The sequence below is a fragment of the Pseudomonas rossensis genome (assembly GCF_039888995.1).
Lineage (GTDB): Bacteria > Pseudomonadota > Gammaproteobacteria > Pseudomonadales > Pseudomonadaceae > Aquipseudomonas > Aquipseudomonas rossensis.
The window spans coordinates 1-57,671 of the sequence record NZ_JBBWCB010000015.1; the positions used below are offsets into that span (position 1 = coordinate 1).

Here is a 57,671-nt window from a genome sequence, read left to right on the forward strand (position 1 = left end):
ACACTTTTTCGACTTTAGCGTCGGGTCGCATCATGACGTGCTGGCTCCAGAGAGAAAACGGAGTACAGCTTCGGGGATCAACTGCTGGCTTTGAATGTGGGGTTCATGGAGCGGTTACATTTGATGGATGTGATCGGTCGGCGGTTGCGGGCGCAGGCTGCGGAGTGAATGAAAACGGGCGACCTTTTGGGTCGCCCGTTTCATATTGTGAACAATAGACAAATCCCTTTCACACAGCAGGTACGCTCGTCACGGGAATACGCTGCTGAGGCTGGGTGACATCGTAAACATGCTGCTCACAGCGCTCACCCACAAACTGGAACTCCACCAGATAGACCTTGCTTCGTTCTGGCGTAAAGGTGCTTTTCAGCGGACCGCAGCTATAGGTACCCTGAGCGCCCCTGCCATTCGAATATCCCGACACCTCGAAAGGTTTGTCGGCATCGGCCTGTACTTCCAACTGCGGGAAGCGTTTAACCGTGGCGCTGTTGGCCACTTCATTGAGTTTGGCAATCCAGCCGAACACCTTCCCCTGACCTGAATCCACCACGGTCCCAAGCACCTCCATACGCTGGTCAGGATCTGCTGCACGCCTGATCGCGAACTCTACCGGAGAAGTGTTACCTGAGGCTTTCATGATGACCTTGGCGTGCTGCGCATCGACTGTCACCTTGTTCTGGTGCAGCTGGACACCGTCTTTCAGTAGGCTGGGGGAAGAGTCCCTGACGTTGGAATGGCAGCCTGGCAATGTGAGAATCAGAGTCAGTGTTAATAGTGTGATTTGCTTCACTTATCGACATCCTTATTAAGCCAATACTCGGACAACACTCAAGTAACAAGATTGCCACATATCACGCATTATTTCGCCAAACTTCAGTACAACATTAAAAACCTGGTCTTGTCCCCGTCCACGCGTCCACTTTACCCTCATACCCAGATGACATTTATGCTACACACCCCGCCCCTTGGATCTTTGTAAGAAATTATAGAGCCCCATGTAAATTCATAAGCCGCCATAACTTCATTCTTTTCCTGAGGTTCACCAAGCAGACTCTTCAATAAATCATCATGTTTTTTCTTGAGGTCTTCGACGTCATAGCCACCTTCATTAGCCAATGCGAAACCGAACATTTTCAGGCAATCTTTGAAAGAATTAAAAGTCACATTAACCTCATGACCCAAAATAAAATGATGCCAACTGGATCGCAGAACCCAACCATTGGCCATGTCGATTTCGTCATTAAACTTCAGCCCTTGACCAATGAGGGCAAGCACTGATAAATTCTGCTTAATCGATATGCAGTTGTCGAGGCAAATGCATCCACTTTTAAGATCTTGTAATTCTGATATAGAGCCATCTCTTACATAAACAAATAAGCCTGCCTTTTTCACTCTACCTCTTTTATTTTCTTGCAAAAAATCACTACACATAACCTGCACCTTTCAACATCACCAACAACTCAGCATTTAGTGACTCATCACTAACCCCCTCAGTTTTCCCTGCCCCCCTCCAATGCCAGATAAGCTGCATAGCCAAACTATCCGCCGCTATAAACTCCTCATGAAAAATCTCACTAAGACGTATATTACCAACTGTAGGATCAGCCTCTATCAAGTCTCTAAAAACCTGACACGGCAACTCACCTTCGAGATACCCTCAAGCATAAACTCTCCATTGGAGAAAACGGGAACAGACCACGTGCACTCACAAAAATCACTGGGTCAGTTCGAGACAACTCAAAGCGCTCCGCACTAAAGAGTAGCCGACGAAATTTGGTCTTTCTGCCCTTCGTTGGTGATGTCGAATATTTTTTGGTTGCACACTGTGAAATTCTGCAAATCGAACTCAACCAAATATGTCTTATTGGGTTGTGCAAGGAAGGTGTGAGACAGCGGGCCACATTTTTCTACTCGATAACTCGTTCCGCGGTCGTTGCGCCAATTTGCTTGACCCTCGACCTCAGTCAGTTGGCTTGCTGGCACTAGAATTTCGCGGCTCGGCCTAGCGCCATAGATTCCCCTGATGAGCCCTTTGTACAACCCCCTAGCAAAAGCAGGCATTTGCTGCTCTTGGGCATCGTTATATACAACACCTACAGCGATTAGATTACCGGGCGCCCCAATCTTGAAACTCACCGGTGATTCGATGCTAACCGCTTTGAAAATGACCTTTGAATTCTGTTCATTCGCGATTAGCACAATAGGTTCTTCAACCGTCTTTGTGGGAAGTTCCTTTTTATGAGAAGAACAGCCAGCGATAGAAGCGGTGATCAAAATCAAAACAACGGACCAATTTAACAAAGCGCGCATAGATAAACCCGACCTCAATAAACTCTAAAACCAGAAAACCAGAAAACCAGAAAACCAGAAACAGACCACGTTTGAATCGAAAGAACACTGCCCCGTCTTCAGAAAAAACGGTGTCCCCGTTTCACTTTTTTCAGCAGGCTCGGGAAAGAGTCTCTGACGTTGGAATGACAGCCTGGTAATGTGAGAATCAGGGGCAGTGTTAGTAGTGTATTTTTTTCACGTCTGGATGTCCTGATTAAGCGTATATCGGGTGTAGAAAACGAAAAGATGGACACCCTCGATTTATTTTCTGGCCACTATACAAGCCAAACAAATAAATCCGCCCCGTTTCTTCGCGCCCTTTTCTTCGTCTTGACCGAAGACCAACTAATAGGCGCCCCTTTTATTGGAGTAGCTCTATCACTCTTCGTCCCAAAAATTCCCTGGTGGAGCATACTCACCATCTTTCAAGATAGTGCGCCAACCAAAACTCCTATAAAACATCTCAAGATCAATGATCTTGTAAACACCCACACTAACCTCCTTAAAAGTAATCAGACCACAAGCATAGTGGGAATATTGACCTCCCGTACTCGCAACAGCTCTTAACTCCAACTCTTTACGATCCCATTCAGACACTACCCCAGACGATTCTGGGATAGTGTCTGAAAAGGAAATCTCAAACTCTTTTGATATTTTGCACAAGCAAGGAATTCGCTCCTGCCTGAGCAAGTCATCTGTAATCAAGTTTTTAGGGAAATCAATATTTAACTTCATTCCAAAGCACTCCGAGGAACAACAACATCACCCGAAAAATTTCTCTCAAAGGTAGTGACAGGACTGAAATACTGCGTGCCATGTGGATCACGAATAGCAACAACAGAAATACCATTTCTAGTTGTAACTCCGTCCACAACCACAAAGTGAGAGAAGTCAGAGCTTCCTGTTTTGTCAACAATTCGCACAACCACTGGTGTTCCATTTGAGGTGTATCTAGCCAAGTCGGCGACATTTCTGTTACCAAAGGTGCTTGCAGGAACACCTTCAGACTTCATCAGGCTAGCGACATCCTGAGCAAAAATCCCTCTTTCAGAAGGTGGAAGCTTTTGGATAAGGGTTTCTATATCAACTTCCTTACCCAACGTATTCAAAACCATACCACAAGAATTATGACCGCAAGTAGGCACAGGCCCTTGATTCACGACAAGACGACCACCATCTCTCGGTATCGCATCATCAAGTAACGGATTTCTAGCACCCGCGCCAGCAACTTCCCCAGCAGTTCCTGTTGCTTTTGCAGCATCCGCAGCCGCTTTCTTCGCCGCCTCCCTCTTTGTCAGTACCTCCAAAACCGCATCGACAACGACCTTACCGCTTCGAAGCCCCGTCAGCGAAAGGATCGCATCATCAATAGCGCTGACCGACAATACCCCTTTGCCCGCCAATGCAGACAATCGCTCAGCGGCGTCTGCCACGCCGGAATCGTAAGTCGAGATATTCGATAACTCATTTGAATACTGACTTGTCTGGGTTGGGCCAAATTGCCTCCACTGCTCATAGACAGCACCGGGGCCGTAGGTCCTTGCAGCATTGAACAAGGTGGAGTCGTTGAATTGTTCCTTTGTGGAACTGAAAGCGTATACCGGCGCGCCATCAGCCACGATTTGTCGACCATCGCTCCATGTCAGCGGGATTTTCTGTGCCGACAACTGGGCGACTGCTTCATATGCAACTCCCATGTCTCGAACGAAGGCGGCAGATTCAGGATCATCACCAATGGCTTGCTTCATAAGACTTGTCAAACGCGCCAAGTCCACGGCATCCACTTCGGCACCGCTGGCGATCAGCAGCAGATCTTCCCAACGAGCGCTCGACTCCGGTTGTCCTTGCGTCTTCTCAAGGTCCTCAGCCTTTTTCTTCAGCAGTGGAATTTCCTGCTGCTTGTGTAACTGGCGGTTAAACATGTCAACGCCGGCCGCACTGCTCACTGCTGTAATCGCACCGGATGTGCCACCAGCTGATCCCGCCATCGCCCCCAGGCCGGACGCGATCAACGTGCCCAAAGAATCCTGCTGGGCTTCCGTCAATTCGCTATTGCGTAGCGCATCAGCAATAGCTGGCATCAGGGCCGCGGAGGCCCCCGCCCCCAACGCGCCACTTACGGCACTACCGCTCGACAATCCCATCGCTGCGCCAGCCAATGCATGCAGCATTACTCGTGCAGCCCCGCCTTCGGCCCATGCCGCTCGAGTTACGCTGTCGGTGGCGTCGTGTGATTGCTTGTTGGCGTAATCCCCAATTTTTTTGAAGGTATCGCTAGAGGTGGTGTTGGCGACGATACCGATTGCGGTAGCACCGCCAACCTCTCCCAGACCCACAGCAATCAAGCCAGCCGCAACGTCAGCCATGATTCGTTTGTCGCCACCCACACCCCAACTGTTGTAATCATCAATAGCAGCCTGTCGTTCCTTCTCAGTCGTCGCTGATTTGATCTTGTCGCTGGCCGCTTGCTGCTGGGCATTGGCTACTTTGCCGATGATGTTTTTGGACAGCGCGACTGTGCTCTGGATTAGATCAATCCGCTCCTGAATCGCTTTTTCATCAGGCTTGTCCAGCGTCTGATTGGCGTTCGCAGTATCGCGATTCAGCCCAACCAGATCATTCGCACCCTCGGCGTTGCGCACGATGATGGTGCCTTCGCTGACAGCACTGCGGGTGCTGCTGTGGTCCGAATCGTTCAGTGACAGCGGAACGCTGCCGCCCACACTTGAGCCGGCATTGCTGCCGTAGGAAGCCGAAAAGCCTGCCGACTGGGCGCTGATGTCGCTGGTATTTTTGATGTCACTGACGATCAGACGATCAGTGCTGAGCAGGTTCTTGTCGGCAGACGCCTCACTGGCAATCACCGCACCTTGCAAGGTGGTGTTTTTACCGACGGTGATGTCGTAACCGCCCTTGCCGGCGAACAAACCGCTCTGGTCTGTTACAGCCTTGTAGTCGCTGTTCATGTTGCCGGCGGCCAGGCTTCCAGACACGGCCACGGGGGCGCCGTAGCAGAACGGCGGAATACAGATGCTGCCACCGAAACCGGCACTGCCCTGCTTGCTCTTCTGGGTCTCGGTGTCCTGGCGCGAGGTGATGGTGAGGTTGCCGTCAATCAACGCCTTGATGCTGTCGGCCCGTACCTGCGCGCCAGCCAGGGTCGTGTCCTGCCCACTGTGCAGGGAGAGAGAGCCGGTATCCAGGGTCGTGTTGACTTGGGTAACGGAGCTACCGGTTCCCATGCTCTTGGCGATGGACGCTCCTAGGTCGAGGGTAAATCCGTTCTGCTCGCCGAGGTTGAAGCTGGCACCTATGGCCGTTTTATTGTTGCTGTTGTTATTGGCCCAGTTGGCGGTGTTTTGCGCGCTTTCCAGAGTGATGTTGTTTTTCGCCAGCAATACGGTGTCGGCGGCTTTCAAACTGCTGCCAATCACATGAATATCACCTGCCGTTCCCGGCGCACCGCCATCGGCAATGATCAGTAAGCCTTTGCCAGCATTGAGCGTACTTTGCTTGGCGGTTTGGCTGGTGTACTCACTTGTGCTTTTGCTGTGGGTATTCGCCAGTTCCGTGCCAATTTTGATCAGGGAGCCGTTGCTGGCAGAGCCCTGTTTTTTTCCATAATCCGAGCCAGCGCCTTCGGCGTCGCCGCCCATACCTCCCAGATCGTTGAACGCCATAGCTGCCTGAGCCAGCTTCACTGCTTTGAGTCGCGGGTCGTCTGCGTTATTGGCCGCTTTTACTGAACTGCGAATTGTATTGACCGTATCGACGATCACGCCGCCAACCACTCGACCTACAGCCAGGCTGCTGGACTTGTCGGTACTGCTCTGGCTCGCGCTTTCCATACCGGCAGCGATGGTCACCTTGGAACCGATCAGGCTCATGTTCTTGGTGCTGACGAGGTCACTGGCGATCACGCTCAGTTCACGGCCACTGGTGAGACTGACGTTCCCCTCGCTGGAGCCAATGGTGCTGCCAGTCAACGTGGTTTGCGCGGACTTGCCGGTATGGTTCTGTCTGCTGACCGACAGGTGCTGGTTGCCAGTGATGTCATCGACGCCAAGGTTATTGGCCGTCAGTACGCCGCTCAGATCACGATTTTTTTCCTTATGGAATTCGTCGCGAGTGAAGGTATTTTCCGCCGCATTGATGGTCAGGTCGCGACCAGCCTGTACGGTCAGATCCTGGGTGCTGACCAGAGATGAGCCGGTGATCGTGGCGTCACGATTGGCCACCACATTCACGGTGTTACCCGAGATCACGCTACCGACAGCAGTGGTTTGCGTCTCGGAAACCTGATCCTTGACCTTGCTCGACTTCAAGCCACCCCAACTGCTTTTACTGGAGCTGCTTTCGTGGCGAGCACTGTTCGAATCAGTGACCGCAACGACCTGCATGTCATTACCGGCCACCAGCTGCACACCGCCTTTATCGGCCGCGATCTCGCTGCCCTTTATCAGCATGTCATTGCCGGCCAGCAGGGTACTGTTGCCGCCTGAGGTCACTGCGCTTGCGATGTTGGTGGTGCTGGCCACCTCGTCGAGTCGACTCTTCTTGCCCGAGGAGCTTTTCTTGGTTTTGCTGTAGAAGCTGTAATCGCTGTCTTCTGCACTCTGGAGCGTCAGATTGTTAGCCGCAAACAAATAGGCTTCATCCCCCGCACTCACCCGACTGGCAATCAAATCCAGATCCTTACCCGCACTCAACGCCACATTGCCGCCCGCCGTGACGTTGGTGGACACCTGGCTTACATGATCCCGCTGACTGCTGATCTTCTTGCTCTTGGAGAACGAGTGACTCTCATCCGCCGCAGACGCCAGGGTGAGGTTTTGTCCGGCGTCCATGCTGAGGTTGCGCTTGGCTTCAATCTGGCTGGCGATGGCGGTCAGGTCGCGACCGGCCCTGACGCTGAGGTCGCGGCCGGTGGTGATTTCGCTGCCGTGTTGGGTGATGGTTTCGCGCAGGAAGCGGCTGCGGGTTTCGCTGTTTTGCTCTTCCACTGCGACGAGGTTGGCATCGCGGCCTGCGTTGATGGTGGTGTCGCGTTTGGCTTGCAGTACGCCACCGGTGTTGTTGAGGTCGCGCCCGGCGTTGAGGGTCAGGTCGTTGGCGGCTTCGATGCGCGCGGCGCTGTCGAGGAAGTCGTGACGGTCCTTCAGATCGCCGCTGGCGCTCTGGTGCGAGGTGACGGTGCGTTCGTTGATCAGGTCGCCACGCAGGGTGGTCAGGCTGACGTCGCGACCGGCGATGATGCCGCCGGTCTTGTTCACCAGGTGGTTGCCGGCCAGCAGGTCAAGACGATTGCCGGCCTCGATCAGACCGCTGTTGACCAGGTCGTTGCCCGCCGAGGCCGACAGATTGTTGCTGGCGCGCAAGGTGCCGGCATTGATCAGGTCTTTGCCGGCAATCAGGGACACGTCCTTGCCGGCGATCAGGGCGCCGTTGGAGGCCAGGCGTTGGTTGGCATTGGCCAGGTAAAGCACGGGCACCAGTACTTTTTCGCCGTTGACCTCATGCTCTTCGAGCCAGACGATATCGTGGGTCAGCGCGGCCACTTGTTGCGAAGTCAGGGTGACACCCACCGCCAGGTCCAGCTGCTGCTTGCTGACGATGGCGTTGTTCATCAGGTATTTGAACAAGCCTTCGTCGGAGGTCTGGCCATTGATGAATCGCTGGCCGGTACGGGCCACCACCGCTTGCTGGACCAAGCGTTGTTCATAGAGGCCATCGCCCAGTCGTTTGGCGCTCTTGTCCGGATCGTAGCCGAGGTTGGACAGCAGGTAATCCGAGCTCATGAATTGCTTGAGGTCGGTGAGCACCGGGTTGGTTTCGATCAGATACTTGTGCGGATTGGACGGGGGGATTGCCGATGGCAGCCCCTGAACCCGGGCAATAGTCTGGTTCTGTGAGCCAAGGCTGGTACGGTTAGCCAATGGCAGGTTGGCGCTGGCGCCGTCCGCCGGGATCGTCGTGACAAAGCTCGGTAAGCTGACATCGACGCCGACACTCTGCCGGGCAATGGCGTCCAGCTGACGCTCGCTGGCGGCCACCGCGGCCACGTCACCTAATTGAATGACGCGACCCTGGCTGACCGGCAGTTGTTGCGTGTGCTGCGCCAGGCTCAGGCTGGCGCTGCCCATGGTCCAGCTTTGCGGTGCAACGTTGGCCTGGGTCGGCGCGGTAGCGCTCGCACCCTGGCCACTGAGCCGGAACATGCCGTTTTGCCCGGCAGGCAAGTTGAAGCCCGGCAACGTCAACGGGTTGACCTGTTGCTGCGCCAAATCTGGCGGTAGCTGGGAGTTAATGTAGATAGGGGTCGAATACTGGCTGCCGACGCTGGTGTCGCCGGTTTTCTTGCCGCCACCGACGTACGCGTAGTAGCCGCGCACCACGCTGTTGTTGATGTTTTGCGAGGCGGTGAGCTGGACGGCAGCACCGGACTGGATGATTGCGTCGTAGGTCAGGCCGCTGCCCGGCAGGTCATGGCTCTTGACCGAGATCGTGCCGCCTGTCATCAGTTTGTTGAAGGCGGCCATGTCCGCCTCAAAGGTGGCGGAAACTTTTCCTTTGTTATTGGCGTTGAATTTGGCGACGGCCTTTTTCGCACCCTTGAACTCGTAAACGTGGTTGTACTTGATGGAGATCGTTTCCAGGTCCTTGGACTCGACCCCCAGGTTTTCGATGCTCGCAGCATTGATCGCCAGGTCACCCGAGGCGGCAATGGAACTGCTCTGGTTACTCAACTGTTGGGCACCGATGTTCAGTCGACCGCCGCTCATGATGCTCGATGCATCACTGCTTTCACTTACGATCAGTCGATCACGTTCAGTGACCTGCCAGACCGCATTGCGTCGCCCGCCGCTGCTCTTGACGTGGCATTTGCCAAACGGCGCGCAAGGGATTTCATGAATTTCGGCAAAGTACTTCTCATGGCCAGAAACGGTCAGGATGTCCCGCACGTTCTTGACCGTCATGGCCCGAATGGTAAGGTCGCCGACGCTTTCAATCGAACCCGAACGGTTCTCCAGCAGGCTCGATTGCGCTTGCCCGGCATTCGCCGCAATCAACAAGCGGCCCATGCTGTAGACCTCGGCGTAGCGGTTGTTGAAGGTGTTGGCCAACAACTGCATGTCACCGCCGCTGGAGATCAGGCTGTGTTCGGTGGCGCTGATCCCGGCGTTGAGCAAGTCCCCGGTTGTTAGAGTCATGCCCTGGCCGCGGGCGAGGGTCCCGCGGTTGCTGATACTGCCCGCGTCGATCATCAGCGCGCCGCGTGAGCTCAGACGGCCGAAGTTGTTCAGTTGCCCGCCGACGTTGATGCGCGTATCGCCGCCGCCCGCCAGGCTGGCTGCACTTGGCAGGTTCAATTGCGCCGCACCCAGGGTGAGATCGCCCTGGCTGCTAAGGCGCCCGTTGCCTCCGTAAACCCCGGTCAGTTGCAGGTTCAAGCTGCCGTCACTGGCAATCAGGCCATCGTTGGTCCAGTTACCGCCGCTACCTTCAAGACGCTCGGAGGTCAGCAACTGACCGCTGGCGCTCTGGTAGAAGTTGTTGACGTTGACCTTCAAGCGCCCGGCCTGGATGACGCTACTGTTGGACCATGAGTCCGCGTTCAGTGTCATGCCGCCGCGGGTGACGAGGGTGCCGCCGGCACCGAGGATGTTGGCGGTGGTCATGTCGAACTCACCGGTGCCGGAATGCAACACGCTACCGCCGACGTTCTGAAAGCCACCAACGGCCAGGCTCAGGTCGGTGTTGACCACCTCGAGTCGACCATTGCGGTTGTCGAACAGGCCGCCGATCTGGAACGCGGTTTTGCCCGCGCCGCCGGTGGCGCGCACTTGGCCATTGCGGTTATCGAGACTGCTGGCGCGAACCGCGAGATTGCTGTCGCTTTCGATGATGCCTTGCTGGTTGTTGAGGGCGGCGTTGAGGCTCAAATCAATCAGTTGGCCGCCTATCTGACCGGCCGTGTTATCCAGCCCGTTAGCGTTGATGCGTATCTGGCCGCCGGACAAAAGTGCGCCGTTGCGGTTGTTCAAGTCAGCGGTGTGGACGGAGGCATCGGCAGTGCGCGCAGCGATGCGGCCGCCGTTGTTGTCCAGTCCGGCCAAGGCTCGCAGCGTCAGGCGCTGGGCTTCGATCATCCCGCCCTGACGGTTGTTGTTCAGGTCATAACCGTTGCGCAGCACGCCGGAGACCTTGGCCTCCAGCGCACCCTTGATGCTCGACAACGCGCCACCGCGGTTGTCCAGGTTGGTGGCGCTGAGCATCAGGTCTTCGTCCTGGACGATGATCTTGCCGCTCTGATTATCGACGTCGCCGAGAATCTCCAGATTCAAGGCTTTCTGGCTTTGGATCGCGCCCTTTGCGTTATCGAGGCTGGCGGCCTTGAGGATCAGGCCAGCGTCACGGCTGTAGATCAGACCGCCATTGCTGTTGCGCACCGCGCCCGCGAGCGTCAGCGTCGTTTGCTCATTGGCGGCGACGGTGCCGTGATCGCGGTTGTCCAGGCTGTCCGCGGTCAGAGTCAGCAGGCGCTGGCTCATCAGCTTGCCGCCACGGTTGTCGATCTGCGCCGCGTGCTTGAGCAGCAGCGCCCCATTGCTGTTAAGAACCCCCTGAACGTTGCTTAGGTTGCCCAGCAAATCGAGGTTGATAGCGCCCTTGCCCGAGAGCGTGCCAGCGCTATTGTCCAGGCTGCCCGCGGTGATATCCAGGTCTTGCAGTGCGCTGATTTTGCCGGCGTGATTGTTAAGGTTGGCAGCGTGCACGTTGAGGGTGCCATCGCTGTCGATCTGCCCGCCGTCGGCGTTGTTCAGGTCACCGGCGATGTTCAGTTGCTGGCTGCCGAGGCTGGAGACCACCCCGCCGTTGCTGTTGTCCAGGCTGGCGGCGGTGAGCTTGAGGGTGCCATTGCTGACCAGCGCCCCGGCATTGCTGTTGAGCGCGGTGCCTTTGAGGTCGACGTTCAGGTCGCCGTACTTGCTCGAGAGCGTACCGTGGTTGCGGTTATCCAGGCTGGTCGCTTCGACCCCCAGGCCTTGCAAGCCTGAAATCAGACCGTTCTGGTTGATCAACTGGGCAACCGTGAGGCCGAGTCGGGCGTCGCTGAGTAGCTTGCCGCCGCTGTTGTCCACGTTGCGTGCGAGCAACGTGAACCCCTGCCGGCTGGACAGTTCGCCGTTCTGGTTTTTCAGATCGCGCAACTGGTTGATGGTCAGCGGGCCTTGGGCCGTCAACCGGCCCTGGCGGTTGTCCAGATCGCCACCGGCCAGGTTCAACGCCAGGGCGCTATCACCCAGCAAACGTCCACCAACCTGGGTGAGTGCATTCAGGTTCAGGGTCATGTCGCCGTTGGCCGAGACTTCACCCGAGGCGCTCGAGTCCAACGAGGTCGCGTTGAGATTCAACGTGCCCTTGCTGTTGATCAGGCCAACGGCGCTGTTGTCCAACGCCATCGCCGACAGGGTAACGGCGGTGCCGCCCAACAGGCTGCCGCCACGATTGTTCAGGTCCGCACTGCGGATGTTCAGCCCGTCGATGGCCTGGATAAGTCCTTGGTTCTGGTTGACCAGGGTCCCGTGCACCGCGAGCTCAAGATCGCCGCGGCTGGTGAGGTTGCCCGCGGTGTTGTCCAGGCTGGCAGCGCTGACCTTCAGGGCAGCGGCCGCGATCTGGCCTTTGATCGACGTCAGGGTGTCGCTGATGTGCAGCGTCAACGCCTGGTTGCTGAGCAGTTTGCCGCCGTCGTTGTTCAGTCGATTGGCGACCACCTGAAAGGCTTCGTCGCTGGAAATTTCTCCGTTCCGGTTATCGACACCGTCGAGGTGAGTGAGCAGCAGTTGACCCGGCGCGTGGATGAAACCGCCCTGGTTGTTCAGTTGCCCGTGATTCAGGTCCAGGCTCAGGGACTGGTTGCTGAACAGCTTGCCGTCTTGCTGATCAAGCCCGCTGACACTCGCAGTCAGGGCCTTTTCGCTGGCGATTCGGCCTTGATGATTGGTCAACTGCGCCGTGCGCAAGTCCAGGGTATCGCCGCTGTCGAGGCTGCCGTTCTGGCTGTTATCGAAATCGCCGGTATGAACCTGCGCCACGCCTTTGGCGCTGATCACCCCGTGCTCACGGTTGTCGAGGCTGGCGCTACGCAGCACGAGAGCCGCATCAGTCACCACCTTGCCGCCAACGTTGGTGAGGGCACCCTTGGCGCTGAGATCCAGGGCTTCGGCACTGGTGAGCGCGCCACCGCTGTTATCGATGGCATCCGCCTTGAGGTTGAGCTCGCGCTGGCTGTTGATCTTGCCCTGCTGATTGCGCAGGTCACCCGACAGATCGAGGCTCAGGTGCTGTTGACTCTTGAGCTGGCCGTTGCGGTTGTCCAGATGCTGGCCAGTGAGCGCCAGGCCCGAGAGGCTATTCAATAAGCCACCGTTGGTGTTCAGGACCTCACCAACATTCAAGCGCAGATCGCTCGCCTCGATTAGACCTGCGTCGCTGTTGTTCAGGTGCGAACCGTCAACGGTGAGGGTGCCGGTCTGACTGGAGAGTTCGCCACCTCGGTTATCGATGGCGTCGATTTTGAGTGTCAGCGCTTTTGTCGCGCCTACCAGTCCGTCCTGACGGTTATCGAGGGTCGAACCGGTGAGATCCAGGGCGCCGGTGGCGATCATCTGACCGTTTTGATTGTCCAGTGTGTTGACCGTCGCGCGCACATCCAGCTTACCGGTGATGTGCCCTGCACGGTTATCGAGACTGCCGGCCGCCAGCAGTAATTCACCATCAGCCGCGACAGTGCCGCGCTGGTTATCAAAGCCGTTGACCACGTTCAGATCAAGGGCGCCGCGGCTGCTGATCAACCCGTCGGTGTTGCTCAGTCGTTCTCCGTGACTGTCGAGGATGCTGGCAGAAATCAGTCCTTTGGCATCATTCAACAACTGTGCGACACGCAGACTCAGGCGTTGCTCGCTGATCAGTTTGGCGCCGGTGTTATCGAGGCTTTGCGCAGCCAGTGTGAAGGCCTGGGCGCTGGAGATTTCGCCCTTCTGGTTGTTGACGTCCTTGAGGTTGTTGAGCACCAACGGGCCCGTGGCATGGACGTACCCGCCCTGATTGTTCAACTGCCCGTGGTTCAGGTCCAGGCGCAGGCCGGCCTTGCTGAACAGCTCCCCGCCTTGCTGACTGAGGCCGGTGACGCTGGCGGTAAGGTTGCCCTCGCTGCTGATGGTTGCGCCATCGCTGTTGCGCACCTCGGTGGCGGTGAGCTCCAGGGTGTCCCCACTGATCAGCCGTCCACCCTGATGGTTATCTAAGCGGGTGGTGGTGACGCGGGTGGCGGCCTTGCCGGACAACAGCCCCTTCTGGCTGTTATCGAGGCTGCCCGTGGCCAGTGTCAGGGCTTTGTCCGAGGTGACCGTGCCGCCCTGGTTCAACAGCACACCCTTGCTGGTGATAGAGACGTTATCGGCGCTGCTCAACTTCGCGGCGCTGTTGTCGATCTGACCGGCCTGGAGCGTCAGGGAGCGGTCGCTGCGGATCAGTCCCCGAGTGTTGTCGAGTGCCTCGTCGAGCTTGATGTTCAGCGTCTCGCGGCTGTCGATCACCCCGTCGGTGTTGTCCAGATGAGTACCGGTAATGCGGCTGGTGCTGCGGCCCTGGATCAGGCCGGTGGTCTGGTTGATCAGGTGGCCGACTTTCAGCACCAGATCGCCACCAGCCAGCAATCGCCCACCGTCGCTGTTGTTGAGGTGCTCCGCGTTGAGGGTCAGCCCAAGGTGCTGGACAGTTTGCCGGCGCGATTGTCGATCTGCTGAACATCGATTTTCAGCGCTTTTGTCGCAGCGACCAGACCGTCCTGGCGGTTATCGAAGGTGGCGCCGGTCAGGCTCAGGTTGCCCTGGGCGACCAGTGCGCCGCCTTGTTGTTGCAACAGACCGATGATAGCGGTGAGGTCGCTCTGGCTGGAGATCCGCCCCGCCGTGTTTTGCACTTCATCGGCTTTGAGGGTGACCGGGCCCACGGCACTCAGCAGGCCCCCGCTATTGTCCAGGCGAGTACCGTCATAGGCGATGCCGGCCTTGCCGCTGATCAAGCCCTTGTCGCGGTTATCCAGTTGGCCAATCTGCAGTTTCAGATGCTTGTCGGCCTGGGTCACTCCGCCGCGATTATCGGCCGAGTCGCTGCTGACGGTCAGCGTGTCTTTGCCGGTGACTTTGCCCCCGCGATTATCGAGGCTGCCGGTGCGTACATCGATTGCGCCTTTGGCGGTGATTTCGCCCTTGTTCCGGTTATCCAGCAAACCGCCGATGCGCGCGGTGAGGCTACCGCCGCTGACCACCACGCCTTCGTCACGGTTGTCGAGGCTGGCGGCTTTAAGGTCCAGCGCCTTGCCCGTGCCCAGCACACCATCGCGGTTATCCAGCGCGCCGCTGAGGTCGATGTTCAAGCCAAGGTCACCCAGGACCTGGCCGTTGCGGTTGTTCAGTGTGATCGTGTTGAGCCGGGTGATGCTGGTACTGGAAATCTCGCCGTTGCTGTTGTTCAGCTGACCGATAGTGCCCGTCAAATTGCCCGTGCTGTTGATCACGCCTTTGGCGTTGAGCACCTGATTGGCCGCGATGTTCAGCGCGCCCGTGCTCAACACCCGTCCATTGTTTTGGTTATCCAGCGTCCCGGCGGTGATGTTGGTGCTTTGCCCGCTCAGCGTGCCGCCCTGGTTGCTCAAGGTCTGTGCGGTATTCACCGTCAGATTACGGCTGGCCACCACGCTTTTTCCGGTGTTGTTGAGGCTCTGCGCGGTCAGGCTCACATCGCCGCTGGCGTTGCGGCTGCCGTCGGTGTTGACCCCGGCTTCGAGGATGCCGTTGTTGGTCAACTGCCCGCCAGCGCTCAGGGTGATGCTGTCGCGGGCGGCGAGGGTTTGCTGGTTGCTCAGGTTGCCTTGGGTTTGTACGTTTAGCGCCGTGCCCGCATAGACCGGACCGCGTGCATCGAGACTGGCAGCTTTGACATTGACCGCGCCGTTAGTCGCCGAGGTGTCGACCAGACTCAAGTGGCCGTTGGCATCGAGCTGAATATCGCCACCGCTGGCGATCAGTTTGCCGTCGAGTTTCACCCCGACACCCGACTCGGTGCCGACCAGTTTGATCGCCCCGGCGTACATCCCGCCCAGCGCCGACGAGTCGATGGCCAATTGCGGTTTGGCACTGCCGTCATCGGCGCGAGCGGTAGCATTGAGGCTCTGCGCATTGACATCGTTGCGACCGGCGACAATCGTCAGGTTCTTCGCCTGAATCTCGGCATTGATCTTCGCGCTGCGGGTGATGATTTCGAAGCGGTCGACGTTGCTGGCGTTCAGCCGGGAGCCGTCGATGGAGACGCTGCCCTGATCGACCTGGAAGCGGTCCAGTCGACCGTTGTCCAGCACCGGTTTACCGGTGGTGAGGGTCACGCGCGGAGTGTTGATGAAACCGCAACCGTTGCAACTGATGCCATACGGGTTGGCGACGATCACTCGCGCCGACTGTCCCGCCACTTCGGTGTAACCGCGCAACTGGCTCGGGCTGCCGCCGACCACTTCGTTGAGGATGGTTTGCGCCGCGATCCGGTTGGTCAGGTTGGGGTTGCCGACGATGATGCCGCCCAGTTGTGTCGCACCGGTCTGCGCGGCGACGTTGTTGAGGATCACACCCTGGGTGCCGACGTTGTAATCGTGGAACTGGTTATGCGACAGCCCGGTGCCATTCGGCGTGGCGATATTGACGATCGGCACCCCGTTGCCCGCCTGACCGAGACTGGTGCCCGGCGTGGCCACAACGATCCCCTCGGCCTGGGCCCACATTGGTTGCCAGAACATCACGTTGGCCAACAGGAACGCCAACCCGCGCTTGGGCATGCCCCAGAAGTGTTCACGGTTTTTTACGGCAGCAGCGGGTTGGCCGGCCAGAAAGGCCAGTTGGCGAACGTCCATGATCGAATCTCGTTTAAAGCAGAATTTAGAGGAAGAAATCCACGCGGAAATAGATCGGCGCTTCGCGCTCGGTCAGGGTGTCCGGACGTTCCAGGGAATGGGCAAAGGTCACGCTGGCGGCCAGGTGCTGCCCCCGGGCGAACAGCTCCACGGAGTTGCTGGACATGCGCCCGTGCTGATCGCCGTTGTAGCGATCGCCACGAATCACGCCTTGGTCGTAACCGAGGCTGGTGCCGTATTCGGCGAACACCGGGCGCAGCCATTCCAGTGTCACCGGGCGGCTCCAGCGCAGGTCGTTGCGCCAGTAACCGCCGCTGTCGCCGGACAAGGATTGATCCTTGTAACCACGGATCGACGACTGCCCGCCGAGGCTGGTGCGCTGCGGACTGAACAGCACGTCTTCACTGCGCTGGCCGGTCATCAGGCTGCTGAAACTGAACGACTCGCCCCACACCTTGAACGGTTGCAGGTAGCTCGCAGTCGCGGTGTATTTGCGGTAGCGAGCGTTCGGTTCGCCGGGACCTGGATCGCCATTACCCTGAGCATCAAATGCGCCGATGCCTTCCTGCATGCCGAGGTCAATGTTGACGAACGCGCTGCCGACTCGCCGACCGTGGTTGATGCCGAACTGCGCTTCACTGATGCGGTTGCTGCTCAGCTTGAGCTTGCTGTCTTCGATGAAGTTGTTGGTGCGCAGGTACGAGAGACCGGTGCTGAGGGATGTCTTGCTCACGGCATCGCGATGGATCACCCGCTCGGCGCGCAGCTGATGGTTTTGGCTATCGCCGGTCTGCTTGAAATTGAAGCCATTGGCTTGAGCCTGCGAGCGGTACTCACTCTGGCTGTAGGTGTAACTGAAATTCCACCAGCCCCAGGGCAGGTTGTAATTGAGCATCGCGTTGTTGGAGGTGTGCTGGTGATCGGTCATCGCATCGTGACCGCCGCGCAACATCAACTGATCCGCCAACCCCAGCGGACTGTCCCAATCAAATGTCGTGCCCCACTGCTGCTCGCCGGTGCTGCGCTGGCCGTCGTTGCTGCGGGACAACCCGGCACGCCAGGGCTTTTGCGGCGTGTTCTTGACCAACACTTCGCTGCCACCGACGGCCTTGCCCGGCGCCAACTCCATCTGCGCCTGATTCGATGGCAAACGGTTGAGTTGATCGACCAGTTGCTCGATTTCTCGCAGGTTGACCAACTCGCCAGTCTTGCCGGGAAAAGCCATGCCCAGTTCGCGGTCCGACAGCTTGCTGCCCTCCGCGCCTTTCAAGCCTTCGAGCTTACCTTCGACCACCAGCACCTTTAGATGCCCGCCGGATAAATCCTGCTGCGGCAAGTAGGCACGACTGGTGACCAGGCCTTTTTCGATGTAGTGGTCGGTGATGACTTTCAGCAGTTCGTTGAGCTGGGTAACACCCAGGCATTCGCCGATGTACGGCTTGAGCAGACGATTTTTCTCGCTCTCGGAGAGACTGTCGGCGCCTTTGAGTTCGATATCTTTGATCGGAAAACAACGGGTATCAGCGGGCGCCGTCGGTGCGGCAGGCTTGGCTTCCTTGCCGGGTAATTCCTTGAGCTCTTCGAGACGCCGACGCTGCTCTTCGAGCAGGCGATCCTGGCGTTCGCGGATGAGGTCGGTTTCACCGGGGGTCGGGGCGGCGTGAGCAAGATTCAGCGGAGAAAGGCACAGCAAAGCCAGGCACAACCTCGCCACGAGGGCGGGTGGGTACATTTTCGATCCCTCGAAATGGAGGATGATAGCACAATAGTGGCGCGATATTAGATGGCCACTATTCTGGCGTCAATGAATGGTTGGATCCAGAGAGCGCAATTGACGAGCGGAAACACCTAAACCGGACGGTTCCGGCGCAATAGCGGGAAATGTCTTGAAGTGATGTCGAAAGCGTCAGGAACAGGTAGGAAGGTTCCGAGGACCGTTCTACGGGGTTAATCATGAGTGAACTTTCACATCCACGCGGCCTCAACCGATTAACCGCCCGACACGGAACCGAGGCCTGACCGATGAAAACCCTGCTGAAACTCACCCTCGCCGCAACCCTCGCCTACGCCCTCCCCGCTTGGGCTTGCACCCCCGAGGAAGCCACTGAAAAACGCGAACAATTAGCCAAGGAAGTGACCAAGCTCACCGAACAAAATCCGGCCAAGGCCAAGGAGATCAACGCTGAGCTGCAGAAAATGGATCTGGAGACGGCCAGCAAGGATCTGCCGGACAAGTGCCAGTTGATCGATCAGCGATTGAAGGAACTGAGTTCGGCGGAGAAGAAAGCCGAGAGTTAATCAAATTCAGGAATTTCAGGCATAAAAAAACCGGACATTTGTCCGGTTTTTTTATGGGCTTGCCGAGGCGCTTTATTCAGCAGCCGGTGCTTCCGGCTTGCGGCGCTTGAGCGGGGCCATGCCGTCCTTGCTGACCAGCGACAGAGCGTCGGTCTTCGGGCGGTTGGCGATTTTGCGTTTGGTCGGGGCCTTGGCGCCGGTTTTCTTCTTGTCGCCCTTGGCGTCGACCTTTTTCTTCTTCACGCCAACGGCTTTGCCCGAGGCCTTGACCTTTTTCGGTCCGCCGTAGGTGCCTTTGACTTCCTTGATGGTGCGGCGCTCGAAGCTCTGCTTGAGGTAGCGCTCGACGCTCGACATCAGGTTCCAGTCGCCGTGGCAGATCAGCGAGATGGCCAGGCCATCGTTGCCGGCACGGCCGGTGCGACCGATGCGGTGAACGTATTCGTCGCCGCTGCGCGGCATATCGAAGTTGATCACCAGGTCCAGGCCTTCCACGTCGAGGCCGCGAGCGGCGACGTCGGTGGCGACGAGGATTTTCACGCCGCCCTGCTTCAGACGGTCGATGGCCAGCTTGCGATCCTTCTGGTCTTTGTCACCGTGCAGGACGAACGCTTTGTATTCCTGCGCCACCAGGCGGCCGTAGATACGGTCGGCCATGGCCCGGGTGTTGGTGAACACGATGGCCTTCTGGTAGGTCTCGTTGGCCAGCAGCCAGTTCACGATCTGTTCTTTGTGCTGGTTGTGGTCAGCGGTGATGATCTGCTGGCGGGTGGTCGCATTCAGATCGCTGACGTTGTTGAGCTGCAGGTGCTCAGGGTTGTTCAGCACCTTGGCGACCATCTCGCGCAGGCCCGAACCACCGGTGGTGGCAGAGAACAGCATGGTCTGCTGGCGGTTGGTGCACTCTTCCACCAGACGCTGGACGTCTTCGGCAAAACCCATGTCGAGCATGCGATCGGCTTCGTCGAGGACCAGTACTTCGACTTCTTTGAGGTCGAGGTTGCCGGCGTTCAGTTGCTCGATCATCCGGCCCGGCGTACCGATCAGGATGTCCGGCACCTTGCGCAGCATGGCAGCCTGGACCTTGAAGTCTTCACCGCCGGTGATCAGGCCGGACTTGATGAAGGTGAACTGAGCGAAACGCTCGACTTCCTTGATGGTTTGCTGGGCCAGCTCGCGGGTCGGCAGCAGGATCAGGGTCTTGATGCTGACGCGGACTTTCGCCGGGCCGATCAGACGGTTGAGGATCGGCAAAACGAATGCAGCGGTTTTGCCGCTACCGGTTTGCGCTGTCACCCGCAGGTCACGCCCTTGGAGCGCCAGCGGAATAGCCGCTGCTTGCACAGGCGTTGGCTCGACAAATTTAAGCTCGGCCACGGCTTTGAGCAGGCGTTCGTGCAGGGCGAATTGGGAAAACACGGGTGCTACCTCGAAGAAATACAAAAAAACAGCTGCATAGGGTAACGGTTTCGAGCGCTCAGGCCGAGTTTCTTTATACAAACGGCGCTAAACAGTGGTTTTTTTGTTGCGTCTTTTGTCCTCAAACGTCATCCAAAGCGTCTTAAATGCTCTAATCGCCCCGTCGCGTCCTACAGAAGAACCGTTTTTGCCCATGGATATCAAACAGCTCTGGCTCAACGTCCAAGACCTTTGGGGTGCCCTTGATCAGCACCCGCTCCTGCATTCCAGCCTGGCATTGGTGCTATTGCTGGTGATTGCGCTGGTCCTCGGACGAGTGGCGCGCTACCTCATTCTGCATGCGACCAAAATGCTCGGTCGCCAGCCCGCGTTGCACTGGATCAATGACTTTCGGCATAACAAAGTTTTTCATCGTCTGGCGCAGATCACACCCTCGCTGGTGATCCAGTTCGGCTTGCACCTGGTGCCGGAGCTGGGCAAGACCAGTCTGATCTTCCTCGGAAACGTCGCGCTGGCATTCACCATTCTGTTCCTGCTGTTAGCGGTCAGTGCCCTGCTCAGCGCCCTGCTCGACATCTACGCGCGCACCGAGCATGCCCGTACCCGTTCGATTAAAGGCTACGTGCAACTGGCGAAAATGGTCTTGTACGTGTTTGGCGCGATCATCATCGTTGCCACCCTCATCGACCGTTCGCCGCTATTGCTGCTGTCGGGTCTGGGCGCCATGTCGGCGGTGATTCTGTTGGTCTATAAGGACACCCTGCTGTCGTTCGTCGCCAGCGTGCAGCTGACCAGCAATGACATGCTGCGAGTCGGCGACTGGATCGAGATGCCGCAAGTCGGCGCCGACGGTGACGTGGTCGACATCACGCTGCATACGGTCAAGGTGCAGAATTTCGATAAAACGATTGTTTCGATTCCGACCTGGCGCCTGATGTCCGAGTCGTTCAAGAACTGGCGCGGCATGCAGCAATCCGGTGGACGACGGATCAAGCGCAGCCTGTTCATCGACGCCAGTGGCGTGCGATTCATCCGCGATGACGAAGAGCAGAAGCTGTCCCAGGTGCATCTGCTGACCGACTACATCAGCCGCAAGCAGGCTGAACTCAAGGCCTGGAACGAAGCGCAGGGCAACGTTGCAGCGATGTCGGCTAACCGTCGGCGGATGACCAATATCGGGACTTTCCGCGCCTATGCATTGGCGTACCTGAAGAGTCACCCGGAAATCCAGTCGAACATGACCTGCATGGTCCGCCAGATGCAGACCACCGCTCAGGGGATTCCGCTGGAAATCTACTGTTTCACCCGCACCACCGTGTGGGCGGATTACGAGCGGATTCAGGGGGATATTTTCGATTACCTGCTGGCGGTGTTGCCGGAGTTTGGCTTGAGCCTTTATCAGCAGCCCAGTGGCGGGGATTTGCGGGCTGGGTTATTGCCGGCGCTGCTGGGTTCTAGCCACATTCCCGAGGCCGAAAAACACGTCATGTAACACTGAGATCCCTTGTGGGAGCGAGCTTGCTCGCGATGGCTGAGTGTCAGTCGACATCAATGTTGCCTGTCACACCGCCATCGCGAGCAAGCTCGCTCCCACATGGGCTTAGCGCCCAAAGAGTCGGCGTACCTGAACGGGGTCGGCATTACCGCTTTGGTCAAGCGCGAGGAAATACTTCAACTGCCACTGCTGCGTCTTCATAGCTTGTTTAGCGACGGGCCTGGACCACGGCGGATACACGCGAATCGCCCGCTTGCCACCTTCGCCATCAATCGACATGACACCCTTGGCGGCGAGTATCTTCTGGTCAAACACAAACTGCCCGCGATGGGTTTCATCAGCAACGCTCACCACCACAAAGGCGACGCCATCGCCGGTGTCGAGCGGTGCAATCTCGCTGGCAGGCGTTGGCCGCTTCCAGAGCGTGACGAATTGGCCAATCTTGGTCGGCGTGGTTTTCGCTACGCGGAAGACCATCGCCTGGCCATCGAGGCCAAAGCGGCAGGCGCCGTAGTCGGCACTCTCCTCCTCGCGCCGAGCTTCATCCGTTAATGTCATGCCTGCGGGCTTGTAGATCTGCTCGATGGCAGCGATCAGGTCCGTCATGGCCGTTCCCGCAATGGCAGCACTTCTCGCCTGACGCCCAACCGACTGATCCACACCGCCATCAAAATCACCGACCCACCCAGGAACAACCGCCCCAGCTCTTCATGCTGATTCCAGATCAGCAGATTGATCAGCAACCCCACCGGCACATGCAGGTTGTTCATCACCGCGAGCGTCCCGCCGTTCACCAGGCACGCGCCCTTGTTCCACCAGTACAAACCGAGCGCAGTCGAGATCAGGCCGAGGAACACCAGCACGCCCCATTGCAGTGGCGCTTCGGGCAGGAAGTTCTGTTTGCCGAACAGCAGGAACGCCGGTAGCGCCACCGCCAATGCGCCGAGGTAGAAGTAGCCGAAGCGCCGGTAGTGCGGCAGATCGCTCGGGTGACGAGCCACCAGATGCTTATAAAGCACTTGCCCGGCGGCGTAGGTGAAGTTGGCCAGTTGCAGCAGCAGAAAGCCCATGAAGAAATCCGGGTTGATCCGGTCGTAGCGAATCACCGCTGCGCCCATCACCGCCACCAGTGCCGCGATCAACGCCCACGGATTGAAGCGCCGGTTCAGCGCGTCTTCGATCAAGGTCACGTGCAGCGGCGTGAGGATGGTGAACAGCAACACCTCCGGCACCGTCAAAACCCGAAAGCTCAGGTACAGGCAGACGTAAGTCACCCCGAACTGCAACGCGCCGATCAGCAGCATGCCGCGCATGAACGCCGGTTCAACCGAGCGCCAGCGGGTCAACGGAATGAACACCAGCCCCGCCAGTACCACTCGAACCAGCACCGCGAAGTAACTGTCGACATGACCGGCCAGGTATTCGCCGATCAAACTGAAGGAAAACGCCTGAATCAGCGTGACAAAAAGTAGATAGCCCATGCTCGCCTCGTTTCGAATGGCGGCGACGATAGCGTTTTTTGCCCGTTATCGCGAACCGTCAGGCAATACAAAACCCTGTGGGAGCGAGCTTGCTCGCGATAGCGGTGTGTCAGCCAACATCAATGTTGAATGTGATACCGCTATCGCGAGCAAGCTCAGCTCCTACAGGGGTTATGTGCCAATTCAACAAATCCCGGGCAAAAAAAAGCCCGATCTCGCTAAAGCGTTCAATCGGGCTACAGCACTCAGGAGCAACAAGTGCAAAGGGAGGTTCGATGCGCGTAAAGCCTTGAAGGGGTTGCGCCAGGTCACTTGAACATCAAGGGATTATCTGGCGATTAAAGCCTCAGGCGACGAGGGAAAGCTTGGCGTTGGCCTGGTTCAGGCCTTTCTCCTGGAAGTCACCGCCCAGGTTCATGCCTTCGGCGTGAATGAACGTCACGTCGTGAATCCCGATGAAGCCCATGACCTGCCGCAGGTAGGGTTCCTGGTGATCCGCCGGGCTGCCGGCGTAGATTCCGCCGCGGGCAGTCAGCACGTAGGCACGCTTGCCGTTGAGCAAACCTTGCGGGCCGGTGTCGGTGTACTTGAAAGTCACGCCGGCACGCAGCACATGGTCGAGCCAGGCTTTAAGGGTGCTCGGGATGGCGAAGTTGTACATCGGCGCGGCCAGGACCAGTACATCGGCAGCCAGCAATTCGTCGGTCAACTGGTTGGAGCGCTCCAGGGAAACCTGTTCGATGTCGTTGCGCTGCTCGGCAGGTTTCATCCAGCCGCCCAGCAGGTTGATATCCAGGTGCGGCACCGGGTTGACGGCCAAGTCACGAACGGTGATTGGGTCGTTCGGGTGCGCGGTTTGCCACTGGCTGATGAAGGTCTGGGTCAGTTGACGGGAAACCGAATCTTGCTGGCGGGCGCTGCTTTCGATGATCAGAACACGTGACATGGCTTGTAGGCTCCATCTGAGAATGCTGTAAGGCGATGGAGTGAAGGTTAAACAGAGTTTAATCGATGAAAAAGCACAAATAACTGCTATAAACCATCAATAAATTCGTTTATAAGCAGAGCATGCCCTGTGGGAGCGAGCCTGCTCGCGAAGGCGTCGTGTCAGGCGCTATCACTGTTGCCTGATACACCGCTTTCGCGAGCAGGCTCGCTCCCACAACCGCTTGATGTCATTTGGGGGTGCAGGTCAGTTTGATACGCATCTTGATGATGCTTCGGTTGAACTTGGCGGTGGCATTTTTGTGTTTACCAGCGGCCACTTCGATATTGCGGGTGCGTGGCGCTTCCGGGCCATTGTTGAAAACGACCTTACAGGCCGCATCGGTGGTGCCGTAGTTGTTCACCTGAATGGAGGCGATGTCGCTATCCGTGTCATACGCGTTGTAGTCGATGCTCAAGCCGTTCAGCTGTTTTTCAACGTCGATCGGATAGGCAAACGCCGTCAGCGGCAGCATCGCCAGCAGCACACAACCCGATACCACACAACAAAGCTTTTTCATTCAGCAGTCTCCAATAAGGACTGCCAGCTTAGGACAAGAGGAGCTATTCATGAAAGCGCCCCGCGTGACCCTTGATCAATGGCGAACGTTACAGGCCGTGGTCGACCACGGCGGTTTCGCCCAGGCCGCCGAAGCGCTGCACCGCTCGCAATCATCGGTGAGCTACACCGTGGCGCGCATGCAGGACCAACTCGGCGTGCCGCTGCTGCGCATCGACGGCCGCAAGGCGGTGCTGACCGAGGCCGGTGGCGTGTTGTTGCGCCGCTCGCGGCAACTGGTGAAACAGGCCAGTCAGCTGGAAGACCTGGCCCATCACATGGAACAAGGCTGGGAAGCGGAAGTACGGCTGGTGGTCGACGCCGCCTACCCGAGCGCCCGCCTCGTCCGCGCCTTGACCGCGTTCATGCCGCAAAGCCGTGGCTGCCGGGTGCGTCTGCGCGAAGAAGTGCTGTCGGGGGTAGAAGAAGTCTTGCTCGAAGGCGTGGCCGATCTGGCCATTACTGGCTTCAGCATTCCCGGGTATCTGGGCGCGGAATTGAGCGACGTAGAGTTTGTGGCTGTCGCTCACCCCGAACACCCGCTGCATCGTCTGAACCGCGAACTGAACTTCCAGGATCTGGAATCTCAGATGCAAGTGGTGATCCGCGACTCCGGCCGCCAGCAGCCACGGGACGTTGGCTGGCTCGGCGCGGAACAGCGCTGGACCGTCGGCAGCCTGGCCACCGCGGCAACTTTTGTCAGCAGCGGCTTGGGTTTCGCCTGGTTACCTCGGCACATGATTGAACGGGAACTCAAGGAAGGTCTGCTCAAGCTGCTACCGTTGGACCAGGGTGGCAGCCGCAACCCGAGCTTCTACCTGTACTCGAACAAGGACAAACCCTTGGGTCCGGCCACGCAGATTCTCATCGAACTGCTGCGCACTTTCGACACTGCGCCGCTGGATGCACCTTTCGCCGCCCCAGAACAAGCCTGATACGGAGTGTACGCATGGCCTATTTCGAACACGAAGGTTGCAACCTGCACTATGAGGAATATGGCCACGGCACGCCGTTGCTGCTGGTCCACGGGCTGGGTTCCAGCACCCTGGACTGGGAACAGCAGATCCCGGCGCTGTCGGCCCGCTACCGGGTGATCGTCCCGGATGTACGCGGCCACGGCCGCTCCGACAAGCCCCGTGAGCGCTACAGCATCGCCGGGTTCAGCGCCGACCTGATCGCCCTCATTGAACACCTGAACCTCGGCCCCACTCATTACGTGGGCCTGTCCATGGGCGGCATGATCGGCTTTCAACTGGCCGTGGATCAGCCGCAATTGCTCAAAAGCCTGTGCATCGTCAACAGCGCGCCCGAGGTCAAACTTCGCAGCCGCGACGATTACTGGCAGTGGTTCAAGCGCTGGAGCCTGATGCGCGTCCTCAGTCTGGGCGCCATCGGCACGGCCCTGGGCGGCAAGCTGTTCCCCAAACCCGAACAGGCTGACCTGCGCCAAAAAATGGCCGAGCGCTGGGCAAAAAACGACAAACATGCTTATCTCGCCAGCTTCGATGCAATCGTTGGCTGGGGGGTTCAGGAACGACTTTCGAGGGTCTCCTGTCCAACCCTCATCGTCAGCGCCGACCGTGACTACACACCGGTCTCGCTGAAAGAAACCTATGTAAAACTGATGCCCGATGCGCGGCTGGTGGTGATCGCCGATTCGCGCCACGCCACCCCGCTGGATCAACCCGAAATGTTCAACCAAACGCTGCTCGAGTTTCTCACCGCAGTCGACACTACCTCACTCAGGATCACTGACCCATGCTGAAAAAAATCGCCCTCGTCGCTGGCTCCGTTCTGTTTGCCGCCAACCTGATGGCCGCAACGCCCGCCAAGGCGCCGCACGTGCTGCTGGAAACCACTAACGGCCAGATCGAGATCGAACTGGACCCGGTCAAGGCGCCGATCAGTACCAAGAACTTCCTTGATTACGTCAACAGCGGCTTCTACAACAACACGATTTTCCACCGTGTGATTCCGGGCTTCATGGTCCAGGGCGGCGGCTTCACTCAACAAATGCAGCAGAAAGAAACCAAGGCACCGATCAAGAACGAGTCCAAAAACGGTCTGCATAACGTCCGTGGCACGCTGTCCATGGCCCGCACCTCTAATCCTGATTCGGCCACTAGCCAGTTCTTCGTGAACGTCAAAGACAATGACTTCCTCGACAGCGGTGATGGCTATGCTGTGTTCGGTAAAGTCGTCAAAGGGATGGACGTGGTAGATGTCATCGTCAACTCCCAGACCACTACCAAAAGCGGCATGAAAGATGTGCCAGCCGACCCTGTGTTCATCAAGTCAGCCAAAGTCATCGACTAAGCTACACAGGAAGTCTTGAGCGGTTGCCGGAGTGCGCCGCTCACACTGTTCAAAGGAGAGCCCGTGCGCGGGCGGAGAACTGATGCTTTATCGCCGTTTCGAGAAACTGATCGACATTTTCCGCGATGCCCCGACGGCCGCTCCGCCGGATCGGGTCCTCCCTTTTTATACCTATTACCTGAAGCAGGTCTGGCCGAGTTTCGCCGTCCTGCTGTTCGTCGGTCTGATCGGTGCGCTGATCGAAGTGGCGCTGTTCAGTTACCTGAGTCGCATCATCGACCTGACCCAAGGCACCCCTAACGTCGATTTCTTCAAGGAACACGGCATCGAGCTGGCCTGGATGGCGGTGGTAGCCCTGGTTTTTCGGCCGATTTTTGTTGGCCTGCATGACCTGCTGGTGCACCAGACCCTGAGCCCCAGCATGACCAGCCTGATCCGCTGGCAGAACCACAGTTATGTGCTCAAACAGAGCCTGAATTTTTTCCAGAACGACTTCGCCGGGCGCATCGCCCAACGCATCATGCAAACCGGCAACTCGCTGCGCGATTCGGCCGTGCAAGCGGTGGACGCGCTGTGGCATGTGCTGATCTACGCGATCAGTTCGCTGGTGCTGTTCGCCGAAGCCGACTGGCGCCTGATGATCCCGCTGCTGACCTGGATCGTCGCCTTCATCAGCGCCCTCTGTTACTTCGTGCCACGGGTCAAGGAACGTTCGGTGGTGTCCTCCGACGCGCGCTCCAAACTCATGGGGCGGATTGTCGATGGCTATACCAACATCACCACCCTGAAGCTGTTCGCCCACACCAACTTCGAGCAGCAATACGCTCGCGAAGCGATCAAGGAACAAACCGAAAAAGCCCAACTGGCCGGCCGGGTGGTCACTAGCATGGACGTGGTCATCACCAGCATGAACGGCTTGCTGATCGTCGGCACCACCGGCCTGGCCCTGTGGCTGTGGACGCAGTCGATGATCACCGTAGGCGCGATTGCCCTGGCCACCGGCCTGGTGATCCGCATCGTCAACATGTCCGGTTGGATCATGTGGGTGGTCACCGGGATTTTCGAAAATATCGGCATGGTTCAGGACGGTTTGCAGACCATTTCTCAACCGGTCAGCGTCACTGATCGAGAGCAGGCCAAACCGCTGGCGGTCACCCGTGGCGAAGTGCGTTTCGAGCACGTGGATTTCCACTACGGCAAGAAGAGCGGGATCATCGGCGACCTCAACCTGACCATCAAGCCCGGTGAGAAAATCGGCCTGATCGGTCCATCTGGCGCAGGCAAGTCAACATTGGTCAATCTGCTGCTGCGCCTCTATGACGTGGAGGGCGGACGCATCCTCATCGACGGCCAGAACATCGCCGAAGTCGGCCAGGAAAGCCTGCGCGAGCGCATCGGCATGATCACCCAGGACACGTCCCTGCTGCATCGCTCGATCCGCGACAATTTGTTGTACGGCAAACCCGACGCCACCGACGCCGAACTCTGGGAGGCGGTGCACAAGGCCCGCGCCGACGAGTTCATCCCATTGTTGTCGGACTCCGAAGGTCGCACTGGTTTTGATGCCCACGTCGGTGAACGCGGGGTGAAACTCTCCGGCGGTCAGCGTCAGCGGATTGCGATTGCTCGCGTGCTGCTCAAGGACGCGCCGATCCTGATCATGGACGAGGCCACCTCGGCGCTCGACTCGGAAGTAGAAGCGGCGATCCAGGAAAGCCTCGAAACCCTGATGCAGGGCAAAACCGTGATTGCCATCGCTCACCGGCTCTCGACCATCGCCCGCATGGACCGGCTGGTGGTGCTGGAAAAAGGCAAGATCGCCGAAACCGGCAGCCACGCCGAACTGCTGGCCCATGGCGGGTTGTATGCGCGGTTGTGGCAGCACCAGACAGGTGGATTTGTCGGCATCGATTGAATCAATCTTGCCCCCATCAGTCTTGCCGGTAAGGCAAGGCCGTCCTCGCTTCCTCGGCATACGCCAGCACACCAACGCGCTCTTGCTGCAGGAAGTCTTTGACGGCGGCTTTCAGGCCGGGATGACGCAAGTAGTGCCATGAATGAGTGATCACGGGTTCGAACCCGCGAATCAACTTGTGCTCGCCCTGGGCACCGGCATCGAAACGCTGGAAGCCATTGGCAATCGCGTAGTCCATGCCCTGGTAGAAACAGGTCTCGAAGTGCAAACGATCGAACTCCGCCAGACAGCCCCAGTAACGACCGTAAAAACTGTCGCCACCCACCAGACTGAAGGCCATGGCCACCGGCCGTGAGCCTTGCTTGGCCAACACCACACGAATCGACTCTGGCATGCTCTCGGCCAGCAAACTGAAAAACTCCCGCGTCAGATACGGCGCTTGCCGACGCACTGCGTAGGTATTGGCGTAGCAGGCATAGACAAAATCCCACTGCGCCTGATCGAGTTGCCTACCTTCAAGCCATTCGAAATCAATGCCCTGCCCCGCCACTTGTTCGCGCTCCTTGCGCATCTGCTTGCGCTTGCGCGAACTGAGGACGTCGAGAAAGTCCTGAAAATCCCGATAGCCACGATTCTGCCAGTGGTACTGACAACCGATTCGCTGCAACCAGCCTGGCTGCTCGGCCAAGGCTGCGTCAGTGAACGGGTCGGTGAAGTTGATGTGGGCACTGGAGAGTTGTTCGATTTCAAGGTAGCCCGGCAGGCTTTTCAACAGTTCGAAACCGTCCTCGAGCGTGGCCGCCAGCAAACGCGGGCCGCTGACCGGACTGAACGGCACAGCCGTCAGCAGCTTGGGGTAGTAATCGATACCGGCACGCTCACAGGCATCGGCCCAGGCGTGATCGAACACGTACTCGCCGTAGGAATGCCATTTGCGATAACTGGGCAGCGCGGCAATCAGGCAATCGCCTTCGATGTGCAATAAATGCTCGGGTTGCCAGCCGGAATGAGGGCCGACGCTGCCGCTGTCTTCCAGCGAGCTGAGAAAGGCGTGGCGCAGAAAGGGCTGATTCTCGGGCACCAGGGCATCCCACGTCTGCGACGCGATTTCGGACAGACTTTCCAGACGTTGCAGCGGCATCAGTTCTTCCCTACTTCTTTGCGTGAAAGCCCGGCGAGTATCGCCCATCGCCAAAAAATCCACACGAGCAATCCGCCGACACGGCTCTGGATAAGGGTGTACGCCATATTTGTATCGTCATCGAGATGCCATCACATTGCCACTGCCCTGTCATAAACCATCGCGATACTGGCGCCTGTTTTTAGAGCGTCGGGTTCTAGCCCGACCACTGTTTTCCGCCCGTCAACGGTCGGTTGTGTCCTGGATGGCTCAGTCATCCTCTCTCATCTTCGGAGATTGATATGCGTCTTGCTTCCACGAAAACTGCGGCGGCCTTGTGTGGTGGGTTGCTGCTGGCCATGAGTGTTCCGGCCAGCGCCGCAGTCGACGCCAAACTGCTCGACATGCTCAAGGCAAACGGCTCGATTTCGCCTGCGCAGTACACCGAACTGCAAGCCGAGCTGGCCAGGGATCAGAAAGACCAGCAAATCGCCCGTCAGGCTCAGCAAGAGACCAACGAGCAGATCGCGGCGACTGCAAAGAAAACCAATGAACTGAGTACCTTCGACCAGAAACTGGCGTGGGCTGCCAAGACCCAGTTCAAGGGCGATGTTCGATTCCGTCAGGAAACAGTCAAGAACGATGGTGTACCGAACACCGGCGACCAGGATCGTCAACGTATTCGTGTCCGCCTGGGTGCCTACACCGAAATCAATCCGCAAGTGGACACCGGCATTCGTATCGCCACTGGCAACAACAACGATGCTCGCTCCACCAACCAGAGCTTGGAAGGCAACTTCTCCAAAAAAGATATCTGGCTGGACCAGGGCTACGTCGACTACCACCCGACTGCCATCAAGAATCTGCACTTGATCGGCGGCAAGATGCCGCAACCATGGGTGAGCATGGGTGACATCATCTGGGATAACGACATCAGCCCGGAAGGTCTGGCCCTGACTTACAAATACCCGCTAGGCAGCACGGCCGAGCTGTTCGGTAGCGCCGGCCACTACACCCTCCAGGACAACGTCGACGGCGAAGGCAAGCAGTTCCGTCACGACCTGCGTCTGTACGCTGGCCAGTTGGGCGCGCGCTTCGCGATCACTGATAACCTGAAAATGACGCTGGGTGGCAGTGTCTACGCTTACGACAACGACGAGGACACCGCCACACTGGCCATCAACGGCAACAGCGCGGGCGAAGAGTTCAAAGTGTACGAAGGCTTTGGTCAGATCGATATTGGCGGCCTGCCAATGCCACTCTCGTTATACGGTCAAGTTGTCAACAACGACAGTGCGAGCAACGATCAGGACATGGGCTGGCTGGCCGGCGTCAAGACCAAGTTCTACGGCTTCGGAGTGGACTACAACTACCGCGACGTACAGCGTAACTCGGTGGTTGGCGCCTTCACCGACTCCGACTTCGCCAACGGTTTCACCGGTTCGCGCGGCAGCAAGCTGAAAGTGAGCTACGAGATCGACAAGAACTTCGCCCTCGGCGCGACGTACTTCATGGCTGACTCCGACTACACCAACGCCACCCTGCGGGATTCGAAGATCAACACCCTGCAACTGGATGCTGAAGCCAAGTTCTGATTCCCCGCTACACGACTCGGGCAAGGAAGCCCGAGCCGCTTTTACAGACTCGCGCTGGTGTATCGGTCCCCATCATCCGTCCGATACGCCAGTGCGAGTCTTTTTGTTTGTGCAAAAAAAAGATCGCAGCCTTCGGCAGCTCCTACATGGGATTACTTAACCCTGTAGGAGCTGCCGCAGGCTGCGATCTTTTAAGGCGAACTCAGCGCTTGCGCAGAATCACGCTACCAATCGAGTAACCCGCGCCAAACGAGCTGAGCACTGCCAGCGAACCGGCGGCCAGATCGTCCTGGTTCTTGTGAAACGCAATCACGGAACCGGCGGAGCTGGTGTTGGCGTAGGTGTCGAGAATCACCGGGGCTTCTTCTTCGGTGGCTTCGCGGCCCAGCAGCTTCTTGACGATCAGGTGGTTCATGCTGAGGTTGGCCTGATGCAGCCAGAAGCGTTTCACGTCGCTGATGTTGAGCGTGTTCTCTTCCAGGTGCGTAGCGATCAGCTCGGCGACCATCGGGCAGACATCGCGGAACACCTTGCGGCCTTCCTGCACGAACAGTTTGTCCTTGGCACCGATGCCCTCTTCCGCCGCGCGGTTGAGGAAGCCGAAGTTGTTGCGGATGTTGTTGGAGAACTTGGTCAGCAGCTTGGTGCTGACGATGTCGAACTGGTACTTGGACGTTGCCAGGTCAGCACGTTCGATGATCACCGCAGTCGCGGCATCGCCGAAGATGAAGTGGCTGTCACGGTCGCGGAAGTTCAGGTGACCGGTGCAGACTTCCGGGTTGACCATCAGGATCGCCCGGGCCTGGCCCAGTTGCACGCTGTTGGCCGCAGCCTGAATGCCGAAGGTCGCCGAGGAGCAGGCGACGTTCATGTCGAAACCGAAACCCTGGATGCCCAAGGCTTCCTGGACTTCGATGGCGATGGCCGGATAGGCCCGTTGCAGGTTGGAGCAGGCGACGATCACGCCGTCGATGTCCGCGGCGGTTTTGCCGGCACGCTGCAAGGCTTGCTCGGCGGCGCCGATGGCCATTTGGCAAAGCACCGACCACTCGTCATTCGAGCGTTCCGGCAGGCGTGGCGCCATGCGTTGCGGGTCGAGGATGCCTTCCTTGTCCATGACAAAGCGGCTTTTGATGCCAGACGCCTTTTCGATAAACGCCGCGCTGGACTCCGTCAACGCTTCGATTTCGCCGCGTGCGATGGCGTCGGCATTGTCGGCGTTGAATTGCGCGACGTAAGCATTGAAAGACTGCACCAGCTCTTCGTTGGAGATGCTGTTGGCCGGGGTGTACAGGCCGGTGCCGCTGATGACGACGTTATGCATGGTCGTTTCTCTAATCTGTTCAGGCAGAAAGTGTTGGCACCGACGTACCAACACACAAAGGATCTGCTCCCGTCAGGGGACGCAAACCTGGCATCGCTTTATTCCGATCCGCCCAGACCTGTGAAGGCTCAAAACCGCGGGGCCGGCGTTTATAGGCGCGAAGTTTGCCATAAACATTGGGTTTTGGCGCCTTTTTGCAGGATGAAACGCGGTAACACGGCTACTTGTAGGAGCTGCCGAAGGCTGCGATCTTTTGATCTTCTGGTGCAGCGATAAAGAAAGATCAAAAGATCGCAGCCTTCGGCAGCTCCTACAGGGGATCGCGGTGGTCATAGAGTATCGGCGTTACGGTTCGACTTGGGTCCATTGCTTGTTCAGGCGCTTGTCGGAGATCGGCACCTTGGTTCCCAATTGTTGGGCGAACAGGGAAACCCGGTATTCCTCCAGCCACCAGCGATAGAGCTCCAGTTGCGGATCGCGTTTGCCTTCCTGGGCATGTTTGTTGGCGCGGGTTTGATATTGCGTCCACAGGCCGGACAACTCGCCACTCCAGACCCGATCCCTCTGCACCTGAGCGCCGATTTTCTCGAAGCGCTGCTCGACCGCTTTCAGATAACGCGGCAACTCCTTGAGCCACTGCATCGGGGTTTCCCGGACGAAGCCCGGATACACCAGATGACTGAGTTGCTGCTTGATGTCGTTCAGGGCCACGGCTTGTGCCAGATCAATCTTGCCCTTGAAGCGTTTTTGCAGGCCGTGCCAGAGCTTGAGGATTTCCAGCGTCAGTTTGGCAAGGCGCTCGGCGTGCTCGGTCCAGCCGCCGCGCTTGCGTTCGGCCAGCGATGCCAACCCGGCGCCATCCCGTGGCAACGGGTCTTCGCCGTCGAGAATGCAACTGTCGAGGCTGGCCAGCAGAATGTCCTCCACCAAAGCATCGATGCGCCCCAGTTCGCGGTACATCAAGCCCAATTCGGTCAGCCCCGGCAACTTGCTGCGCAGGAACTTCGCCGGTTCGGCCAGTTGCTGCATCAGCAAACGCTGCAAGGCGCGGCGATGTTGAAACTCGGCTTCGGCCGGCGTCGAGAAACGTCCTTCCTTGACCGTGCCACTCTCTTCCACCAACGCCGGATACACCGTCATCGATAGCCCGGCGATCTTCTGCTGGGTTTTCTCGGCGACGGCGGCAAACACTTTCGGCTCCACCGGTTGCTGGTTTTTCGCGGTTTGCGGCACGGCTAACGCGGCCTGACTGGCTTCGGCAAAGCGTGCGGTCAGTTCCGCCAGATCACGCCCTTCGCCCAGGAACTTGCCTTGGCCGTCGACGATCTCCAGGTTCATCCGCAAATGACTGTCGACCTGCTGCGATGCTTCGGCCCAGGCTTCATCGCTGACCCGCGCACCGGTCATACGCAACAGTTCACGGCCCAGCGCTTGAGGCAACGAGCCCTCGGCGAAAGTCATGCGCTGCAATGCGGCTTTGACGAAGTCCGGCACCGGTACGAAATTCTTGCGCAGGGCTTTAGGCAGGTTGCGCACCAGCGCGATGCACTTGGCCTCGATCACGCCCGGCACCAGCCATTCCAGGCGCTCCGGCGGCAGCATCGGCAACAACGGCGCCGGCACACGCAGGGTCACGCCGTCACGCGGGTGGTTCGGTTCGAAGTGGTAACTGAGCGCCAATTCCAGATCACCGATGTGCAGGGTGTCCGGGTAATGCAAAGCGGTGACTTCACTCGCCTCGCGGGCCAGCACGTCTTCTTCGCGCATGATCAGCAGCTGCGGGTCTTTCTGGCTGTTGACCCGATACCAGCTGTCGAAGGTCGCGGTCTGGTGGATCTCCGCCGGCAGTCGCGCATCGTAGAAGGCGAACAGGGTTTCTTCGTCGGCCAGAATGTCGCGACGGCGAGCCTTGGCTTCCAGTTCGTCGAGCTGTTCCAGCAGTTGCGCATTGGCCGTCAGGCACTTGGCCTTGGACTGAATCTCGCCGCGTACCAGACCTTCACGAATGAAGAACTCACGAGACACCACCGGGTCGATCGGCCCGTAATGCACCGGCCGGCGACCGACCACGATCAGCCCGAACAAAGTGATCTGTTCGAACGCCACGACTTGACCGCGCTTCTTCTCCCAATGGGGTTCGAAGTGGTTTTTCTTGATCAGGTGCCCGGCCAAGGGTTCGATCCAGTCGGCATCGATCTTGGCGACCATGCGCGCGTAGAGCTTGGTGGTTTCCACCAGTTCGGCGGCCATCAGCCATTGCGGACGCTTTTTACCGAGGCCCGATGACGGGTGAATCCAGAAGCGCCGCTGACGGGCGCCGAGGTAGTCGCCGTCTTCGGTTTTCTGACCAATCTGGCTGAGCAGCCCCGAGAGCACGGCTTTGTGCAGTTTCGGATAATCCGCCGGCTCTTTATTGAGGCTCAACTGCATGTCGCGGCAGATCAGGCTCAACTGCCGATGGGAGTCGCGCCATTCGCGCAGACGCAGGTAATTCAGGAAGTTCTTGCGGCACCAATTGCGCAGCGGGCTGGCGGTCAGCGCCTGGCGCTGTTCTTCGAAACCACGCCACAGATTGACCAGCCCGGCGAAGTCCGAGTCCACGTCTTTCCACTGCGCGTGCGCCTGATCCGCCGCTTGCTGACGTTCCGGCGGACGCTCGCGCGGGTCCTGAATCGACATGGCGCTGGCGACGATCAGCACTTCCTGCAAGCTGCCAAGTTTCGCCGCTTCCAGCAGCATGCGGCCCATGCGCGGGTCCACCGGCAGCCGCGCCAACTGACGACCGAGCGGGGTCAGCTGGCTGTTGCGGTCCACCGCCGAGAGTTCTTGCAGCAGGTTGAAACCGTCGCTGATCGCCTTGCCATCCGGCGGCTCGATAAACGGGAAATCGGTGATCTCGCCGAGGCGCAGATGCAGCATCTGCAAAATTACCGCGGCGAGGTTGGTGCGCAGGATTTCCGGGTCGGTAAATTCCGGGCGACCGATGAAATCTTCTTCGCCGTAGAGGCGTATGCAAATGCCCGGCTCAACCCGTCCGCAGCGACCTTTACGCTGGTTGGCGCTGGCCTGGGAAATGGCTTCGATGGGCAGGCGCTGGACCTTGGCGCGGTAGCTGTAACGGCTGATGCGCGCGGTGCCGCTGTCGATCACGTAACGAATGCCTGGCACGGTCAGCGAGGTTTCCGCAACGTTGGTCGCCAACACCACGCGGCGTCCTGGGTGCGACTGGAAAATCCGCTGCTGTTCGGCCGGCGACAGTCGTGCGTAGAGCGGCAGAATCTCGGTGTGCTTGAGCTGGGCCTTGCGCAGCATGTCCGCCGCGTCGCGAATTTCGCGCTCGCCGGGCAGGAACACCAGCACATCGCCGGGGCTCTTGCGCTCGCTGCGTTCGAACGCGGCGATTTCGTCGAGGGTGGCGAGGATCGCCTGATCCACGGTCAAGTCGTCCTCGACGCGGTTGCCCTCTTCGTCTTGCTCCAGGGTCAGCGGGCGATACCAGGTTTCCACGGGGAAGGTGCGGCCGGAGACTTCGACAATCGGCGCGTCATCGAAGTGTTTGGAGAAGCGCTCCAGGTCGATAGTCGCCGAAGTGATGATGACTTTCAGGTCCGGGCGACGCGGCAGCAGGGTTTTCAGGTAACCGAGCAGAAAGTCGATGTTGAGGCTGCGTTCGTGGGCTTCGTCGACGATGATCGTGTCGTAGCGTTCGAGGTAGCGGTCGTTCTGGGTTTCCGCCAGCAGGATGCCGTCGGTCATCAGTTTGATCAGGGTGTTGGAATCGCTCTGATCCTCGAACCGCACCTGATAGCCGACCAGTGCGCCCAACGGCGTCGCCAGTTCTTCGGCGACCCGGCTCGCCACGCTGCGGGCGGCGATTCGACGGGGCTGGGTGTGGCCGATCAGGCCATGCTGGCCGCGACCGATTTCCAGGCAGATCTTCGGCAACTGGGTGGTTTTACCCGAACCGGTTTCACCGGCAATGATCAGCACCTGATGCTTGAGCAGCGCTGCTTTGATTTCGTCGCGCTTGGCGGCGATCGGCAGGCTGTCGTCGTAACGAATCACCGGCAGACTGGCTCGCCGCGCCAGCACCTGATCACAGGACGCCTGCATGCGCGTCATCCACTGGGCCAGCTTGGCCTCGTCAGGTTTCTTGCGCAGCTCAAGCAACTGCCGCCGCAGCCGGTGGCGGTCGGCGAGCATGGCGTGATCGAGGTTTTTCAGCAGTTTGTCGATGGAGGGCGATTCGTCAGTCATCAGGTACGCAATAAGTCGTCTAGTGGCGCAGGGGGCGGATTGTCGCAGATTTAAAGGACGAACGAGATCCCTTGTAGGAGCTGACGAGTGAAACGAGGCTGCGATCTTTTGATCTTGCATTTAGGAACCAAGATCAAAAGATCGCAGCCTCGTTTCACTCGACAGCTCCTACACAGCTCCTACAGGGGGGAGGTGCTACTCGTTGTCGAGGCCTTTGCGCCGATAAGGAAACACATCAATCACCTTCCCGGCGCGAATGGCTTCCTGAAGGCTTTTCCAGTAATCGGCGTTGTAAAGCTCACCATGCAACTGATCAAACAACTTGCGCTGCCCCGAATCAGCAAACAAAAACGGCGGAAACTCTTCAGGAAACACATCCAGCGGTCCGATCGAATACCAAGGCTCCGACGCCATCTCGTCTTCCGGCGTACGCGGTAGCGGGATATGCCGGAAGTTGGCTTCAGTCAGGAAGCAGATCTCGTCATAGTCATAGAACACCACCCGCCCGTGACGAGTGACGCCGAAGTTCTTCAGCAGCATGTCGCCGGGAAAGATGTTCGCCGCCGCCAGTTGCTTGATCGCCAACCCGTAATCTTCCAGCGCCTCGCGGACCTGAGCGTCGTTGGCGTTCTCCAGATACAGGTTCAACGGCGTCATCCGCCGTTCGGTCCAGCAGTGGCGGATCAGCACGGTGTCGCCCTCTACCGACACGGTGGACGCGGCCACTTCAAGCAGCTCTTCCAGGCACGCCGGGTCGAACTTGCTCAACGGGAAACGAAAGTCGGCAAATTCCTGGGTGTCGGCCAGGCGCCCGACCCGGTCGACGCTCTTCACCAGACGGTACTTCTCGATCACCGTGGCGCGGTCGACGTTCTTTGACGGTGAGAAGCGGTCCTTGATGATTTTGAATACGGTGTTGAAGCCCGGCAGGGTAAACACGCTCATCACCATGCCACGCACGCCCGGGGCCATGATGAACTGGTCGTCGGTGTTGGCCAGGTGATTGATCAGCGCCCGGTAGAACTCGGATTTTCCGTGTTTGTAAAAGCCGATCGAGGTGTACAGCTCGGCGATGTGCTTGCCCGGCAGGATGCGTTTGAGGAAACCGATGAACTCCGCCGGTACCGGCACGTCGACCATGAAATACGAACGGGTGAACGAGAAGATGATCGACACGTCCGCTTCATCGGTGATCAGCGCATCGATCTGAATCCCTCGACCTTCACGGTGCAGCAGCGGAATCACCAGCGGCCATTGTTCGTCCTGGGTGTAGATGCGCCCGACCAGGTACGCGCCTTTGTTGCGGTAAAGCACCGAGGAAAACAGTTCGACGCTCAATTCCGGGTCCTTGCAGACCCAGTCCGGCAGGTTCTCGCGCAATTGCCCTTCGAGACGACTCAGGTCGCCCGCCAGGTTGGCGTAATCCTCGCTGAAGCGGTAGTCGGCAAAAATGCTCGCCAGCATCCCGGACAACTGGCCCTGGGGCTTGTACGTACGGGTTTGTGCCGCACGGGCCCGGCGCAGGCTCGGCCGGGTGGTGTGGATGAACATGCAGCCGTCACTGATCAGGTCGTGGCTGAACAGCCCGCAGAAGATCGAGTTGTACCAGGTTTCGGACAGTTCATCGTCGAAGCGCAGGTCGATCAGCGTGATGTAAGCGCTTTTGACCAGCGGCCAGCAGCTGACATCCAGCGTGTCGGCGTCGAAAGCGATGCGCAGCCGTTCCACCGTTTCGCTGACTTTTTCTTCGTAGAGATTGATCCGCGCGGCCGACGCCGATTGCGTCTCCTGCCACTTGGCCTGCTCGAAGCGAGCCCGGGCGCCGTCGGTGATCTGGCGGAAATGCTCGCGGTAATCGTCAAAGCCATCGAGGATCATTCGGGCGATGTCGGCGGCTGGCCATTGCTGCGGCATAGGTAAAACCTCGGCGGCTGATGCTTATCGTGGGGCCTGAGCTTAGTGGCCCTTTGTTACGCAACGCAACCATTGCCTTGCGTCCTGACTGGCGCGACACTTGCGTGCCAATCAAGGAAGGAACGTGCTGTGAACCCCGTCGATACTCTGCGTTTGTTATCGCTTGCCGCCATTTGGGGCGCGAGCTTTCTGTTCATGCGTATCATTGCCCCGGTGATTGGCACAATCCCCACTGCTTTTTTCCGCGTATCGATTGCCGCGGTCGGCCTGTTGGTGATTCTCGGGCTGATGCGCATCAGCTGGGATTTCAAAGGAAAACTCAAAACCGTGATGCTGCTCGGAGTGATCAACTCCGGGATTCCGGCGACGCTCTATTCGGTGGCTGCGCAAGTGTTGCCGGCCGGTTATTCGGCGATTTTCAACGCCACCACCCCATTAATGGGCGTGCTGATCGGCGGTCTGTTCTTCCATGAAAAGCTCACCGCCGCCAAGCTTGGCGGCGTGTTCCTCGGGCTGTTTGGCGTGGGCATCCTGACCCGTGCCGGTCCGGTGGCGTTCGACAGGGAACTGCTGATGGGCGCCCTCGCCTGCCTGCTCGCCACGACCTGCTACGGTTTCGCCGGATTCCTCGCGCGCCGCTGGCTTGATCAGGCCGGTGGTCTCGACAGCCGCCTTTCGGCGCTGGGCAGCATGCTGGGCGCGACGTTGTTTCTGTTGCCGCTGTTCGGTTACAGCGTGATCAGCCAGCCACCGGAAAGCTGGGGCGGCTGGAGTGTCTGGTTGTCATTGCTCGGGTTGGGTCTGGGGTGCACCGCGTTTGCGTACATCATTTACTTCCGCTTGCTCAGCTCGGTTGGCCCGGTGAAGTCGATGACCGTGACCTTCATGATCCCGCCGTTCGGGGTGTTGTGGGGGGCGATGTTGCTGGATGAGCCGTTGTCGATGGCGCACATCTATGGCGGGGTGTTGATTGCGGCGGCGTTGTGGTTGGTATTGAAGACGGCGGTGGTGAAGCCGGTTGAGGCTGCTGCCCGGTAGTTTTGTGGTGTTGCTGATTACGCCTTCGCGAGCAAGCCCGCGATGGCGTCGGTTCAGACAACTACAGAGCTAACCACTGACATCGCCTCAATGCTCCAGGCCTTATTCAGGTTCAGGCTGATTTACGGAAAACGAACACCAGACCGACGATGATCAGCAGCATGCCGAGCATGCTCAATGCAGCCAGTCGATTACCAAAAATCAGGTAGTCCATCACCGCCGTCACCGCCGGCACCAGGTAAAACAGACTGGTGACATTGACCAGGTTGCCCCGGGCGATCAAGCGATACAGCAGCAAGGTTGCCAGCACCGACACCACCAATCCCATCCACAACACCGGCACGATGAAACCGGTGCTGTGGTCGAAATGAAAGGGCTGGAACGGCACGAAGACTCCGCAGAGCAACAGCCCCGCCAGGTACTGCACTGGCAGCGTGCCGAGTGGATTGTCGGTGATGCGCTTCTGCATGATCGAACCGAACGTCATGCTCGCCAGCGCCAGCAAACCGAAGAGCATACCGGCCAATGACATACCGGCCAGACCGATGCCCTGGTAAACCACCATGATCAACCCGGCCAAACCCAGTGCCAGACCAAACATTCTGCTGGTTGATCGCTGACGCTCCATGATCACCACCGTGAGAATGGGCTGCACGCCCATGATCGTGGCCATGACGCCGGGTGTGACTTTCAGGTCCAGGGCCAGCAGATAGAAAATCTGATAAGCCCCCAGCAACACCACGCCCGTGGCCATCGCATACACCATCGGCTTGCCGCCCTTGGGCAGCTTCAGCTTGAGCAACGGCACCAGCAGCACCAATCCGCAGATTGCGATAGCGAAGCGAATCAACAGAAAAGCAAAGGGTGACGCGTGGGCCAGGCCCCATTTGGAGAAGATCGCCCCGCTGCTCCACAGCAGAACGAACAGGCTCGTGGACGCCGCCGCGAGCGCGGTGTTTTTCGAAAGGACAAACATGAATACCACCTGTAGTCAGGCAAAAAGCCAACTCAGCCGAAGCTGAAATTCAGTAGTTTTTTCAGGCGGGCACTTTTTAGTCGGGCATGGAAACAGCAGAAAAAAGCTGATCAGCCCGAGAAGCCAACGCCTGGCGGTGATACGACTGCGCACACCGGCGAGCTACTGACAGGTGGGGGGTAATGACTGATCTGCGCAGGCTGCTGATTCCCGCACGGCACGACGCCAGCGTTGACCGCTGAATCGACTACCGCGTTGATGAGGGAAACTGGCATGGGCTGATCTTTTTTGAAGGGTAAAAAGGCGGGTTGTAAAACACCGAGCGCCGACTATAACCAGCGGGTCACATGGATTGCAATGACCTGGACAAAGGGCAACGATCTGTAGCAGCTGGCGAGGCCTGCGTCCGATCGCGGCCCGAGCCGAACGCAGGCTTCGCCAGCTGCTACAAAAGAGGGTGTTTCGCTTGATATTTTTCTGTGTTCGGAATCACCCAAACAACCAATACCCCAACAAGGTCAATACCACCACCGCCAACACCGGTCGCAGCACACGGTAGGCCTTGGGATTGCGACGCTTCCACTGTTTGATCAAACCACTGAACTTGTCGCTGGAGTTCTTGCTCCATGCGTAAACATGGTTAATCCCGCCAACACGTTCATCATCAAGATTCTGCGGTGCAGTGGCGCGCCCCAAAAAGCCACTGACCCAGCGGTTGATGCGGGTCACTAGGCGGTTGCTCAGCGGTCGTTCGATGTCGCAAAAAAGGATAACCCGAGTCTTGTCGGTTTCATTCTTGACCCAATGCACGTAGGTTTCGTCGAACATCACGTCCTCGCCATCACGCCAGGCGTAGACCTGACCGTCGACGAAGATCCGGCAATCGTCGGAGTTCGGCGTCGACAGCCCCAGGTGATAACGCAGGGAACCGCCGAACGGATCACGGTGCGGGTTGAGGTGGCTGCCGCCTGGCAGCAACGCGAACATCGCGCCTTTGATGTTGGGAATGCTGCTGAGCAGTGCCACGGTTTTCGGGCACAGGGCTTCGGCCGATGGCAGTGGTTTGTCGTACCACTTGAGGTAAAAGCGCTTCCAGCCTTTCTTGAAGAACGAACCGAAGCCAGCGTCGTTGTTCCTTTCGGCGGCGCGGATGTAACCCTCGTCGAACAAATGCATCGCTTCGTCGCGGATGACTTCCCAGTTGTCCTTGAGCACATCCAGTTCCGGGAACTTGCTGCGGTCAAGATAGGGTTTGGATGGCACGCTGGAGAACAGGTACATCAAGGCGTTATAGGGCGCGAACAAAGCCGAGTGGTTGACGAACTGACGCAAGACCGGCAAACGCGCCTTGCCGCGCAAATGCACATAGAGAGTGCTGCCGAAGAACAGCAACAAAAGCGACGCCTTTGCGGCAAGGGAAACGGTCATTAACAACTCCTTGTTAGTAGACAACTTTGCACAACGCCATTTACCCGACGTGGCAGCCGGCCATGATAAACATTACCGGCCTCGGGAAGAACCCGTGTGTCTCAACATTCAGCGTTAAGGATTGCGCAATCAAGCACTTCTTAACATAAGGTTCCTGAAAGGGGGCTGACCTGAATCAACCCCTCCCACTGGATCAAAAATCGCAACGCCTATTGCTGATTCTCCTGCTCGGTAAACAGATCACTGAACAGCATGCTCGACAGGTAGCGTTCACCGGAGTCCGGCAGGATCACCACGATGGTCTTGCCCTGCATTTCCGGGGTTTCCGCCAGACGGACGGCCACCGCCATGGCGGCGCCGCAGGAAATGCCGCTCAAAATCCCTTCTTCCTGCATCAGGCGCAGGGCCATGGCCTTGGATTCTTCATCGCTGACCAACTCAACCCGATCGACCATCGACAGATCAAGATTCTTCGGCACAAAACCGGCACCAATACCCTGGATCTTGTGAGGGCTCGGCTTGATTTCTTCACCGGCCATTGCCTGGGTGATGACCGGCGACACCACTGGCTCCACCGCCACCGAAATAATCGGTTTACCCTGGGTAATCTTGATATACCGCGAAACCCCGGTAATGGTTCCACCCGTTCCGACGCCTGCCACCAGTACGTCGACTGCCCCGTCGGTGTCGTTCCAGATTTCCGGACCGGTCGTTTTTTCGTGGATGGCCGGGTTGGCCGGGTTTTCAAACTGTGACGGCATGAAGTAGGCAGTCGGGTCGCTGGCGACAATTTCAGCAGCCTTCTCGATTGCTCCTTTCATGCCCTTGGCCGGTTCGGTCAGTACCAGTTCGGCCCCCAGTGCCTTGAGCACTTTGCGTCGTTCGATACTCATGGACGCTGGCATGGTCAGCATCAGCTTGTAACCGCGAGCCGCAGCAACGAACGCCAGGCCGATACCGGTATTGCCTGAGGTCGGTTCGACAATGGTCATGCCAGACTTGAGTTTGCCGGTGCTTTCGGCGTCCCAGATCATGCTTGCACCGATCCGGCACTTGACCGAGTAACCGGGGTTACGCCCTTCGATCTTGGCCAGGATGGTCACGCCGCGCGGGGCGATACGGTTGATCTGCACCAGCGGTGTATTGCCGATGGAATGGGCGTTGTCAGCGAAAATACGGCTCATGGCTGGGTCCTTGTACAGCGTTGGATAAGCCATTCAAGGTATGCCTGTTGCCCGTGGTCGTCCAGTCAGTCGAACGTCCTGCAACCGGCGCAGTCAATGGTTTTACATCGCCAGAGATTTGCCATCATGAAACGCAGATACAGTTGGCCCCTGTGGACCCTCGCCGGCCTCGTTGTGCTGCTGATTGCCCTGCACATCGCCCTGCCCTACTTGGTGCGCGACTACCTGAATGACAAGCTGGCGGACATGGGGGACTACCGTGGCCAGATCACTGATGTGGACCTGGCCCTGTGGCGCGGTGCGTACAAAATCAACGGGCTGCAAATCGTCAAGGTCGACGGCAAGGTCCCGGTGCCTTTCGTCAACGCGCCGCTGATAGACCTCTCGGTCAGTTGGCACTCGCTCTGGTACGACCACGCGGTCGTGGCCGAGGTGCAGTTCTTCAAACCTGAGGTGAACTTCGTCGACGGTGGCGCCAACAAGAAAAATTCCCAAACAGGTGAGGGCACCGACTGGCGTGCCCAATTGAGCAAACTGGCGCCGATCACCTTGAACGAAGTGCGGATCTACGATGGCAAGATCAGTTTCCGCAACTTCAACTCCAAGCCCCCTGTGAACATGAACGCCACTCAGGTCAACGCCAACATCTACAACCTGACCAACGTCGTCGACACGAAAGGTAAACGTGACGCTCGTTTCGAAGGCAAGGCGCTGCTGCTCGGGCACGCCCCACTGGAAACCACCGCCACCTTCGACCCGTTGAGCAACTTTGAAGATTTCGAGTTCCGCCTGCGGGTCAAAGACATCGAACTCAAACGCATGAACGACTTCGCGTCGGCCTATGGCAAGTTCGACTTCAATTCAGGTCACGGTGATGTGGTCATTGAAGCGCAGGCTAAAAAAGCGCAATTAACGGGTTACATCAAACCACTGCTGAAAGACGTCGACGTGTTCAATTGGCAGCAGGACGTAGAGAACAAGGACAAAGGGATTTTCCGCTCCATTTGGGAGGCCATCGTCGGCGGCTCCGAAACGGTGCTGAAAAACCAGGGCAAGAACCAGTTTGCGACTCGCGTGAAACTGAGCGGCAATGTGCATCGCCGAGATATCAGCGCATTCGAGGCTTTTTTGCAGATTTTACGCAACGGCTTCATCCAGGCGTTCAATGCCCAATACGAACGGCCCAAGCCGGATGCGGACTGAGTCACCAAGTGACGCCCCATTCAGAGACTGAATAAGCCGTCTGCGTTCACAGTCGACCGGGCACCGCGTTATAGTCGGGTACTACAATTATTGCGCCCCGCCCTGCCTCGTTCAGGTCGGCATTACCGTTCGAGGATTAGCAGATGAAGTTCGAAGGCACCCCGGCCTACGTCGCCACCGATGACCTGAAGCTGGCGGTCAACGCCGCCATCACTCTGGAGCGCCCGCTGCTGGTCAAGGGCGAGCCGGGCACCGGTAAAACCATGCTCGCCGAGCAACTGGCCGAGTCCTTTGGCGCCAAACTGATCACCTGGCACATCAAGTCCACGACCAAGGCGCATCAGGGCCTGTACGAGTACGACGCAGTCAGCCGCCTGCGCGACTCGCAACTGGGCACAGAGAAAGTCCATGACGTTCGCAACTACCTGAAAAAGGGCAAGCTCTGGGAAGCCTTCGAATCCGAAGAGCGGGTGATCCTGCTGATCGACGAAATCGACAAGGCCGACATCGAATTCCCGAACGACTTGCTGCAAGAACTCGACAAGATGGAGTTCTACGTTTACGAGATCGACGAGACCATCAAGGCCAAGAAACGCCCGATCATCATCATTACCTCCAACAACGAGAAAGAACTGCCGGACGCCTTCCTGCGCCGCTGCTTCTTCCACTACATCGCCTTCCCCGACCGCGTCACGCTGCAAAAAATCGTCGACGTGCATTACCCGAACATCAAGAAAGACCTGGTCAGCGAAGCGCTGGACGTGTTCTTCGACGTGCGCAAGGTACCGGGCCTGAAGAAGAAGCCATCGACCTCCGAACTGGTGGACTGGCTGAAACTGCTGATGGCCGACAACATCGGTGAAGCAGTACTGCGCGAACGCGATCCGACCAAAGCGATTCCGCCGCTGGCAGGCGCTTTGGTGAAGAACGAACAGGACGTGCAGTTGCTTGAGCGTCTGGCGTTCATGAGCCGTCGCGGCACTCGATAAGGGCAAACGCCATGCTGCTCAACCTGTTCAATGAAATGCGCGCAGCCAAAGTACCGGTCTCGGTGCGCGAACTGCTGGACCTGATCAACGCGCTTAAACAGCGCGTGACCTTCGCCGACATGGACGAGTTTTATTACCTGTCCCGGGCGATTCTGGTGAAGGACGAAAAGCATTTCGACAAGTTCGACCGGGCGTTTGGTGCTTACTTCAATGGCCTGGAAAAACTCGACGATCACCTTCAGGCCTTGATCCCGGAAGACTGGTTGCGCAAGGAATTCGAGCGTTCGCTGACCGACGAAGAGCGGGCGGCGATCCAGTCCCTCGGCGGCCTGGACAAGCTGATCGAAGAGTTCAAGAAACGCCTCGAAGAACAGAAAGAACGCCATGCCGGCGGTAACAAGTGGATCGGCACCGGCGGCACCAGCCCGTTCGGCTCCGGCGGCTTCAACCCGGAAGGCATTCGCGTCGGCGATGCCGGCAAACGCCAGGGCAAAGCGGTCAAGGTCTGGGATCAGCGCGAGTACAAGAACCTCGACGATTCGGTGGAGCTGGGCACGCGCAACATCAAGGTCGCCCTGCGCCGGTTGCGCAAATTCGCGCGCCAGGGCGCGGCGGAAGAACTGGACATCGATGGCACCATCGACCACACCGCGCGCGATGCCGGGCTGCTGAACATCCAGATGCGTCCGGAGCGGCGCAACACCGTCAAGCTGTTGCTTCTGTTCGACATCGGCGGCTCGATGGACGCCCACGTGAAGATCTGCGAAGAGCTGTTCTCGGCCTGCAAGACCGAGTTCAAACACCTGGAGTATTTCTACTTCCACAACTTCGTTTATGAATCGGTGTGGAAGAACAACATGCGCCGAACGTCCGAGCGCACGTCGACCCAGGATCTGCTGCACAAATACGGCGCCGACTACAAAGTGATCTTCATCGGTGACGCCGCCATGGCGCCGTACGAAATCACCCAGGCCGGCGGCAGCGTCGAGCACTGGAACGAAGAAGCGGGTTATGTGTGGATGCAGCGGTTCATGGAGAAGTACAAGAAGGTCATCTGGATCAACCCGTATCCGAAAGATACGTGGGGCTATACGTCTTCGACCAACATCGTGCGGGACTTGATTAACGACCAGATGTATCCGCTGACGTTGCGGGGTTTGGAAGAAGGGATGCGGTTTCTTTCCAAATAATCTTCGGTGTCTGGTCTGACGCTATCGCGAGCAAGCTCGCTCCCACAATGGATTTGGTCGTACACAAGGAATGTGTTCGCCAGAGATCAAACTGTGGGAGCGAGCTTGCTCGCGATGCTTTTAGCGGTTGACGAATCGTTGAAGATATTCGACCTGCTCCCGATGTGCCACATCCTGCACCACCGGCCGCAACCGCACCGTTGCCCCCGGCAGACACTGCGCCAGTCGCGCCAGCGCCAACGGCGTCAACGCCCCCAATCGCGGATAACCACCAATGGTCTGCCGATCATTGAGCAACACAATCGGCTGCCCGTCCGGCGGTACCTGAACCGCACCCAGCGGGATGCCTTCGGAAATCATCGGCTTACCCTGATACTGCAACGCCGTTCCCAGCAAGCGGATCCCCATCCGGTCGGCACGGCTGTCGAGGGTCCAGATGCTGTTGAACGCGTCAAACGAACTCTGTCCACTGAACTCGCCGATCTGGGCACCGAGCACCAGGTCCAGTGGCGCGTTGAGTTTGAAATCCGGCACCTGTTCGCGCGCCAATTCCCGCAGCAGGAGCAGCGAGCTGCCCGAGTAGCTCAACTGCGCATCTTTGGCCAACGCCCGGCCCATGCCATCCAGCCCGCCGAGTTCCTCACGGACCACCGTTGCGCTGCTGCCCAACACCTTTGGCGCATCAAATCCGCCCGGGGCCGCCAAATAAGCCCGGGCCCCAAGCAGCGGTTGAGTGAATTGCAATTGCTGACCTTTGTTCAGCCTGAAACTGCGCCACGGTGCCAACGCCTCGCCATCCACCTGCGCCCCCAGATCCGCCCCGGCCAACGCCAGCACGCAATCCTCTTCGGCAACGACGGTGAACCCGCCCAGGGTGATTTCAATCACCGGTGCATCCAGGCCATTGCCCAGCAACCAATTAGCCCACGACATCGATTGCCAATCCGCCGCCCCGCCCTGGGTCACGCCCAGATGCCGCACGCCGAAACGACCAGCGTCCTGCAACAGGCACAGCGGTGTACTCGCTTCTATTGATAGACGGCTCATGCCTGCGCCTCCAACGGCGTGTCATCACCGCCCAGATTGATGAATTCGGCATGGCTGACGGCTTCGAAACGCACCGTGTCGCCTGGTTGCATCAGGCTGTAGCCGTCGCGTTCGCGGTCGAACAATTTGGCCGGGGTGCGGCCGATCAGATTCCAGCCACCGGGGGACACCACCGGGTAAGCGGCCGTTTGGCGTTCAGCGATGCCGACACTTCCAGCAGCCACTTTTTTACGCGGAGTGTTCAGACGCGGCGCCGCCAGCGCTTCGTCCACCAACCCCATGAAGGCGAAACCCGGCGCGAAACCCAAGGCGAACACCTGATACTCGCGCTCGCTGTGGCGGCGGATCACTTCATCCACGGCCAATCCGCTGCGCTGGGACAACAGGCTCAACTCCGGGCCAACGCTCAAGTCATACCAGACCGGCAACACATGACATTTGCCGCGGGTGCAGGCGTTGGGCGACAGATCGATCAAGGCCTCAGCGATCAGCTCCCGCGCTTGAGCCGGACTCAACGCGGTCAGATCGTAATGCACCATCAACGTCGTATAGGACGGCACCAGATCGATCAGATGCCCGGCGAATGCAGCACGCAGACTTCCACTGGCTGCAAGCATCCACGGCATGTTGGCCTCGCTGATCTCATCAAACAAACGGACCATCAAGCAATCCAGCGCCACCACTTCTACCCGCAGGTTCATGGCGCGCTCTGCTGATCAAGTGCTTCGCGAATACGCCGCACGGCGGCTACCGAACTGGCATTGTCGCCGTGTACGCAAAGGGTGTTGGCCTGCAAGTGCAAGGCACTGCCATCGCTGGCCGTGAGGTTGCCGCCGCGGGCAATGGTCAGCGCCTGCTCGATGATTGTTTCGGGATCGTGATGCACTGCGCCCGGCAGTTGCCGCGAGACCAGCATTCCCGCACTGTCGTAAGCGCGATCGGCGAAGGCTTCGAACCACAGGGTCACGCCGTATTCATCGCCCAACTGCTGGGCGGCGCTGTTGTCGCGAGTGGCCATCAACATCAGCGGCAACTCACGATCATAGGACGCCACAGCCTGAAGCACTGCGCGCAATTGCGCCGGGTTGGCCATCATGTCGTTGTACATCGCGCCGTGCGGCTTGACGTAACTCACCCGCCCACCCTGAGCCCGGCAAATGCCGTCGAGAGCGCCGATCTGGTAATGCACAATGTCCTGAAGTTCCTGGGCGGTATAGGCCATGGAACGGCGGCCGAAGCCGACCAGATCCTGATACGCCGGATGTGCGCCGATCTGCACGCCGTTGCTCAAGGCCAGGCTGACGGTCTTGCGCATGATGCTCGGGTCGCCGGCATGGAAACCGCAGGCGATGTTGGCGCAATCGATGAAGGGCATGACCTCGGCGTCCAGACCCATGGTCCAGTTGCCGAAACTCTCGCCGATGTCGCAGTTCAATAGCAGGCGGTTCACGGTGAACACTCCTGTAGGTTTGATTCTTTTTAGCTGTAGGCATTTGCCCGTAGATTATCAGCTACTCGGCTTCAAGTTGCTTGCCACGGGTTTCCGGCAGGCTCAGGGCCGCAAGGATCACCACCCCATAGGACACCGCCGCAAAAGCACCGATGCCTACGCTCAATGGCACCGTCTGGCTCATCAAGCCGATCAACAGCGGGAACAACGCCGCCAGCGCCCGGCCAATGTTGTAGCAAAAGCCCTGGCCCGAACCGCGAATCCGCGTCGGAAACAGTTCAGTCAGAAATGCGCCCATGCCACTGAAAATCCCCGAGGCGAAGAAGCCCAAAGGAAAGCCCAGCCAGAGCATCACGCCATTGCTGACCGGCAATTGGGTGTAGAGCAGAACAATGGTGAACGAGCCGACCGCGAACAGAATGAAGTTCTTTTTACGCCCGAGGATGTCAGTCAAATACGCGCTGATGACGTAACCGACGTAGGAACCGACGATCACCATCGCCAGATAACCGCCCGTACCGAGTACGCTCAAACCGCGTTCGTTCTTCAGAAAGGTCGGCAACCAGGAGGTGATCGCGTAGTAACCGCCCAGAGCACCGGTGGTCAGCACCGAAGCACGAATCGTGGTGAAAAGGATACCGGGAGCGAATATCTCGTAGAATTTTGCCGGATTGCTGGGTTCTTGCTTAGCCTTGGCTTCGCGATAGATTTCCGGGTCCTTGACCAGCCGACGGACGAAGATCACAAAAATCGCCGGCACGATGCCAAGGATGAACAATGCGCGCCAGGCGTCTTCCGGTGGCATCACCGAGAACAGCAACGCATACAAAATCGCCGTCAGCCCCCAACCCAGCGCCCAGCCCGATTGCACCATACCCACCGCTTTGCCGCGGTCCTTGGCGCGAATCACTTCACCCATCAACACCGCACCAGCGGTCCATTCGCCGCCGAAACCGAAGCCCATCAGCGTGCGGCTGATCAGCAGTTGTTCGTAGTTTTGGGCGAAGCCGCAAAGGAAGGTGAAAAAGGCGAACCACAGCACGGTGAGTTGCAAGGTGCGTACGCGACCGATGCGGTCGGACAGAATCCCTGCCACCCAACCGCCAATGGCCGAGGCGATCAAGGTGCTGGTGTGAATCAGCCCGGCCTCGCCGGTGGTGATGCCCCACATCGCAATCAGGGTCGGCACCACGAAGCTGAGCATCTGCGTGTCCATGCCGTCCAGGCCATAGCCGATCTTGCAGCTCCAGAAGGTGCGACGTTCCTGCTGATTGATGTTGCGGTACCAGTCGAAAGGTCCCGGGCGAGCCGTGGCTTTGGGGATGTCGAGCGTGTCGGGCGCACTCATGGCAAATCTCCGCGCTAATTTTTATTGGTATTGTTCTGAGCCCCGACGACGCCTATCGTGGGAACCGGATGGCCTGATTTTTGGGCTGCCGGCCCTGCTGCGTCCAACTAATAAAAACCCGCCCTAGACATAAGAAAAACTTGTCCTTATGAACCTGAAGTTTCTCGAGACCTTTGTCTGGGTCGCCCGACTCAAGAGTTTTCGCCTGACGGCAGACAAGCTCTTCACCACCCAGGCGTCAATTTCCAGCCGCATTGCCGTGCTCGAAGGCGAGCTCGGGGTGAAGCTGTTCCTGCGCGATTCACGTGGCGTGAGCCTGACGCCCGAAGGCTTGAAAGTGCTCGAGTACGCCGAGCAAATGATGGACACCATGCAAGCCCTCAAGCAGTCGATCGAAACCCGTTCGAGCAAGGTCGGACGAGTCCGCATCGGCGTGATGGACACGGTCATCCATACCTGGTTGAGCCCGTTGGTGGCGCAAATGATGGATCACTATCCGCTGGTGGAAATCGAGTTAGTGGCCGATACCGCGCTCAACCTCTGCGATCAGCTGCAAAAAGGCTTTCTCGATCTGATCCTGCAAACCGACCTGTTGCGTCAGGAAAGTGTGCGCAGCCTTGAGCTGGCCAGTCACCCGATGGGCTGGATTGTGGCTACTAACTCGATCTACAACCGCGAGTATTCAGGCATTGCCGACCTGGCGCGGGAACGGATCATTACCTATTCGAAAAACTCTCATCCGCATCAGGAGATTCTCGCCCTGATGCAGGCCAACGGCATCATGACGCCACGGTTGAACTGCGTGAACTCGGTATCGGCGATCACCCGGTTGCTGCGGGACGGCTTCGGTATTGGCGCGCTGCCGCCGGTGCTGGTGGCCGAGGAACTGGCGCGGGGGGAATTGACCTTGCTGGCCATCGATCAAAGGCCACCGAATTTGCAGGTGGTGGTGTCGTGGCGGGTTGGCGTGGAGTGGGTCGAGGAGATTGTTTCGTTGTGTCAGCAGGTGCTGGACGGGTATGCGAAGAAGGTGGGCGAGCACTACATCGTCCTCGCGCGCTAACTTTGTAGCAGCTGGCGAAGCCTGCGTTCGGCTGCGAAGCAGTCGTCAATTCAGCCAGCTCGGTTTACCTGAAACACCGCGGTGCCTGATTTCGCGACTGCTTCGCAGCCGAACGCAGGCTTCGCCAGCTGCTACAGGTCGGTGGCGCTCATTAAAGACCGCGCACATCCCGATCTTCGATCGGCCGGCTCTGGCGCAGGCGTTTGCCGCCCAGCACCACCCAGTCGATCAGCCGGAACAGGCATTCAATGCCGAACGACAACAGCAACGCCCCGCTCATGCCCCAGATCATCGCTTCCGGCGTCAGCAGAATCTGGTAGCTGTAGCCGTTCCAGGTTTCCTTGCGAATATCCGGGTCGGCCGCCAGCGCAACCTGCAGGAAGCGGATGTACCACGGGCCCTGCATGGCCTGGAACTGTTTATCGAGGGCCAGTTGACGGGTCAGCAAGGTGTTCAAGCTGTCGGCGTCGCTGCGAAAGATCGGATCTTCGCTGGCGCGGTAATGGGCCACCAACGCCTGCATGTCACCCTTGAAGAACTGATTCGCCGTGCCCTGAAAACCGCTCAGACCGGTCTGCGCCTCAATCAGATGCGCTTCTACCCGTTTGGCATAATCGCTGATGAACCCCGGCACCTGGACACCGATCAACAGGCCCGCCGCAAACAACACCAGCCGTAGGTAACTGAGCAACATGAGGGGGAATCCTTATTCGGTCTTGCCCTGGCTGACGCATTCACCGCGTCGCCAGAGGCTCCATTGGCCCGGTTCGTAGCGGGTCCAGGTTTCGTTTTCGGTCAAGGGTTCGGTGGCGATCACCGTGACCACGTCGTTGGGCGTGGTTTCGGCCTGGAAATCGACGATCACATCGACGTCCTTCAAACGTGCCGGACCGAATGGTGCGCGACGGGTGATTTGCGCCAGTTTGGTCGAGCAATAGCAGAACAACCAGTCGCCATCGCTGAGCAGGCAGTTGAACACGCCTTTGCTACGGTACTCGGCGCAGGCGGCCACCAGGTCTGGCAGCAGCTCTTCGACCTCTACCGGTTCCGGGAACGCTGCGCGCACGCGGTTGAGCAAATCGCAGAACGCCGCTTCGCTGTCGGTATCGCCGACAGGGCGGTAAAAACTCTTGATCGGTTGAAACTCCGCGAGCTGGCCGTTGTGGGCGAAACACCAGTTGCGGCCCCACAGCTCACGCACGAACGGATGGGTGTTGGACAGGCAGACCTTGCCGACGTTGGCCTGACGGATGTGCCCGATCACCACTTCGCTCTTGATCGGATAGCGTTGCACCAGGTTCGCGACCTCGGACTCACTGCTCGCCGCCGGGTCCTGAAACAGGCGCAGGCCACGGCCCTCGTAAAAGGCGATGCCCCAGCCGTCACGGTGCGGGCCCGTGCGGCCGCCGCGCTGCATCAGCCCGGTGAAGCTGAACACGATATCGGTCGGCACATTGGCGCTCATGCCCAATAACTCACACATGCTCGGATTCTCGCTGAAAGGCAGGGGCAAGGTTACAGACGCGGTTCGACCCGCAATCGCTGAGGGTTGCTTGGTACCGGTGGACGACCGTAACGATCATCGCCCGCACCGCCGAAAGGATGATCCTCTTCAGGGTCATCGGCCCGGGCCGCAGCCTTGGCAGCGGCAGCCTGTTCCTTGCGAGCGTTGGACGCACGTTCGACAGGGAAACGGATCGCCACGAATACCAGGTAGATACCGAAGGCGATCATGCCGTACATGAACAGGTCGGAAACCGCCCGCCAGGCGTTGTTGCCGACCTTGAACAATAGATCAAGGGCAGTGATGGCGATGGCCGGAGCGACCTTTTCCTTTACCGGGTCGATGATGGTCGGGCTGAACAGCAACACGGCAACCAATAGCCGCAGCGGCTCACGCAGCCAGCGCCACATCCAGCGGGTGATACGCATCCACACCAACAGGCAGCCCAAAGCGGCGAAGGCGTAGAGGCCCCAAGCGATCAGATAGTCGTTCTCGGTCATGGTGTCCATGGCAAGGCAGGCAAAGAGGCGCTTATAGTAACGACTTTTCGCACGTCAGGCTTGCCCGCCGTCTGCGAACCCCATTTCGTAAAATGCTCGAGAGTCCTTCATGCCCCTATCCGTCAACGTTTCCGACGCTCCCATTGCCCACAAGGCCGAAGGCGACGACCCGTATGCCTGGCTGCAGGAGCGCGACACCGACGCGGTGCTCGACTACCTGAAAGCGGAAAACCGCTACCAAGAGGCGCAAACCGCCGATCAGGCCGGGTTGCGTGAAACCCTGTTCGAAGAGATCAAGGCCCGGATTCTCGAAACCGACCTGTCCTTGCCCTCCCCCTGGGGTCCGTACCTGTATTACACGCGCACCACGGCGGGTGATGAATACGCCCGTCACTACCGCTGCCCACGCCCGGCCGATGACAGCCTGCAGCTCGATGAAAGCCAGGAACAGCTGCTGCTGGACCCGAATGCACTGGCCAAAGGCGGCTTCTTTTCCCTGGGCGCCTTCAGTATCAGCCCGGACCACCAGCGTCTGGCCTACAGCATCGACGCCACGGGCGATGAGATTTACACGCTGTTCGTGAAGGAATTGTCCAACGGCCGTGTCAGCGAACTGGAATTCCAGGACTGCGACGGCAGCATGACTTGGGCCAATGACAGCCTGACGCTGTTCTTCGGTGAGCTGGACGAGACCCATCGCCCACACAAACTGTTCCGCTATCGGCTGGACGGTACGGCGGCCGAAGAAGTGTTCCATGAGCCGGACGGTCGATTCTTCATGCATTGCTACCGCTCCAGTTCCGAGCAGCAATTGCTGCTGTCCCTGGGCAGCAAAACCACCAGCGAAGTCTGGGTGCTTGACGCGTTCCAGCCGCAGCAGGCTTTTACCTGCATCGCACCGAGGGTTGAAGACCATGAGTACGACGTCGACCACGGCGCGCTCGACGGTCAATGGACCTGGTTCATTCGCACCAATCGCGACGGCATCAACTTTGCCCTGTACCACGCCGTAGACACCGGCGTGGCGCCGACCGAGGCCGACTGGCAGAACCTGGTCCCGCACAGCGACACGGTGATGATCGAAGGCATGAGCCTGAATGCCGGTGCCCTGACCCTGAGCCTGCGTGAAGGTGGCTTGCCTATCATCGAAGTTCATCCGCAAGACCTGCCGAGCTACCGTGTGCAATTACCGGATGCGGCCTACAGCCTTCACGTGCAGAACAGCCTGGAATTCGTCAGCGACAGGATCCGTCTGCGCTACGAAGCCTTGAACCGTCCGGCGCAAATCCGCCAACTGATGTTGGGCAGCGGCGAGCAGAAAGTCCTCAAGGAAACACCGGTGCTCGGTCCGTTCGACGCAGATGCCTACGTCAGTCAGCGTCTGTGGGCGACCGCACCTGACGGTACGAAAGTGCCAATCAGCCTCGTCGTCAAACGCGAAGCCCTCGGCAAGCCGACGCCGCTTTATATGTACGGCTATGGCGCTTACGGCGAAAGCCTCGACCCGTGGTTCTCCCACGCCCGCTTGAGTCTGCTGGATCGTGGCGTGGCGTTCGCCATCGCTCACGTGCGTGGCGGCGGTGAACTGGGCGAAGCCTGGTATCGCGCCGGCAAGCAGGAACACAAACACAACACCTTCAGCGACTTTATCGCCTGCACCGAACACCTGATCGCCAATGGCTTCACCACATCACAGCAATTGGCGATCAGCGGTGGCAGCGCCGGCGGTCTGCTGATCGGCGCGGTGCTCAATCAGCGGCCGGAGCTGTTCGGTGCGGCGATTGCCGAAGTGCCGTTCGTCGACGTGCTGAACACCATGCTCGACCCGGATCTGCCGTTGACCGTCACCGAATACGACGAGTGGGGCAATCCCGAAGAACCGGACGTCTATGATCGGATCAAGGCCTACGCCCCGTACGAAAATGTCACCGCGCAAGCCTATCCGGCGACCCTGGTGATCGCCGGCTACAACGACAGTCGCGTGCAGTACTGGGAAGCAGCCAAGTGGGTGGCGAAATTACGCGCGACCAAAACTGACACCAATCCTCTGCTGCTCAAGACCGAATTGGGTGCCGGGCATGGCGGGATGAGCGGTCGTTATCAGGGATTGCGTGACGTAGCACTCGAATACGCATTTGTTTTCAAGGTTTTGGGCATCGCCTGAGGAACTTGGCCCGGCGTGTCGGTCTTAACACCGAACACCGGGCTGACGCGGCTCCCTGTAGCAGCTGGCGAAGCCTGCGTTCGGCTGCGAAGCAGTCGCAAAATCGGCCAACGCGGTTCGTCAGATAAACCGAGAACGCCGGATTAACGATTGCTTCGCAGCCGAACGCAGCCTTCGGCAGCTGCTATAGAGAATCGCGACATTCTCGCCAGACCGGAACAGCAACAGACACAAGAAAAAGACCGTGACGACATGTCAGAACCGACCTTACTGAACAACGAAATTCGCGACTGGCTGATGGACTGTGGCCTGTTCGATCAACTGCTGCCGGCGGACTTCGCCGCGGCCTCGGGTTATTTCAGCATCAGCACCATTGCTCAGGGCGAAGAGATTTTCCATGAGGGTGATGCCGGCAGCTTCATGTGCATCATCCACACCGGCCAGGTGGCGGTGCAGAAAACCAACAGCGAAGGGCACTTGGTGACCATGGCAACGTTGCGCAGCGGTCGGGCGTTCGGCGAAATGGCCGTACTCGACGGCGAACGCCGCTCGGCCAGTTGTGTGGCCGCAAGCAATTGCCAGTTGCTCAATCTGGGCAAGGACTCGATGGAAAAGATGCTCAACGATGCGCCGAAAATCGCCGCCAAAATCATCCGCGCCCTCGCCGTCTCCCTCTCCAAACGCTTGCGCATGGCCGATGGGCAACTGCTCTCGCAGCAGGTTTAACCGCCGGGTGACTTGGCTTTCGACGGGTTTTGCTCCAGCCCCGGCAGTGGCTGGTCCTTGGTGGGCGGGCTAGGCATTTCAATGGGCACCAACGGCGGACCGCCACTGCCGGGGCCGACCTTGGGTGCGCTGGTCGGGGTGATTTGCGGGTACGGTGTAGGGGTCGCGGTGCCGGGCGAACCGGGCAGCGGCGCAGGGCTGGCCGGAATGGTTTGCAACTGCTGGGCCTGCACTGCAGTAATCGAGAGCGCGGCCAAGGCAATGACCGTTAGAATGGTGCGCTTCATCAATGGCTCCGTTGGCCTTGTTGTCTTTTTGCAGGCTACTCCCAACTGCGCGTGTTTGCCTTCCCCCTCTTATGCCAATTTCTCCTCAAGTGAGTCCCATGAAACGTTTCGTTCTGCTCGACACCACTCCAATTCCTGAAAATGGCGGTGCCTTGTGCCTGTTCGAATACGGCGAGGATTTTGTCATCAAGATCCAGGGCGGCGACGGCGGGCAACTGATGAACACCCGCATGCACGGCTCGGAAGACGCTCTTGCGGAGATCCCGTGCCGTAAAGTGGCTGGCCGGCCGAATTCGCGCGTGCTGATCGGCGGCCTGGGCATGGGCTTCACCCTCGCCTCGGCCCTCAAGCATCTGGGCAAGACCGCTGAAGTGGTGGTCGCCGAACTGGTGCCGGGCGTGGTGGAGTGGAACCGTGGACCGCTGGGCGAGAAAGCCGGGAACCCGTTGCTCGACCCGCGCACGGTCATTCGCATGGAAGACGTGGCCAAAGTCCTGCAGGCAGAGCCACAAGGTTTCGACGCGATCATGCTCGACGTCGATAACGGCCCCGAAGGCCTGACCCAGAAGGCCAACAGCTGGCTCTACTCCGCCGGCG

42 protein-coding genes and 2 pseudogenes (1 of these 44 running past the window's edge) are annotated in these 57,671 nt (G+C 58.6%); 17 read left to right on the plus strand and 27 right to left on the minus strand.

Going from position 1 to position 57,671, the window contains the following annotated elements; genetic code table 11:
• Positions 1-229: 229 nt before the first annotated feature.
• The 7 genes from WLY71_RS06615 to WLY71_RS06645 all read right to left on the minus strand — a co-directional run bounded on the left by WLY71_RS06615 (position 230) and on the right by WLY71_RS06645 (position 18,032).
• Complete coding sequence (locus WLY71_RS06615; protein WP_347802934.1) at positions 230-790, minus strand: hypothetical protein; 561 nt, start codon at positions 788-790, stop codon at positions 230-232.
• Between the two features lie 137 nt (positions 791-927).
• A complete protein-coding gene (locus tag WLY71_RS06620) occupies positions 928-1,431 on the minus strand; it encodes a hypothetical protein (RefSeq protein ID WP_347802935.1) in 504 nt (167 codons plus the stop codon).
• A gap of 321 nt (positions 1,432-1,752) precedes the next feature.
• On the minus strand, positions 1,753-2,310 hold the full coding sequence (locus tag WLY71_RS06625; RefSeq protein ID WP_347802936.1) for a hypothetical protein: 558 nt from the start codon (positions 2,308-2,310) through the stop codon (positions 1,753-1,755).
• 399 nt (positions 2,311-2,709) lie between these two features.
• The gene (locus WLY71_RS06630) at positions 2,710-3,066 is read right to left on the minus strand and encodes a hypothetical protein (RefSeq protein ID WP_347802937.1); all 357 of its coding nucleotides are present in this window, start codon (positions 3,064-3,066) and stop codon (positions 2,710-2,712) included.
• Positions 3,063-14,054, minus strand: a complete 10,992-nt coding sequence (locus tag WLY71_RS06640; RefSeq protein WP_425589914.1) for a hemagglutinin repeat-containing protein — start codon at positions 14,052-14,054, stop codon at positions 3,063-3,065. Before WLY71_RS06640 ends, WLY71_RS06630 begins: the two co-directional genes overlap by 4 nt.
• A gap of 41 nt (positions 14,055-14,095) precedes the next feature.
• Complete coding sequence (locus WLY71_RS31295; protein WP_425589915.1) at positions 14,096-16,300, minus strand: two-partner secretion domain-containing protein; 2,205 nt, start codon at positions 16,298-16,300, stop codon at positions 14,096-14,098.
• A gap of 25 nt (positions 16,301-16,325) precedes the next feature.
• On the minus strand, positions 16,326-18,032 hold the full coding sequence (locus WLY71_RS06645) for a ShlB/FhaC/HecB family hemolysin secretion/activation protein (RefSeq protein WP_347802938.1): 1,707 nt from the start codon (positions 18,030-18,032) through the stop codon (positions 16,326-16,328).
• Between the two features lie 290 nt (positions 18,033-18,322).
• On the opposite strand from WLY71_RS06645, the gene WLY71_RS06650 reads away from it, so the two are divergent.
• A complete protein-coding gene (locus WLY71_RS06650) occupies positions 18,323-18,598 on the plus strand; it encodes a hypothetical protein (protein ID WP_347802939.1) in 276 nt (91 codons plus the stop codon).
• 72 nt (positions 18,599-18,670) lie between these two features.
• Here the strand turns inward: WLY71_RS06650 and WLY71_RS06655 are convergent, their stop codons facing one another.
• A complete protein-coding gene (locus WLY71_RS06655) occupies positions 18,671-20,017 on the minus strand; it encodes a DEAD/DEAH box helicase (RefSeq protein WP_008153197.1) in 1,347 nt (448 codons plus the stop codon).
• Between the two features lie 193 nt (positions 20,018-20,210).
• Here WLY71_RS06655 and WLY71_RS06660 point away from each other — a divergent pair, with 193 nt between their 5' ends.
• Positions 20,211-21,509, plus strand: coding sequence for a mechanosensitive ion channel family protein (locus tag WLY71_RS06660; protein WP_347802940.1), 1,299 nt, complete (start codon positions 20,211-20,213; stop codon positions 21,507-21,509).
• Between the two features lie 108 nt (positions 21,510-21,617).
• Here WLY71_RS06660 and WLY71_RS06665 read toward each other — a convergent pair whose 3' ends face one another.
• Positions 21,618-22,118, minus strand: a complete 501-nt coding sequence (locus WLY71_RS06665) for a MepB family protein (protein WP_347802941.1) — start codon at positions 22,116-22,118, stop codon at positions 21,618-21,620.
• Positions 22,115-22,993 (minus strand): carboxylate/amino acid/amine transporter, encoded by an 879-nt coding sequence (locus WLY71_RS06670; protein WP_347802942.1) that lies wholly within the window; start codon positions 22,991-22,993, stop codon positions 22,115-22,117. Before WLY71_RS06670 ends, WLY71_RS06665 begins: the two co-directional genes overlap by 4 nt.
• On the opposite strand from WLY71_RS06670, the gene WLY71_RS06675 reads away from it, so the two are divergent.
• Complete coding sequence (locus tag WLY71_RS06675) at positions 22,992-23,309, plus strand: hypothetical protein (protein ID WP_347802943.1); 318 nt, start codon at positions 22,992-22,994, stop codon at positions 23,307-23,309. The two genes, WLY71_RS06670 and WLY71_RS06675, sit on opposite strands and share 2 nt — an antisense overlap.
• 30 nt (positions 23,310-23,339) lie before the next feature.
• Here WLY71_RS06675 and WLY71_RS06680 read toward each other — a convergent pair whose 3' ends face one another.
• Positions 23,340-23,939, minus strand: a complete 600-nt coding sequence (locus WLY71_RS06680) for an FMN-dependent NADH-azoreductase (protein WP_347802944.1) — start codon at positions 23,937-23,939, stop codon at positions 23,340-23,342.
• A gap of 99 nt (positions 23,940-24,038) precedes the next feature.
• On the opposite strand from WLY71_RS06680, the pseudogene WLY71_RS06685 reads away from it, so the two are divergent.
• Positions 24,039-24,158: pseudogene (locus WLY71_RS06685) on the plus strand (DUF4381 domain-containing protein); the annotation flags it as partial.
• Between the two features lie 10 nt (positions 24,159-24,168).
• On the opposite strand, the gene WLY71_RS06690 reads toward WLY71_RS06685, so the two are convergent.
• Positions 24,169-24,498, minus strand: a complete 330-nt coding sequence (locus WLY71_RS06690; protein WP_056742660.1) for a hypothetical protein — start codon at positions 24,496-24,498, stop codon at positions 24,169-24,171.
• Between the two features lie 49 nt (positions 24,499-24,547).
• Here WLY71_RS06690 and WLY71_RS06695 point away from each other — a divergent pair, with 49 nt between their 5' ends.
• The 4 genes and pseudogenes from WLY71_RS06695 (at position 24,548) to WLY71_RS06710 (ending at position 28,767) form a co-directional block, all read left to right on the plus strand.
• Positions 24,548-25,471, plus strand: coding sequence for a PA3225 family LysR-type transcriptional regulator (locus WLY71_RS06695; protein ID WP_056742659.1), 924 nt, complete (start codon positions 24,548-24,550; stop codon positions 25,469-25,471).
• Between the two features lie 14 nt (positions 25,472-25,485).
• Positions 25,486-26,291: pseudogene (locus tag WLY71_RS06700) on the plus strand (alpha/beta fold hydrolase).
• A 3-nt stretch (positions 26,292-26,294) separates the two neighbouring features.
• Positions 26,295-26,852, plus strand: a complete 558-nt coding sequence (locus tag WLY71_RS06705) for a peptidylprolyl isomerase (RefSeq protein ID WP_347802946.1) — start codon at positions 26,295-26,297, stop codon at positions 26,850-26,852.
• Positions 26,853-26,934: 82 nt separating this feature from the next.
• Positions 26,935-28,767, plus strand: coding sequence for an ABC transporter ATP-binding protein (locus tag WLY71_RS06710; protein WP_347802947.1), 1,833 nt, complete (start codon positions 26,935-26,937; stop codon positions 28,765-28,767).
• A gap of 16 nt (positions 28,768-28,783) precedes the next feature.
• Here WLY71_RS06710 and WLY71_RS06715 read toward each other — a convergent pair whose 3' ends face one another.
• Entirely contained in the window at positions 28,784-29,908 is a 1,125-nt protein-coding gene (locus WLY71_RS06715; protein ID WP_347802948.1) for a GNAT family N-acetyltransferase, read from the minus strand.
• Between the two features lie 281 nt (positions 29,909-30,189).
• On the opposite strand from WLY71_RS06715, the gene WLY71_RS06720 reads away from it, so the two are divergent.
• Positions 30,190-31,482: a putative porin gene (locus tag WLY71_RS06720; RefSeq protein ID WP_347802949.1), complete on the plus strand. Its 1,293-nt coding sequence runs from the start codon at positions 30,190-30,192 to the stop codon at positions 31,480-31,482.
• A 202-nt stretch (positions 31,483-31,684) separates the two neighbouring features.
• Here the strand turns inward: WLY71_RS06720 and WLY71_RS06725 are convergent, their stop codons facing one another.
• The 3 genes from WLY71_RS06725 to aceK all read right to left on the minus strand — a co-directional run bounded on the left by WLY71_RS06725 (position 31,685) and on the right by aceK (position 38,977).
• On the minus strand, positions 31,685-32,806 hold the full coding sequence (locus WLY71_RS06725; protein ID WP_347802950.1) for a beta-ketoacyl-ACP synthase III: 1,122 nt from the start codon (positions 32,804-32,806) through the stop codon (positions 31,685-31,687).
• Between the two features lie 345 nt (positions 32,807-33,151).
• The gene (gene hrpA / locus WLY71_RS06730; RefSeq protein ID WP_347802951.1) at positions 33,152-37,063 is read right to left on the minus strand and encodes an ATP-dependent RNA helicase HrpA; all 3,912 of its coding nucleotides are present in this window, start codon (positions 37,061-37,063) and stop codon (positions 33,152-33,154) included.
• A gap of 195 nt (positions 37,064-37,258) precedes the next feature.
• Positions 37,259-38,977 carry a bifunctional isocitrate dehydrogenase kinase/phosphatase gene (gene aceK / locus WLY71_RS06735; RefSeq protein ID WP_347802952.1) on the minus strand — a complete coding sequence of 573 codons (1,719 nt, stop codon included), beginning with the start codon at positions 38,975-38,977 and terminating at the stop codon, positions 37,259-37,261.
• Positions 38,978-39,106: 129 nt separating this feature from the next.
• On the opposite strand from aceK, the gene WLY71_RS06740 reads away from it, so the two are divergent.
• Complete coding sequence (locus WLY71_RS06740; protein ID WP_347802953.1) at positions 39,107-40,015, plus strand: DMT family transporter; 909 nt, start codon at positions 39,107-39,109, stop codon at positions 40,013-40,015.
• Positions 40,016-40,127: 112 nt separating this feature from the next.
• Here WLY71_RS06740 and WLY71_RS06745 read toward each other — a convergent pair whose 3' ends face one another.
• From WLY71_RS06745 to cysK, 3 genes are all read right to left on the minus strand, one after another.
• Entirely contained in the window at positions 40,128-40,991 is an 864-nt protein-coding gene (locus WLY71_RS06745) for a DMT family transporter (RefSeq protein ID WP_347802954.1), read from the minus strand.
• A 489-nt stretch (positions 40,992-41,480) separates the two neighbouring features.
• Entirely contained in the window at positions 41,481-42,419 is a 939-nt protein-coding gene (locus WLY71_RS06750) for an aspartyl/asparaginyl beta-hydroxylase domain-containing protein (RefSeq protein ID WP_347802955.1), read from the minus strand.
• Between the two features lie 209 nt (positions 42,420-42,628).
• Positions 42,629-43,603: a cysteine synthase A gene (cysK, locus tag WLY71_RS06755; RefSeq protein WP_347802956.1), complete on the minus strand. Its 975-nt coding sequence runs from the start codon at positions 43,601-43,603 to the stop codon at positions 42,629-42,631.
• 126 nt (positions 43,604-43,729) lie between these two features.
• Between cysK and WLY71_RS06760 the strand changes: the two genes are divergently transcribed.
• The 3 genes from WLY71_RS06760 to WLY71_RS06770 all read left to right on the plus strand — a co-directional run bounded on the left by WLY71_RS06760 (position 43,730) and on the right by WLY71_RS06770 (position 46,985).
• Entirely contained in the window at positions 43,730-44,806 is a 1,077-nt protein-coding gene (locus tag WLY71_RS06760; RefSeq protein ID WP_347802957.1) for a DUF748 domain-containing protein, read from the plus strand.
• 143 nt (positions 44,807-44,949) lie between these two features.
• On the plus strand, positions 44,950-45,795 hold the full coding sequence (locus tag WLY71_RS06765) for an AAA family ATPase (protein WP_140677330.1): 846 nt from the start codon (positions 44,950-44,952) through the stop codon (positions 45,793-45,795).
• An 11-nt stretch (positions 45,796-45,806) separates the two neighbouring features.
• Positions 45,807-46,985, plus strand: a complete 1,179-nt coding sequence (locus WLY71_RS06770; protein ID WP_008153157.1) for a vWA domain-containing protein — start codon at positions 45,807-45,809, stop codon at positions 46,983-46,985.
• A gap of 120 nt (positions 46,986-47,105) precedes the next feature.
• Here the strand turns inward: WLY71_RS06770 and WLY71_RS06775 are convergent, their stop codons facing one another.
• The 4 genes from WLY71_RS06775 to WLY71_RS06790 form a co-directional block, all read right to left on the minus strand.
• Positions 47,106-48,032, minus strand: coding sequence for a 5-oxoprolinase subunit C family protein (locus tag WLY71_RS06775; RefSeq protein WP_347802958.1), 927 nt, complete (start codon positions 48,030-48,032; stop codon positions 47,106-47,108).
• Positions 48,029-48,733 carry a 5-oxoprolinase subunit B family protein gene (locus tag WLY71_RS06780; RefSeq protein WP_347802959.1) on the minus strand — a complete coding sequence of 235 codons (705 nt, stop codon included), beginning with the start codon at positions 48,731-48,733 and terminating at the stop codon, positions 48,029-48,031. The genes WLY71_RS06775 and WLY71_RS06780 overlap by 4 nt, the downstream gene beginning before the upstream one ends.
• Positions 48,730-49,482 (minus strand): 5-oxoprolinase subunit PxpA, encoded by a 753-nt coding sequence (locus WLY71_RS06785; RefSeq protein ID WP_134422161.1) that lies wholly within the window; start codon positions 49,480-49,482, stop codon positions 48,730-48,732. Before WLY71_RS06785 ends, WLY71_RS06780 begins: the two co-directional genes overlap by 4 nt.
• Before the next feature lie 61 nt (positions 49,483-49,543).
• Complete coding sequence (locus WLY71_RS06790) at positions 49,544-50,830, minus strand: MFS transporter (protein WP_347802960.1); 1,287 nt, start codon at positions 50,828-50,830, stop codon at positions 49,544-49,546.
• Between the two features lie 148 nt (positions 50,831-50,978).
• Between WLY71_RS06790 and WLY71_RS06795 the strand changes: the two genes are divergently transcribed.
• Positions 50,979-51,893, plus strand: coding sequence for a LysR family transcriptional regulator (locus tag WLY71_RS06795; RefSeq protein ID WP_347802961.1), 915 nt, complete (start codon positions 50,979-50,981; stop codon positions 51,891-51,893).
• Positions 51,894-52,044: 151 nt separating this feature from the next.
• On the opposite strand, the gene WLY71_RS06800 is transcribed toward WLY71_RS06795, so the two are convergent.
• Genes WLY71_RS06800 through WLY71_RS06810 form a run of 3 tightly spaced genes read right to left on the minus strand, consistent with a single transcriptional unit; the run spans position 52,045 to position 53,906 of the window.
• Positions 52,045-52,587 carry a DUF2937 family protein gene (locus tag WLY71_RS06800; protein ID WP_347802962.1) on the minus strand — a complete coding sequence of 181 codons (543 nt, stop codon included), beginning with the start codon at positions 52,585-52,587 and terminating at the stop codon, positions 52,045-52,047.
• 12 nt (positions 52,588-52,599) lie between these two features.
• Positions 52,600-53,376 carry a class II glutamine amidotransferase gene (locus WLY71_RS06805; RefSeq protein WP_347802963.1) on the minus strand — a complete coding sequence of 259 codons (777 nt, stop codon included), beginning with the start codon at positions 53,374-53,376 and terminating at the stop codon, positions 52,600-52,602.
• A 32-nt stretch (positions 53,377-53,408) separates the two neighbouring features.
• Positions 53,409-53,906, minus strand: a complete 498-nt coding sequence (locus WLY71_RS06810) for an MFS transporter (protein WP_347802964.1) — start codon at positions 53,904-53,906, stop codon at positions 53,409-53,411.
• Between the two features lie 100 nt (positions 53,907-54,006).
• On the opposite strand from WLY71_RS06810, the gene WLY71_RS06815 reads away from it, so the two are divergent.
• Entirely contained in the window at positions 54,007-56,061 is a 2,055-nt protein-coding gene (locus tag WLY71_RS06815) for a S9 family peptidase (RefSeq protein WP_347802965.1), read from the plus strand.
• 252 nt (positions 56,062-56,313) lie between these two features.
• Positions 56,314-56,787 carry a Crp/Fnr family transcriptional regulator gene (locus tag WLY71_RS06820; RefSeq protein WP_347802966.1) on the plus strand — a complete coding sequence of 158 codons (474 nt, stop codon included), beginning with the start codon at positions 56,314-56,316 and terminating at the stop codon, positions 56,785-56,787.
• On the opposite strand, the gene WLY71_RS06825 is transcribed toward WLY71_RS06820, so the two are convergent.
• Complete coding sequence (locus WLY71_RS06825) at positions 56,784-57,074, minus strand: hypothetical protein (RefSeq protein ID WP_347802967.1); 291 nt, start codon at positions 57,072-57,074, stop codon at positions 56,784-56,786. The two genes, WLY71_RS06820 and WLY71_RS06825, sit on opposite strands and share 4 nt — an antisense overlap.
• A 98-nt stretch (positions 57,075-57,172) precedes the next feature.
• On the opposite strand from WLY71_RS06825, the gene WLY71_RS06830 reads away from it, so the two are divergent.
• Positions 57,173-57,671: the 5' portion of a spermidine synthase gene (locus tag WLY71_RS06830; protein ID WP_007898703.1), read on the plus strand. 188 nt of this gene lie beyond the right edge of the window; the window shows 499 of its 687 coding nt (coding positions 1-499); its start codon is at positions 57,173-57,175; its stop codon lies beyond the right edge, outside the window.

Bases quoted from the DNA above. Each gene is read 5' to 3' on its own strand.
- WLY71_RS06620 (WP_347802935.1), bottom strand. From the start codon at position 1,431: ATGTGTAGTGATTTTTTGCAAGAAAATAAAAGAGGTAGAGTGAAAAAG.
- WLY71_RS06625 (WP_347802936.1), bottom strand. From the start codon at position 2,310: ATGCGCGCTTTGTTAAATTGGTCCGTTGTTTTGATTTTGATCACCGCT.
- WLY71_RS06630 (WP_347802937.1), bottom strand. From the start codon at position 3,066: ATGAAGTTAAATATTGATTTCCCTAAAAACTTGATTACAGATGACTTG.
- WLY71_RS31295 (WP_425589915.1), bottom strand. From the start codon at position 16,300: ATGGACGTTCGCCAACTGGCCTTTCTGGCCGGCCAACCCGCTGCTGCC.
- WLY71_RS06645 (WP_347802938.1), bottom strand. From the start codon at position 18,032: ATGTACCCACCCGCCCTCGTGGCGAGGTTGTGCCTGGCTTTGCTGTGC.
- WLY71_RS06650 (WP_347802939.1), top strand. From the start codon at position 18,323: ATGAAAACCCTGCTGAAACTCACCCTCGCCGCAACCCTCGCCTACGCC.
- WLY71_RS06660 (WP_347802940.1), top strand. From the start codon at position 20,211: ATGGATATCAAACAGCTCTGGCTCAACGTCCAAGACCTTTGGGGTGCC.
- WLY71_RS06665 (WP_347802941.1), bottom strand. From the start codon at position 22,118: ATGACGGACCTGATCGCTGCCATCGAGCAGATCTACAAGCCCGCAGGC.
- WLY71_RS06675 (WP_347802943.1), top strand. From the start codon at position 22,992: ATGCTCGCCTCGTTTCGAATGGCGGCGACGATAGCGTTTTTTGCCCGT.
- WLY71_RS06670 (WP_347802942.1), bottom strand. From the start codon at position 22,993: ATGGGCTATCTACTTTTTGTCACGCTGATTCAGGCGTTTTCCTTCAGT.
- WLY71_RS06680 (WP_347802944.1), bottom strand. From the start codon at position 23,939: ATGTCACGTGTTCTGATCATCGAAAGCAGCGCCCGCCAGCAAGATTCG.
- WLY71_RS06690 (WP_056742660.1), bottom strand. From the start codon at position 24,498: ATGAAAAAGCTTTGTTGTGTGGTATCGGGTTGTGTGCTGCTGGCGATG.
- WLY71_RS06695 (WP_056742659.1), top strand. From the start codon at position 24,548: ATGAAAGCGCCCCGCGTGACCCTTGATCAATGGCGAACGTTACAGGCC.
- WLY71_RS06705 (WP_347802946.1), top strand. From the start codon at position 26,295: ATGCTGAAAAAAATCGCCCTCGTCGCTGGCTCCGTTCTGTTTGCCGCC.
- WLY71_RS06710 (WP_347802947.1), top strand. From the start codon at position 26,935: ATGCTTTATCGCCGTTTCGAGAAACTGATCGACATTTTCCGCGATGCC.
- WLY71_RS06715 (WP_347802948.1), bottom strand. From the start codon at position 29,908: ATGCCGCTGCAACGTCTGGAAAGTCTGTCCGAAATCGCGTCGCAGACG.
- WLY71_RS06720 (WP_347802949.1), top strand. From the start codon at position 30,190: ATGCGTCTTGCTTCCACGAAAACTGCGGCGGCCTTGTGTGGTGGGTTG.
- WLY71_RS06725 (WP_347802950.1), bottom strand. From the start codon at position 32,806: ATGCATAACGTCGTCATCAGCGGCACCGGCCTGTACACCCCGGCCAAC.
- hrpA (WP_347802951.1), bottom strand. From the start codon at position 37,063: ATGACTGACGAATCGCCCTCCATCGACAAACTGCTGAAAAACCTCGAT.
- aceK (WP_347802952.1), bottom strand. From the start codon at position 38,977: ATGCCGCAGCAATGGCCAGCCGCCGACATCGCCCGAATGATCCTCGAT.
- WLY71_RS06745 (WP_347802954.1), bottom strand. From the start codon at position 40,991: ATGTTTGTCCTTTCGAAAAACACCGCGCTCGCGGCGGCGTCCACGAGC.
- WLY71_RS06750 (WP_347802955.1), bottom strand. From the start codon at position 42,419: ATGACCGTTTCCCTTGCCGCAAAGGCGTCGCTTTTGTTGCTGTTCTTC.
- cysK (WP_347802956.1), bottom strand. From the start codon at position 43,603: ATGAGCCGTATTTTCGCTGACAACGCCCATTCCATCGGCAATACACCG.
- WLY71_RS06760 (WP_347802957.1), top strand. From the start codon at position 43,730: ATGAAACGCAGATACAGTTGGCCCCTGTGGACCCTCGCCGGCCTCGTT.
- WLY71_RS06765 (WP_140677330.1), top strand. From the start codon at position 44,950: ATGAAGTTCGAAGGCACCCCGGCCTACGTCGCCACCGATGACCTGAAG.
- WLY71_RS06770 (WP_008153157.1), top strand. From the start codon at position 45,807: ATGCTGCTCAACCTGTTCAATGAAATGCGCGCAGCCAAAGTACCGGTC.
- WLY71_RS06775 (WP_347802958.1), bottom strand. From the start codon at position 48,032: ATGAGCCGTCTATCAATAGAAGCGAGTACACCGCTGTGCCTGTTGCAG.
- WLY71_RS06780 (WP_347802959.1), bottom strand. From the start codon at position 48,733: ATGAACCTGCGGGTAGAAGTGGTGGCGCTGGATTGCTTGATGGTCCGT.
- WLY71_RS06790 (WP_347802960.1), bottom strand. From the start codon at position 50,830: ATGAGTGCGCCCGACACGCTCGACATCCCCAAAGCCACGGCTCGCCCG.
- WLY71_RS06795 (WP_347802961.1), top strand. From the start codon at position 50,979: ATGAACCTGAAGTTTCTCGAGACCTTTGTCTGGGTCGCCCGACTCAAG.
- WLY71_RS06800 (WP_347802962.1), bottom strand. From the start codon at position 52,587: ATGTTGCTCAGTTACCTACGGCTGGTGTTGTTTGCGGCGGGCCTGTTG.
- WLY71_RS06805 (WP_347802963.1), bottom strand. From the start codon at position 53,376: ATGTGTGAGTTATTGGGCATGAGCGCCAATGTGCCGACCGATATCGTG.
- WLY71_RS06810 (WP_347802964.1), bottom strand. From the start codon at position 53,906: ATGGACACCATGACCGAGAACGACTATCTGATCGCTTGGGGCCTCTAC.
- WLY71_RS06815 (WP_347802965.1), top strand. From the start codon at position 54,007: ATGCCCCTATCCGTCAACGTTTCCGACGCTCCCATTGCCCACAAGGCC.
- WLY71_RS06820 (WP_347802966.1), top strand. From the start codon at position 56,314: ATGTCAGAACCGACCTTACTGAACAACGAAATTCGCGACTGGCTGATG.
- WLY71_RS06825 (WP_347802967.1), bottom strand. From the start codon at position 57,074: ATGAAGCGCACCATTCTAACGGTCATTGCCTTGGCCGCGCTCTCGATT.